A 57671-nucleotide genomic window follows, 5' to 3' on the forward strand; every position below is an offset into this window, starting at 1 on the left:
CAATTGCACCTTTTGCTGCTGAATAATTGGTTTGTCCTGCTGTTCCTTTTACACCAGAAACGGAAACCATATTTACAATTCGACCATATTTATTACGGAGCATTTTTTGAATGAAAAACTGTGTTACATTAAAAAATCCGTTTAAACTTGTGTTTACAACACCGTTCCAGTCTTCGGGAGTCATCCACATAAAAAGACCATCTTTTGTAATTCCAGCATTATTTACAATAGCTTCTACAATAGCTTCAGGATTAGCTTCCTGCCATTTTGTTAAAACATCTTGTACTTGCTCAAAATTGGCAACATCAAAACCTAAGATTTCTCCTGTTGCTCCTAATTTTTGTATTTCCTGAAGTGTTGCTTCAGCAGCGGTTTTGTTTGAATGGTAATTGATCAAAATATGATACTTAGATTCAACGGCTAATTTTTTACAAATAGCACTTCCAATTCCTCTTGAACCGCCTGTTACTAATACACATTTCATAAGTGAAATTTATTTCTTTTTCTTAGCTGCTGGTTTCGGTGTCGATTTAGCAGCAGGTTTTGTTGTTTTTGTTTCTTGTTTTGGAGCTTCAACTGGAGCTGGTGCAGCCTGAGGTTTTTCAGCAGATTTTGAAAAAAGCTCAGCGTTTTCAAACCATTGATTACTCAATACTGTTCCGTCTGGTTTAAGAAAACCCCATTTTCCTTCATTTTTTACTCGTGCAACACCATCTATGAAACCTTTGTCTTGTTGGGTAAACATAGCAATAATCGCATTGGTAGTAATGCCATATTGAGTTGGAATAACTAGTTTTCCAGATTCATTAATAAATCCCCAATTGCTTTCTTTAACCGGAGCTAAACCATTTGCACTAAAAACTTCTGCATCGTTATAAGTAGGCTCAATTACAAATTCTGCTTTTGGATTAATGTATCCCCATTTTTTTCCAACTAGAACAGGCGCTAAATTTTTAGAAAAAGCTTTTCCTTTATCATATATAGGTAAAATGGTCCAGTTTCCTTTTAAGTCAATGTATCCAATTTTTCCATTCTTTTTAGCAAACGTCAAATCTTGAGTTTCAAAATCCCAAATTTTTTCGGCTCCATCAACTGGAATAAATTTACCAGCGCTTACAAGTCCAAAAGTTTTATCTTTTCTAGCCCAAGTTGTATTTTTAAAATAGTTTCCAATTTCTGCGTAAGCAGGCTCAACTAATTCTTTTCCTTCGGCATTTATGATTCCCCAATTTTTATTCAGTTCCACTCTTGCGAAACCATTTTCAAAAGGCTTGATCTGATCGTATTTTGGTTCTAAAATGACAGTCATTTTATTGTTGATCAATCCAACTTTATTGTTTTGTCTGATAAAAGCAACGCCATTATTGAAATCGAATAATTTATCTGACGCGGGATTTTTTTGAATTTCACCTTTTTTGTCAATATAAACCCATTGCTTATCTTTTTGTACTATAGCAATTCCGTTGTTAAAATCTTTAGCATCTTTAAAGTCAGCAGGAATTACCCATTCTCCTTTTGTATCAATAAAACCCCATTTTCCGCCATTTTCTACTGCGGCTAAACCTTCAGAGAAACTTTTGGCAGATTTATATTGAGGCTCAATTTTAAAAGATCCATCTTTGGAAATATATCCAATTTTTGAATTCTTTCTAACTAATGCCAATTCTTGACTATTAACAAATTGAAATACTAGCAACAAAAAAATAAGTGGTTTTTTCATGATTTTAAGATTCAATATTAATACTGTAAAACAAGATTTAATTGTTGATCAAATGATCTTTTACTTTTTGAACGAAAGGATACATCACTTGATCTTCCTTAAATGTTGGAATTATATTTCGAATTTCATCGTACCATTTTTTAGAAACAGATGAAATTTTATCTTTTTGCTCTAAATAATCAATTGCTTGAACAATGGTAATCATTTCGATAGCCAAAACTTCAAAAGCGTTTTCAATAACTTTTGAGGTAATTACAGCAGCATTTGTTCCCATACTTACAATGTCTTGATTGTCATTGTTGTTCGGGATACTGTGAACGTACATTGGGTTCGATAACATTTGACTTTCGGCAGTTGTTGAGGTAGCAGTAAACTGAACGCCCTGCATTCCGAAATTAAATCCTAATGTTCCTAAATTTACAAAAGGAGGCAGCAGTTCGTTGATTTTTGAATTTAATAAATAATTCAATTGACGTTCTGCAAGCATCGTTAATTTTGTAATAACGATTTTCAGTTTATCCATTTCAAGTGAAATATAATCTCCGTGGAAATTTCCTCCGTGATAAACGTGTTTGTTTTTTACGTCGATAATTGGGTTATCGTTTGCCGAGTTAAATTCGTCTTCTAAAATTGAAGCAACGTTATTAATGGTTTCTAAAACCGGTCCAAGAATTTGAGGAACGCATCTTAATGAATAGTATTCCTGTACTTTTTCTTTGAAGATTTCTTCGGTATTTTCACCAGAATATAAGTGGTCTTCTCTTTTACGAATTAAAGTACTGTCTGAAAGATTTTGACGCATTTTCGCTGCCACTTCCTGTTGTCCTTTATGACGTTTTGTTTGGTTTAATTCTTCTGAGAAGTGATCGTCATAAGCTTGAACTAGTTCGTTGATTGCACATGAAGATTTTAATGACCAATCTAATAATTTTTTAGCGTGATATACATTTACAACACCAATTCCGGTCATTACCGAAGTTCCGTTGATTAATGCTAAACCTTCTCTAATTTCTACTTGAATTGGTTTCAAGCCTTCAATTTCAAAAACTTCTGGAGTTGGTCTTCTTTCGCCTTTATAAAAAACTTCGCCTTCACCAATTAAAACTAAAGCTAAATGTGATAGCTGCACTAAGTCACCGCTGGCACCAACACCGCCGTGTTCGAAGATTAATGGCGTAATATCTCTATTAATAAGTTCAGACATTAGGTTGATTACTGACGGATGAACGCCTGAGTTTCCTAATGAAAGCGTATTTAATCGTGCCAAAATTGCTGCTTTTGCGCAAATTGGACTTAAAGGTTTTCCGGTTCCAGATGAGTGGCTTCGGATTAAATTATATTGAAGCTGAATTTGATCAGATTCTTTAATTCTATATTGCGCCATTGGACCAAAGCCAGTGTTTACGCCGTAAATTACTTTGTTTCCAGAAAATTCTTTTAGGAAATTAAAGCTTTCATTTACTCGGTTAAGAACGACATCGCTGATTGCAATTTTATTATTTCCAAATATAATAGATTCGAATTCTGCTAAACTTAAATATTCATTAATTGTATTCATTAAATCGGTTTTGATTGTGCTAATTTAATTTTATTAATCAAAATAAATGTAGTTATTTTGATGATGGCAAATGTAAGGTAATAATTGATAATATTTTTATTATGACAAAGGAGTTTGTAGATGTTTTAGTGATAGGCGCCGGACCCTCTGGATGCGTATCGGCATCGTATCTTCATAAAAACAATGTTAAGGTAAAAGTTGTAGAAAAACAAAGGTTCCCGAGACTTGTTGTTGGCGAAAGCTTAATTCCTAGAGTAATGGATCATTTTGCTGAGGCAGAATTGTTTGATGCTCTTGATGCAATGAATTTTGAAAAGAAGCTGGGAGCGCGTTTTATAAGAGGTGAAGAAATTTGTGTTTTTGATTTCAGCAAGAAATTTGGAGAAGGATGGGATTGGACCTGGCAGGTTCCGCGTGCTGATTTTGATAACACAATGGCTCAGGAAGTCGTTCGTAAAGGTGTTGATCTAGAATTTGAAACTGAGGTTTTGGAAGTTTCTTTTGAAGGGAAAAATTCTAAAACTATTGTAAAAGATAAGGATGGGAATTTAAAAGAAATTCACGCGAAGTTTATTATCGATTCAAGTGGTTACGGACGCGTTTTACCAAGACTTTTAGATTTGGATACGCCTTCGAAATTAGATCCGCATTCTTCAATATTTACACACGTAAAAGATATTAATAGAGAAGAAGGTGAAGAAGGAACTCAAATTTCATTTGATATTCTAGAAACTCAAGTATGGCTTTGGGTAATTCCATTTTCTAACGGAAACACGAGTTTAGGAGTTGTTGGCCCAACAGATTTTATCAATTCTCTTTCTGAAAATAAAGATAATGCCGAGGCTTTGAAAAATGCTATTCAGCTGTCAGACTTTTATATTAAAAGATTTCAAGGAACTGAATTTTTGTTTGAGCCTGTAAAATTGGAGAATTATTCGAGAGCTGTAAAAAGAATGTATGGCGACGGTTTTGCTTTAACAGGAAACAGTTCAGAATTTTTAGATCCTGTTTTCTCATCAGGTGTAGCTTTTGCAACTGAATCTGGAATGCTGGCGGCAAAATTATATTTGAAAGAATCACAAGGAACTCCTGTTGATTGGGAAGTTGAGTTTACGCAGTATATGAAACGAGGAATTGCAGTATTTACGACTTATGTACAAGAATGGTACACCGGAAATCTGCAGACTTTATTTTTTCATCAGCCGGAAAATCCTGAAGTAAAAGAAAAAATATGCGCTGTTTTGGCTGGTTATGTCTGGAACGAAGAAAATTCGTTTGTTAAAAAGCATGATCACGTAATTGCAAACATGGCATATTTGCTAAATATGCAAAAAGAACAAAGCTCGGAATAATCTGGTTTTTTGGTTATTCCTATTGTTGCACTATAATAAAAAAGAGGATTCTAAATTTAGAATCCTCTTTTCTTTTAAATACTATTTTGTAAAATTCTGCTACCAGAACTTCACATATAATGCTACAATAATCAATAATGTAATTACGATTAACACAGTAGTTTGTGGTTTAACTTTAAACATTTCAGAATCAATTTCAAATGCTTTAGGGTTTACTTTAGGTCCAGCAAAACTGATTGCAATCATTGCCAGCATTGTAAAGAAGAATGATAATCCCATACAAATATGGAACGGAATTTCGAATGCACCTTTTCCATTAGAATAAGCAGTATATAATAAGGTTTCATTTCCGAAAAGCATTGGAGCATATTCATTGAATAAAACAGACAATACAAATCCTAAAATTACACCTACAATTGCTGCAGTTCCAGTTGTTCTTTTCCAGAACATTCCAAGGAAGAACATCGCAAAAACTCCAGGACTAATAAAGCCGGTATATTTTTGAATGTAAGTAAATCCACCAACACCGCCAATTCCTAATATGTCATTCCACGTAAATAATACGGCTAAAAGCATAGCAGCAAAAACAGCATATCTTCCGATATTTACTTGGTGTCTGTCACTTGCATTTTTTTGAATGTATTTTTTATGAACGTCTAAAGTATAGATTGTCGAAATACTATTTACTTTACCAGCTAATGATGCTACGATAGCAGCAGTTAATGCAGCAACAGATAATCCTTTTAAACCTGTTGGAAGGAAAGTTAACATCGCCGAGTAAGCTCCGTCTTTTCCGCCGATCAATTGTGGTAAACCACCATTTTGGTATAAAACATAAGCAGCAATACCAGGCAGCATAACGATAAGAGGCATTAATAATTTTAAGAATCCTGCAAACAAAATACCATTACGCGCAGTTTGTAAATCGGCACCTAAAGCTCTTTGTGTGATATATTGGTTACATCCCCAATAGTTAAGGTTGATAATCCAGATACCTGCTAAGTAAGACATTAAACCAGGGAAAGTTAAATATTTATCAATTTCAAGTTGAGATGAAGAAGCAGTAGGTCTGTCAATTATCATTTTGAAATGTTCAGGTGCTTTTTCCATTAATAGATTGAAACCTGCAAGAGCATCCTTTCCAAAACCAAAATGATCAGATACTACAGTCAAAGCGATATAAGTCGTAACTAAACCTCCAATGATTAAAACCGCTACCTGAATTACATCGGTATAAGCAACAACTTTCATTCCTCCTAAAGAGATAATTAATGCAAAAACAGCTAAACCTATCATAATTGCATGAAGATATTCTCCGCCTGCAAGACCATTAATAGCAACTGCTCCTAAATATAGAATAGATGTAAGGTTTACAAATACATATAAAAACAACCAAAAAACCGCCATGATTAAAGCCGTAGATTCATTGTAACGTGTTTTTAAGAACTGAGGCATCGTGTAAATCTTATTTTTAAGATATACTGGAATAAACCAAACTGCAACAATAATCAACGCAATAGCAGCAATCCATTCATAAGCAGCAACTGCGATTCCTAAAAAGAAACCTTCACCGCTCATTCCGATAAATTGTTCAGCCGAAATGTTTGATGCAATTAATGAAGCTCCAATTGCCCACCATGTAAGTGTTCCTTCGGCAAGGAAATAAGCCTTGGCATCGTGTTCGTTTTTTTCGCGTTTGCGATAAATCGTATATCCATAGATAGATACTACGAGAAAATAGATAATAAATACTGCATAATCTGCAATAGTGAGGTTCTGGTTCATTGATAATGGTATATTAGATAATTAGTATAGCGATTGTTTTTTGTGGTTTAATTTGTTTAAAAAATGAAAAATGTGTTTTTATTCTGTTATTTTTTTATTAAAACAAGAACGGAAGCCAAATTTAAAATAAAAAGTTATAAATCTATCATTGTAAATGTATTATTTACATTTATAAATAAATTATTATGTTAAATTTTCGATTCAGAACTTATTTTGCAAGAAAAATTCAGCTAAATTTTTATTTTGTTTTGTAATGAACGTCTGGTTGTTGTCTTAAAATTTCAGCACTTTTCTCTGGTGTAATGTCTCTTTGCGATTCTCCCATCATTTCATAACCAACCATGAATTTTTTTACAGTTGCAGAACGAAGCAGCGGCGGATAAAAATGCATATGAAAATGCCATTCAGGATGATCTAAATTATCTGTTGGAGCTTGATGAATTCCTGAAGAATAAGGGAACGATGTGCTGAATAAATTATCGTACTTAATAGTCAGCTGTTTTAAAATTTCGGCATAAGCAGTAACTTCTTCGGCATTAAAATCCGTGATTTTGCTAATTGGGTTTTTGCTCACAATCATAGTCTCATAAGGCCAGATTGCCCAAAACGGAACTAATGCAACAAAATGTTCGTTCTCGATTACTATTCGGCTTCCAACTCTTAATTCAGCCTTAACATAATCCTCAAGCAGTGTTCTTTGATTTTTGTCGTAATAAGACTTTAAGCTTTTGTGTGTTTTTTCAACCTGAGTCGGCAATGATGACTGTGCCCAGATTTGTCCATGAGGATGCGGGTTGCTGCACCCCATAATACTTCCTTTATTTTCAAAAATCTGAACGTGGTTAATGTATTTAATGCTTCCTAAATCAGCATATTCTTTCTGCCAAGTTTTAATAATGTTTTCAATATCGGCAACTTCCATTTCAGGAAGCGTTAAGTCGTGTCTTGGTGAAAAACAAACCACTCTCGAAATTCCTTGTTCAGGTTCTGCCTTAAAAAAGGTATGTTTAATATCTTCTTCAAAAATAATTTCATCTTGTTTTAAAGCGGCAAAATCATTGTCGAATACAAAACTGCTTTTGTACGCAGGATTGCTTACTCCGTTTGCACGAACATTTCCAGGACATAAATAACAAGTTGAATCGTGTTTAGGAAGTGTCTCAGTCGAAATGGTTTCGTTTTGACCCTGCCAAGGGCGTTTTGCACGATGAGGTGAAACTAAAACCCATTCATTGAGTAAAGGATTAAAACGTCTGTGAGGATCTTCGTTAATGTCAAAATTTTTCATTGTGTTGGTGTGGTATTTAAAGTAATGTTGTTCCGTTTGAGATTTTTACGTCGTAAAATTTTAATTCAATCCCAAATGTATTTAAATAAAGATTCGAAAACTTACTATTCACCTCATTTTCATGACCTTTTTTAATTAAATTAATGGTGCATCCGCCAAAACCGCCGCCCATTAAGCGAGAACCAATTATATTATTGTCAGCTTTTGCCGTATCAACAAGCATATCTAATTCGGCACAGCTTACTTCATATTCTTGAGATAAACCATAATGTGTTTCAAAAAGCAATTGTCCTAATTCTTCTATATTACCTTTGTCCAGCGCTTCGCAGGCTTTTATAACGCGATTAATTTCTTTTACGACATAATGAACTCTTTTAAAAACAGTTTCATTCATTTTGTCCTGAATACTTAAAAGTTGTTCTTCGGTACAATTTCTAAAACTTTTTACTTCAGGAAAATGACTTTTAATTATTGACAATCCTTGCTCACACTCTATTCTGCGTGTATTATATTCAGATGTAAAAAGAGAATGTTTAACATTGCTGTCAAATAAAACCAAAGAGTAATCTTTAAAATCAGCATTATGATAATGATAATCTAATGTGTTGCAGTCTAATTGAATAACTTTGTTTTCAAGACCAAGTACACTTGAAAACTGATCCATTATACCACAATTAATTCCCACCCAGTGTTCAGCTTTTTGTCCTAATAATGCTATGTCTACTTTTTCAATTTTTAAATCGAAAAGCTGTTTAATTCCGAAAATCATTCCACATTCTAAAGCTGCAGATGATGATAATCCTGAACCAACAGGGATATTACTGCTGAAAGCACAGTTAAAACCTTCAAATGAAAAGCCATTATCCTGCAGCTGTTTAATAACGCCTCGAATATAATTTGTCCAGACAATGTCGTTTAATTTTACTTCCTGAGTTAAATCAATTTCAAATTCCTCGTTTAAGTCGATGGCAATTATTTTTGATTTTTTGGAATTGTTTTTTTCCAAAGCAAAGCAAATTACTTTGTCAATTGCAGCAGGTAAAACATAACCATCATTATAGTCAATATGTTCGCCGATAATGTTGATTCTTCCTGGAGAAAGCACTATTTTTTCTGGTTTAGCCCCAAAAGATTTTTCAAAAAAAGCAGTGGTGTTTTGTATTAAAATGTCATTCATTATAATGTAATTGGTTTACCGTTTTTAGTTCAAAATTTCAAATTTATAAACGGTTTCTTGATTATATATTTCACCTTTCCTTAAAACCGAATTAGGAAAATGTGCTTGGTTGGGGGCATCTGGAAAATTTTGAGTCTCAAAGCAAATACCACTTGTTTTATGGTAAACAGCTTCGTTTTTTCCTTTTAAAATGTCAAAACAATTACCGCCTACATATATATGTACACTTGGCTGATTTGTATAAACGCTCATTTTTAGATTGTTTTTTGAACTAAATAAAGATGCTGAGGGATTATTGGTTTGATTGATAACAAAAGAATTATCGATTGAAGCCGGGCATTTTTTTTCACTTCTAAAATCAAATTCATGATTATTAAGATCAATAAATTTTCCAGTTGGAATATTCTCTTGGTCAGTTTCCAGCATTTTTTCGGCAGCAATAAAAACTTTTTGATCCAGAACACTGCCATCGTGACCATCTAGATTAAAATAACTATGATGCGTTAAATTTATAACAGTATCTTCTGTAGAAATTGCTTTATAATTTAATTTCAGCTCATTATTTTCTGTAAGCGTGTAAGTTAAGTCAACTTGTAATTCTCCGGGATAATTTTCATCAAGATCTTCACTTAAAAGACTAAATGTTATCGACGGATTTTCATTAGAAGTTTGACTGGTAACATTCCATATTTTTTTTCCAAAACCAATATTTCCACCATGTAAAGAGTTTCCGTTATTGTTTTTTGTTAATTGATATGTTTTTCCATTTAAAGAAAAAAGTCCTTTATGAATTCGTCCCGCATAACGGCCAACCGTTGTTCCAAAATAAGGAGCACTTGGTAAATTATAAGATTCTAAATAAGACTTTGGAGAGTCAAATCCCAAAACAACATCAACAATCTCGCCTTCAGAAATTGGAATCTGAAGAGAACTTACAGTTGCACCATAATTTAAAATCTCAACCTTCATTCCGTTTTTATTTGATAATTCGAAAGAACGAATTTTTTCGATCTCTGGTCCAAAATCAGAAAAATCGGCACTAGAAGTTTCTTTACTATGTGATTTGTTTATTGTTTTCATTAAAATTTTAGAAAAATGAAAGTCAAAAATAAAAACATTCTTTATTTTTGCATACCGGTACCTACCAGTTTTTGTGTAAATTTTTAAAGATCTTTATTTTATATGAACATTATTTCGATTCAAAACAACATTGGTCTGCCAAAATATAAGCAGATTATTCTTTCAATTGAAAAAGCAATTGAAGACGAAAAACTGGTTAAAGGTGACAGGCTGCCTTCTGTAAATAAAGTTTGTCTGGCATTTTCATTATCCCGAGATACCGTTTTGTTAGGATATGAAGAACTCAAAAAAAGAGGTATTATTTATGCTATTCCTGGAAAAGGATACTACGTTAAGAGTGTAGAAATCACGATTAAGCAGAAGATTTTTTTGTTGTTTGATGAATTGAATATTTTCAAGGAAGATATCTACAACTCCTTTTTAAACAATATTGGAAAAAATGTTCAGGTGGATATTTACTTTCATCATTTTAATAATGTTGTTTTTCAGAAATTGATTAATGACAGCAATGGGAATTATACGAAATACATTTTAATGCCAACAAATTTAAAAGATATAGTTGGTTCTATAAAAACCCTACCAGTGGGTGATGTTATTATACTGGATCAGACAAACGCAGACTTAAAATCGTATCCTGCAATTTATCAGAATCATCAAAAGGATATTTTTGAAGGATTAGAGAGGGGAAAAGAACGTTTGGCTAAATATCAGAAATTGATTTTGATTTTTCCAGGTTTCCGAGAACCAATAGGAATGAAAATGGGTTTTGAAGATTTTTGTACGGCACATAATTTTGAATCTGAAGTTATTGCCGAATTTACAAATAGAAAGATAAATGCAGGAGATTTGTACATTATACCTAATGATCGTGATTTGGTTCGGGTAATAGAAAGCGCCAGAGATCAAAATTTAAAACTGGGAACAGACTTCGGAATTATTTCTTATAATGAAACTCCTTTGAAAAAAGTTGTAGCCAGCGGAATTACAACAATCTCTACTCATTTTGAAGCGATGGGAAAAATTTTGGCAGAAATGGTCTTGAAAGGAAAAAAGGAGCAAATCGAAAACAAGTCCTCTTTAATAATGCGAAATTCTTTGTAGTAACTTATTAATGAATTTAACGTGTAGTTATTCATTGTATAGTTAAATCCTTCATTTGATTAAAAACTCTTTTATTAATTAATAAAAAAAATAAAGATGTTATTTTTTGTTTTTGAAGAATTATTTTGCTTACATTTGCAAATGTAAATTTTACACTTATTAATGTTTTAGCAGTTAGTGTTCATAATAACAGCTAAATACAAAGGTTAAAAGATAATAATTTTGTTTATTTTTTTTAATAGTAGTTTTATTGAAGAAAAAACCCTGAAAATTGTGGAATTTCAGGGTTTTGTTTTTTTTTATAAATTCAGAACGAAATCATTAAGTAATTTCTCTTCGTATTTTTCTTTATTAAAAGTGTACAAATACGATCCTTTTCTGGACGACTGCATGTCTTTCTCTTCAAGTTTATTTAAAATCTCAAGAGAGTTTATTTTACTAATGAAATTTCTTTTGTCTAATTCCTTACTTAAAATAGCTTCATATAATTCTAAAAGCTGACGCATGGTGAATTTTTCTGGAAGCAATTCAAAACCAATTGGTTTTATCGAAGTTTTATATCGCAGTCTTTTTATCGCATTTTGAACCATTTCGTTGTGGTCAAAAATTAAATTTGGTGCATCGTTAATTGGGAACCATTCGGCATGATAATTTTTAATTAGTTCAGCATTATGGTTTTCGATATTAATCAAGGCAAAATAAGAAACTGAAATGGTTCTTTCGACAGGATCACGATCAATTTCGCTGTAAGCATACAGCTGCTCCATATAAATATCGTTTAAACCAGTGTACGTATTTAATATTCTAATAGCTGCATTATCTAAAACTTCATCACGTTTTAAAAACCCTCCAATCAAGGACCATTTTCCTTTTTCAGGTTCAAAATCTCTTTTGATTAAAAGTATTTTTAGACCTTCACTGTCGAATCCAAAAATAATACAATCTACCGCTAGTAAAACCTTATCGGCAGAGCTATAACTGTTTAGCATATTTAATAATTTATTGGTAAAGATATAAACTTCCTAAATTGTTTCATAACTTATTAATGTAACATTTACACTTATGTAAAAATAGTACTAAAAGTATGAAATCACTATAATTTATTTTGGTATCTATAAATAGAATACAATTTCTCAATTTATTATTCTTTTTATTACCAAAATCAGGATCAAAGGTAAAAACATTTTTAAAAGAGAATTCGTATCAAGATGGATATTTTATTTTTAAAAATTCAAACCGTCAAAAAAAGCTGCAAACCCCCAGTATTTATTAGTTTTTTGTGGAATTTATAATTTTTAAACTTTTTATGAAAGCTGAATTAAAGTAAAAAAGCCGTTTGTTTAGGATAGTTTTCAAAAGCATAATTACGAAATCTGTTTTTTGCAACCAGTTGTTTTAGAATTTTAATTTGTTTTTGAGACTATTTTTTATTTAAATTTACAAATGTCAAAGAAACACTTATTCAAGATTTCAAGTGAAAAAAAGACAAAACTAAAAATGATCTCGATTGTAAAAAAGAAGAAATAGAAATCAATTTTTCTGTCTTTTTAGGTTTTGGTTTTAGAATAAAAGTAAGTTAAAAAAGAAAAAAATCGGATAAAATAGAGTTAGAAAAGCAGGTTGTGCTTTGCAGTTTTAGGTTTTAAGATGAGATAATCGCAATAGAATAAATGTTATTTGAACGTTTATTTTGTCTTTTTCTTCTAAAGAACTGTTTTAGTGCAATATCCGTAAAAAAAGACTGTATCTTTTTTATTAAGTGTTTTTTGTACACTTATAAATATTTATAAGTATATTTGTCACCATTAAAAATAAATTTCGAATGAAAAATTACGTAATAGGATTAGACTATGGAACAGATTCTGTTCGAGCGGTGCTTATAGATGCTGAAAATGGGCAGGAACTAGCATCGAATGTTTCTCATTACAAAAGATGGAAAAATAAGCAGTATTGCGACGCCTCTATAAATCAATTTCGTCAGCATCCTTTAGATCACATCGAAGGATTAGAAATCACGATTCAAACTGTTATAAAAGAAAGTAAAGTTGATCCTTCATTAGTGAAAGGAATTTGTATTGATACAACAGGATCTTCTCCAGTTCCAGTTACAAAAGACGGAACTCCATTAGCATTAACAAAAGGTTTTGAAGAAAATCCAAATGCTATGATGGTTTTATGGAAAGATCATACTTCGATAAATGAAGCAAACGAAATCAATGAACTGGCAGTAAGCTGGGGCGGAGAGGATGTTACAAAATATGTGGGTGGAATTTATTCATCAGAGTGGTTCTGGGCAAAAATTCTTCACATTGCAAGACAAGATGAAGCGGTTCGAAATGCAGCATACACTTGGATGGAACACTGCGATTTAATGACGTATTTATTAATCGAAAATAAAGATTTAAAAACATTCAAAAGAAGCCGTTGCGCTGCGGGTCACAAAGCCATGTGGCATACAGACTGGAACGGACTTCCGCCAGTTGAATTCTTGGAAAAATTACATCCGTATTTAGCGCAGCTTCGCGGTAATTTATACGATGAAACCTATACATCAGATTTATCAGCAGGAAATTTAAGCAAAGAATGGGCAGATCGTTTAGGACTTTCAACAGATACAGTTGTAGCCGTTGGAACTTTTGATGCACATTCTGGAGCTGTTGGTGCTAAAATTGGCGAGAATACTTTAGTTCGTGTAATGGGAACTTCAACTTGTGATATTCTAGTTGGTTCTTATGATGAAGTTGGAACAAAAACTGTTCGCGGAATTTGCGGACAAGTAGATGGTTCTGTAATTCCAGGATTTATTGGTCTTGAAGCAGGACAATCTGCTTTTGGAGATTTATTGGCTTGGTACAAGGAATTATTAATGTGGCCGACAGAACATTTATTAACAGCTTCAACTGTTTTAAATGATGCTCAAAAAGAACAATTAAGAGAAGAATTCAGCGATAAATTAATTGTAGAATTAACGAAAGAAGCGGAAAAAATTCCAGTTTCAGAAAGTCTTCCAATCGCTTTGGACTGGATTAACGGACGCAGAACTCCAGATGCAAACCAAGAAGTAAAAAGTGCGATTTCAAACCTTTCTTTAGGAACAAAAGCACCACATATTTTCAAAGCTTTAGTAAACGCAATTTGTTTTGGAGCCAAGAAAATTGTAGATCGTTTTGAAGAAGAAGGTGTGAAAATAGACAGCGTAATCGGAATTGGCGGTGTGGCTCGTAAATCTCCTTTTATTATGCAGACTTTGGCAAACGTTTTAAACAAGCCAATTAAAATTGCAGCTTCAGACCAAACTCCGGCTTTAGGAGCGGCGATTTACGCAGCTGTTGCAGCAGGAATTTATCCAAATGTAATCGAAGCAAGCCAAAAAATAGGAAGCGATTTTGATGGAGAATATTTCCCTCAATTAGATAAAGTGGCTGCGTATAACAAATTACTTATTGCTTACGATCAATTAAGTGCTTTTGAAGATCCATCTATTAAAATCAAAGAAAATGAGTTCTCAATATAAAGATTTAAAACAGGAATGTTACGAAGCCAATATGCAATTAAATGCATTGAATTTGGTTGTCTATACTTTTGGAAATGTGAGTGCTGTTGATCGAGAAAATGGTGTTTTTGCCATTAAACCGAGCGGCGTTCCCTACGAAGATTTAAAACCCGAAGATATCGTAATTGTTGATTTTGACAATAATGTTATCGAAGGAACCATGCGTCCGTCATCAGACACCAAAACGCATGCTTACTTGTATAAAAATTGGCCAAATATTGGAGGAGTTGCGCATACACACGCAACGTATTCTGTGGCTTGGGCACAATCGCAGCGAGATATTCCAATTTTCGGAACAACACATGCAGATCACTTAACAGCAGATATTCCGTGCGCTCCGCCAATGGCTGATTCGCTTATTGAAGGAAACTACGAACACAATACCGGAATTCAGATTTTGGATTGTTTCAAAGAAAAAAATCTTTCATACGAAGAAGTAGAAATGGTTTTGATTGGAAATCACGGTCCATTCGCTTGGGGAAAAAATGCAGCAAAAGCAGTTTATAACAGTAAAGTTCTGGAAGTTGTAGCCGAAATGGCGTACCTGACTTTGCAAATAAACCCAAATGCACCAAGATTAAAAGATTCATTAATAAAGAAACATTACAATCGTAAGCACGGAAAAGATTCGTATTACGGACAATAGAAATTTTGTTTCAGGTTTCAGGTTTTCTTTGTTTCAGGTTGTTGGAACGTAACTTGAAACCTGAAGCCTGAAACTTGAAACAAATAATAAATAACAAAAGTTTTCGGCATTTTAAGAACATGAAACTTGAAACAAAGAAAACTTGAAACAAAATAAATAACAAAATGATAGACATTTCTCAAAAGGAGGTTTGGTTTGTAGTAGGAAGCCAGGAATTATACGGTGAAGAAACATTAAGAAAAGTAGCAGAACATTCGCAAATCATTGCAAAAGGATTAGATGCTTCGTCTTCAATTCCTGTAAAAGTGGTTTACAAAGATGTGGTAAAATCACCATCTCAAATATTAGATGTTTGTTTGGCGGCGAATTCAGAGAAAAACTGTATCGGAATTATTGCTTGGATGCACACTTTCTCTCCAGCTAAAATGTGGATTGGCGGTTTGAGTATTTTGAAAAAGCCATTGTGTCATTTACATACACAATACAATGCTGAAATTCCGTGGGGAAGCATCGATATGGATTTCATGAACTTGAACCAATCGGCTCACGGAGATCGTGAATTTGGTTTCATTATGTCTAGATTACGTAAAAAGCGTAAAGTTGTAGTTGGGCATTGGGAAGATGAAAGAGTTCATAAAAAAATAGGAATTTGGTCAAGAGTCGTTCTTGGATGGGATGAACTTCAAAATCTAAAAGTAGCTCGTATTGGAGACAATATGCGTGAAGTTGCCGTTACAGATGGTGATAAAGTAGAAGCTCAGATTCGTTTCGGAATGTCGGTAAACGGATACGATTCTTCAGATGTGACAAAACATATCGAAAAAATAACAGAGAAAGAATTAGCTGATTTATTAGCGGTTTACGAACAATCATATGCTTTGACTGATTCTTTAAAAGAGGGCGGAGCACAAAGAAGTTCTTTGGTTGAAGCAGCAAAAATCGAATTAGGTTTGAGAGCTTTCCTTGAAGAAGGAGGATTTGGCGCTTTTACAGATACGTTTGAAAATCTTGGAGCTTGGAAACAATTACCAGGAATTGCAACACAAAGATTAATGGCCGACGGTTATGGTTTTGGAGGTGAAGGAGATTGGAAAACGGCTGCAATGGTAAGAGCTTTAAAAGTTATGAATATTGGTCTTGAAGGAGGAACTTCTTTCATGGAAGATTATACGTACCACTTCACACCACAAAAATCATATGTTTTAGGATCACATATGTTAGAAATTTGTCCTTCTATTGCCGACGGAAAGCCTTCTTGTGAAGTACATCCTTTAGGAATTGGCGGAAAAGAAGATCCAGCTCGTTTAGTATTTAATTCTCCTGCCGGAGATGCAATCAATGTTTCTTTGGTTGATATGGGAACGCGTTTCCGTTTAATTGTTAACGAAGTGGAAGCGATTAAACCATTAGCTGAATTGCCAAAATTACCAGTTGCCAGAGTTTTATGGGATTGTAAACCAAACCTTGATATTGCAGCAACTGCTTGGATTTTAGCAGGTGGAGCTCATCACACTGTTTACAGCCAATCGATAACAACTGAATATATGGAAGATTTTGCGGATATCGCAGGAATCGAATTATTGGTTATTGATGAAAAAACGACTGTTAGGGAGTTTAAAGATAAGATTAATGCGAATGAAGCTTATTTTCATTTGTTTCAACATGGACTTTAATTAAAGGTACAAAGGTTCAAAGAGGCAAAGGTTCAGAGGTTTTAATTTTGTTGTTTTTGATTTTTTCATATCTTACATTTCACTTTTACAATTAAAAAAAATATTTATGAATGTATTAAAACGTTGTGTTTTTGGAATCGGCCTGTTAAGTCTGGCTTTAGTTTCAGTTCAATGCAAAAGCGATAAAAAAATGGATGCTACAGTTTCAGATCAAAAAGCAGCAGTAACGATTGAAAAATCATCTTACGGAACAACTGCAAAAGGGGAAAAAATCGACAGTTATAAGTTGAAAAACCAAAACGGAATGGAAGTAGATATCATCACTTTTGGTGGTATTATTACTGATTTGAAAGTTCCTAATAAAGAAGGTGTTTCTGAAAATGTTGTAATTGGATTTAATTCTTTGGCACAGTACGAAAAAGAGAATCCGTTTTTTGGAGCTTTAATTGGAAGATATGGAAACCGAATTGCGAAAGGAAAATTTTCTTTGGATGGAAAAGAGTATCAATTAGCTATAAATAATGCGCCAAATGCTTTGCACGGAGGACCGAATGGTTTTTTTAAAGTGGTTTGGAAGGCAGATGAGGTTAAATCTGGAGAAACAGCTTCTTTAAAATTATCATATTTAAGTAAAGATATGGAAGAAGGTTATCCAGGAAATTTACAAGTTTTTGTGACTTATACATTGACAAATGATAATCAATTAGAAGTTTTGTATGAAGCAGCAACTGATAAGAAAACGGTTGTAAACTTAACGCAGCATTCGTATTTCAATTTATCTGCAGATTTTTCTAAAACAATCTTAGATCACGAATTGACATTAAATGCGGATAAAATTGTTCCAGTTGATGCGACTTTAATTCCAACAGGAAAATTGGAAGATGTTGCTAATACACCTTTTGATTTTAGAACACCAAAATTGGTTGGTAAAGACATCGAAGCTAAAAACGAACAATTAGAAAGAGGAAAAGGTTACGATCACTGTTGGGTATTGAATAATCCTGAAAAAGGAAAAACAATTATTGCAAAAGTATATCACGCAGCAAGCGGAAGAGTTTTAGAAATGACAACTGATGAGCCTGGAATTCAGTTTTACTCAGGGAATTTCCTTGACGGAACTTTGCCAACACGCGACGGAAAAACATACGGACACAGAACGGGATTATGTCTGGAAACAGAGCATTATCCAGATTCTCCAAATCAGAAAAATTTCCCAACAACGGTTTTAAACCCGGGAGAAAATTATAAAACTAAAACTACTTTTAAATTTTCAGTAAAGAAATAGTTTTGGAATTTGTTAATTAGTTCAGTTCTCTAAAAACCTCGAAAGTATTGCTTTCGAGGTTTTTTTATGAAAGTACTAGTAGAAACAAAGAATTTGCTCATTTTTGTCATTTCGATCCCGAAGCCTCGGGAGAGAAATCTCCGCGAGTAACTCGCCAAAGATTTGAGAATTCCTTTGCGGAGCTTCTTATGAAGATTTCTCTCCCGAGGCTTCGGGATCGAAATGATAAGATTGTGGATGAAACTTTGTGACTTCGTTCCCGATAAACTATTGGGATTGCGAGATTAATTGATTCGAAAAAGAAAAAACTTAACTTAGCAATAAAAAGCAAAATGAAACATTTATTTAAGGCAGAATTAAACTGGACTTCAAAAAAAGAAGAAAATCCAACTTCAAAAACTTACAGCAGAAGTCATCAAATTAAAATTGAAGGCAAGCCAGTTTTGGATGTTTCTGCAGCAAAAGCATTCAAAGGAGATCCCGCATTATATAATCCTGAAGATTTATTGTTAAGCAGTTTGGTTTCCTGTCACATGATGTCGTACTTATATGTTTGTTCTCAAAACGGAATAGAAGTTCTCGAGTATGTAGACAACGCCGAAGCAACGCTTGAAGTTTCTACAGATGGAAGAGGACGTTTTGTTGAGGTTTGTTTAAAGCCAAAAGTAAAAATCTCAAATCCAAGTCAAATTGAATTGGCTTTAGAGTTGCATTTTAAAGCAAACCAATTGTGTTTTATAGCAAATTCGTGCAATTTTCCTGTTTTGCATGATGCGAGTTGTGAGGTTTTCACCATATAAGTGATGTAAGTTTATTTAAATACAGAGCTTTAAACGTGAAGTAATATTTTCTTATATGACTTATATGGTTTAAAAAATACCATAAAAAAACCTCTTCATTGCTGAAGAGGTTTTACGTACCCGGAGCCGGAGTCCGTTAATACTTTAGTTATTTTCACCTGTCTTTAGTGTTCTTTTTATTGCTATATTTGAGATAGATATAGTGCGGAAAGGATTTTTTTCTTAGTTTTTTCAACTTTTAAAATCAAAATAAACCACCTTTTTAGCCACCCTTTATTATAATTTAATCCGTTTTAGCTAGAATGAAAGTGATTTTTGAACTAAGGAAAGAGAAAATAACATCAAATGGACTAATCCCAATTCAGTTTGTTGTTAGAGCTGAAGGAATTAGAATAAGAAAGAATGTAGGTGTTAGTACCAAAGAAATCTATTGGACAGGCTCAAGAATAAAACCTAATCTAAAAAAGGAAGAAAATAATAATTATCAATTCATTAATGATGAATTACAAAGAATTGAATCGAAAGTAAATGATGTTTTTTTCTTTTTCAGGGCAAATAAGATACCTTTCTCAAAAGAAAAATTCTTGGAGCAGTATGAATCCAAAGAAACCAAAATAAACTCTGAATTTGATTTTTTTGAATGTTTTGGTGAATATTTATTGTCGGGTTCATTATCCAAAGCCTATAACACAATAAAAGCGCAGAAAACAATAAAAGGTTATTTACAATCTTTTCAGAATGAAACAGGGTTCAAAATTTCATTTAATAAAATTGATAATATTTTTTATGAAGAATTAATGAAATATTCTTTTTTCGAGAAGAAGATTAAGAATAACTATTTCGCAAAGATAATAGCCGTTTTAAAGTCCTTTTTAAAGTGGTGTACAGACAAAGGTTACAACAATCTTAGAGAATTTGAGAAGTTTAAAGGAATAGAGCATGATGTTGATATTATTTATCTTACGCATGATGAATTAATGCAGTTGTATAATTATGACTTCGAAAATTCAAGACTAAACCACACTAAAGACTTTTATTGTATGGGTTGTTTTACTGGACTTCGATTTTCCGATTTGTCACAGTTACATCAAGCAAATATTACGGAAACTCATATTAATATCTCAATTCAAAAAACAAAAACTCAAAACCACATTATAAGACTGAATAAGTTTTCTAAAGAGATATTAGATAAATATCAAGGAACAATCTATGAACCATTGCCCTCTATATCAATGCAAAAATTTAATGATTACATTAAAGAATGTTGTCAGATAGTTGGAATTAATAAACCGACAACAATAACAGGATTCATAGGAACAAAGAAAATTCAGAATACATTACCTAAATATCAATTAATTACTAGTCATACAGCCCGAAAAACCTTTATCACAAATTCTTTATTACTTGGCATGGAACCGAAAGCAATTAAAAAGATTGCGAATATTAAAAAAGATGCTGTTTTAGATAAATATATGAAGATTACAGAAGAGTACACTGATGAACAAATGGACAAATGGAACAATTATGAGAAATAGTAAAAACAATGAAAATGAATTAGGATTGAAAGAAAAATATCCTAAAATATTGATTGAATTTGAAAATATTGTTCGTGATGGCAGAAAATACAATCTAATAGATAGATTTTTTCATTATTCAATAGAAGAAATAAAAATGTTAGAGAATATCGATAAACAGGATTTAACCAAAAATATAAAAAATGATATTTTAAAAGAGATTGAAAATATCTTCTCTGAATTAAGAATAAACCTTATTAATAAGATAAAATATTGTTTTGGACTGCATTCCTTTTCAAGTTATTTAAATAATAGAAAAACAACGATCTTCGACAACCCTTCACTACTAGGAATTTCTCCGTTTTTATTTGACCAGTTCGAATGGGAATGCGTAATTATTAATGAAATTAAGAAGAGTGGATATCGTATAACGAATCTATATAATGTTGAAAAAATGATTACCAATAATCTAGAAGAAGCTCTGTTTCGATTGGATAAAGAAGAATTTGTTTGTCTTTATGGATGGAATAAAAAAAGTATGTCAGCAAATGAGTTGTTTTATTTGATCCGAAGCAGAATGTTTGAAACTGCTAGAAAATCAAAATCTCCTGAGCTTGTTGTTAAAGAACTAATTAAAAAACATACTGTTATAAACGCTCAAAAAATTAGTTTGACAGGAAATTTTAATGAAGGAAAATTGATTAATAAGATTTTTGAAGGATTTGGTGTTAAAAATATCAAATTAAGTAATGATGAAAAAAATGACATTAGAGCTTTTGTAAGCCAGAATTTTAAAAATTCAGCGGGTAAAAGCTTAAAACATCGTGAAATAATAAATAAATCTTTTTTCAATCTTCATATAAAATTATTCAAAAATATTCTAATTGCTAATAGGAAAGCACTTAGATGTGAGCGAAAAGACATTGCAAGAATAATAAACAAAACTCTTCCCGAATTAGGAGAACTAAAAACCATTGAAAATTACTAAAATTTAAATTAAAAAGAGTTTTCTAAAACTTAAAAACTACAATATAACTTACTTATTTTTAATTGATTAGGCTTAAATTTTAAAGATTTTAAAATTTAAGCCTTTTCTTATTTGGAATTTTACAGTGTTAATAAAATCATTAATACTAACTAAAAATAAGTAAAGCTATGTCGGTACTATTGTATTCCCACAGTAAACAAGATTTAGAAAAAGTTGTAGAAATAATCCTTAGTAAAGTACAGAATCTTCAACTTTCAAAATCTTCAAATGAGTCTCAGAAAGAAGACCTAATTTCCCAAAAAGAAGCTTGCAAATTTTTAAATATTTCCCTTCCGACTATTATTACCTGGAGAAAAGAGAAAGATTTACCACACTACAATTATAACGGAAGATATTTCTATTCTGAGAAAGAGCTTCTAGAATATGGCAAAAAACATAATCACAAGTAAGGTTTTGTTTACCTGTTACCTCATTTTTAATCTAAAATCATTTTTTATGGAAACTAAAACAATCAAATTGTTAGTACTTGTAAGCGTATTTCTTTCACTTGCAATAGTTCAAATTTTCTTCTTGTTTAACTATGAATATAAGCCTTTTCCCTTAGTGCCAGCATTTGCAATCTTAAACAGCATTGTTATTATCCTTTATTAAAAAGCCATAACGAACAATTTAAAAGAAAACTAGTAAAAGAAAAAAGACGTAAAAACACCTCGCTAAAAGCTTTTTACGTCTATGATAATTTTTCTAATTGAAGACGATGCAAATTTATGCAAAGTTTTCCATATCAGTATAGTTAAATGGAAAATAAAAAAGAAGAAGATGGTGATTTTGTATCGAACATTTTCGAAATGACTGAAAATTACTTCAAAAGATATGAGTTTAGATATAATGAAATCGCATTAGATGTTGAGTATAAATCTAAAAAAGATAAAGAATTTAAATCTGTAAACGAAAACTCCTTGTACATAGAGTTACAAAAGGCAGGTATAAAAATATCTATTTCTAATCTTTTAGCACTTCTACGAAGTGATTATGTGGCAAAATTCAACCCTATCAAAGAATATTTTTTGACTTTGCCTGAATGGGATAAACAACCACACATTCAAAAATTATGTAGCTATCTAACTACCAATGATCAAAAACAATTTGAATATCATTTTATAAAATGGTTGGTCCGTTGTGTAAAATGTGTGTTTGATGAAGAATATTTTAACAAACAAGCTTTTGTAATAGTACAAAAAGCACAAAGCAGTGGAAAAACATCGTTTTGTAGATTTATCTGCCCACCCGCCTTAAAAAATTATATAGCAGAAGATATTTCAAACGATAAAGATGCTCGAATTCTATTAGCAAAGAACTTTCTAATAAACTTAGATGAGCTAGCTGTTTTATCAAAACAAGAAATTAACCATCTAAAAGCCTATTTCACAAAAACAGTTATTAATGAACGATTACCCTATGATCGCAAAAACACCATTTTATCAAGAATATGTTCATTCATTGGGAGCACCAATCAAGCTACTTTCTTAAACGACGAATCTGGAAGCGTGCGTTGGTTATGCTTTGAACTCACAGAACAAATAAATTTTGCATATAGTAAAGATATTGACATCAATAAAGTTTGGGCGCAAGCTTATGCTCTGTTGAAAACAGATTTTAATTGCGAATTGTCAAAAAAAGACATTGAAGATAACGAGAAACGAAATTCTAAATATAAAACGTTATCCGCAGAACACGAAATTATAAGTAAGTATTTCAAAATACCCGAAGATCCAAAGGAAGCTCAGTTTATGACCTCAAGTGATGTGTTGCATTATTTATCAATTAAATACCCTAAACTCAATCATATTAATATAGGCAAAGCTATGACAGGATTAGGCTTTGAAAGAGTTAAAGACAGAGGAAGACAGATTTATGGCTATATGGTTATACCCTTACCTCTATTTCCAATGAATTAAAACCAACAGAAAAGACTCTTTATATCTTACCTAGTTACCTAAAATTCATTAAAACCTTATAAACACAAGCATTCTCTAGGTAACTTAATAAAGTTTAATCTTACCTAAAGTTACCTAAGTTACCTAAAATGATAATGCAATAATAATCAGTTATTTATGAGGTTATTGGGTAAGATAGGTAAGATCATAAAAAAAGCTCAAATCATCTTACTGCCCTTGTTAATACTGGTTTAGGTAAGTAGGTAAGAAGAAAACGTAAAAAACAGGTTAGCCTTTTAGCTTTTGAAAAGAAAAAAACTAATCAATATCAGTTTAACTCATAAAATTACAGCCATGAATACGATACAAGCAAAAGAAATATTAATAGAAAAAGTTCTTCAAAATTTAGGCTGTGAGCCGACAAAATCTAATGAAAATGAATCTTGGTATCTAAGTCCGTTTAGGATTGAGAAAACAGCTTCTTTTAAACTAAATAGAAAGATTAATCGATGGTTTGACCACGGCGAACAAAAAGGAGGTAATGTAATTGACTTTGTAATTGAAAAATTCGGATTTAATGTTACTGAAGCTTTGTGTTATTTAGAAAAGTTTGATTCATTTTTTTCTTTTCAAAAGCAAGTTTTTGAGACTCCAACTAAAGAGCAAAACAATGAGAATAATATCGAAAAAACAATCCCAATTAAGCATTTGGCATTAATTCAATATTTAAAAAGCAGAGGCATTACCAAGTTTCAAACAGAGAACAATTTAAAAGAGGTTCATTATACCATCAACCACAAGAAATATTTTGCGATAGGATTTGAAAACAGAAGTGGTGGTTTTGAAATTCGCTCAAAGTATGCGAAAATCTGTTTAGGTAAAAAAGATGTTACTATAATTCCAAACCAATCTCAAATATTAAGAGTGCATGAAGGCTTTTTTGATTACCTCTCCTTTAGTCAAATCAGAGTTAATAAAAAGCTGGAGCAATCGGATTATCTCATTTTAAATTCTGTCGCATTGATAACTAAAAACTTATCAGTTTTGGAAAACTACCAAACAATTGAATTGTATTTAGATAATGACACTACAGGAAATAAATACACAGAAATTATCAAAGAAGCTTTTCCAAATTCAATTGATTGTAGAGGAAAATATAAAGGATACAAAGACCTGAATGAGTGGTTTTCAATATATGAATTAGAAATCAAATATTAGAAAAAATGGAACTAGCGAACATAAATATTTACATCCAAACTTTATTGGTTGAGAATTTAAACTTCACGAATGAGGGGCTCAAAAACAATGAGAAATTGATTCGATTTGCTAATGATGTAATGAGGGATGACTTTTTAAAATTTATTATTGATGTGCAATGTACTGTCGATGAAAAAGCAATTGAAAACCCCGCTGGATATTTCATTGGAGCTTTAAAAAATGAACTAAAACGAAGAGGTTTTCCAAAAGGAAAATAATCTAATTCCAAGATTTGACCGAATTTATATGCACATAGTGATATACGCAAAGTTTAGAATTTCAAGATGTGTTTTCCGCTATCGCTACAAACATATCTTGCATTTTCTCCCGATGGTCGCAAATGAAAAACACAACAATTAAAATCATGATTATGAGTCAAGCAAGAACAAAAATTATAATGTTCAGAACTACAACCATTGAGAAGAAAATCATTGAAAAAAAAGCAAAAAATCGAAAAATGAATACTGCTAGTTTTTGCAGAATGGTAGCCTTAGAACGTAAAAATAAATCTGTTTTTACGGAGGAAGAATTAAAAGCTTTTGAAAATCTACATTACATACGAAATGGTTTTGTCAAAATTAATAACCTTCTAAAAGATAAAGATTCTTTGTTTGCCTCTGAGGTAATGAAAACAGTTAAACAAACTGATTCAGTTTTAAAAATTTTTAGTGATGGTAGGCAAAGCTAAAAGCATCGGACACACATCAAATGCAATTGACTATGGAAAAGACAAATTGAATGCCGAAGAAATCACTAGGCACAATGTAATTGGTAGTACTGGATTAGAAATTGAAAATGAGTTTAAGATATATCAAAATCTAAATTCTAATACGAGACTAAATACTATCTCAGTTGTACTAAGTCCAGAGCCTGAAGACGGAAGAAAATTAACAAACGAAGATTTTAAGCAAATCACCGAAAGTTATCTTGAAAAAATGAATTTAAAAGAGCACCAGCATATTGCCTACGTTCATAAAGATAGAGACCACAACCATTTACATATATATGTAAACCGAATTGACAACAAAGGCAATGCCTATAAAGACTCCTTTATCGGGAAAAAGACTTCTCAAAAAGCTAATGAAATAGCGAAAGAAAAAGGATTGATTTCAGCAAGGGACAGGATGTTTCAAAACATTGAAAAAAACAGAAATGAGCTAAAAGAAATCAAAGTGGAAATCTATAAAAAGCATCAGGAAGTTTTAAAGCAAAACCCTCAAAGCTTTCAAAATTGGATTAATCAAATGGATTTAAAAGGATTAGAAGTAAAACCAACCATAAATAAACAAGGGCAGATTCAAGGTTTTAGGATTTTAGACAAGGAAACAAAAAATGATTTTAAAGCTAGTGAAATACACCGTTCTATGTCAGCTAGCAATTTGATAAAAAGTGGCTTAAAAAACGACTTAAATCACAATCTCGATACTACCCTGAAACGTGTACAAGGAAACAAGATATCAAAAAGCCATTCCAATAAAAACTTAGTCAACACAATTCCGAAAGAAATTAAAAAAGAAATAAGTCAATTCAGTAGGAATGGAACTAAATCAGTTGCTCAAGTATTAGGAAAACAGAAAATTACTAAAGAGGAATTTAAATATATAAAAGATGTACAGAATCCACTGATAAAGGTCGAGATGAAAAATACTGAAGAAGAACGTTTAGACTCAATTTCAAAAGACATTGAATACGCAAAAAACCTTCAAAAACTTGAAGACTCTCTAATAGAAAAACCAAACAATAATTTAAAATTAGAATTAGATAGATGAAAAACATAGAAATAGTTGCGGAAATCATCGCTGATGAAACTAAAAAACTAGAAAAATTAGTTTCGGAGCAATCAAGTTTAGTACAGGAGTTTTCTATCTGTATGGACAAAGCGGAAAAAATTGAAATACAGCCAAGAACTGAGCGTCTTGAAGAAATTATATCGCACTGGAATCAGCTATTTACAGCTCAAAAAAATCAAATTCAAGAGTTACAGCATAATCAAGATAACGAAAACAAAAAACAAAGATTAGGAACATACATTTTACTGATTTTGACAATAATCTTACTGTTTTCAATTCTATTAATATTAATATTTAAAACGATATAACATGGCAGATCACGGGTTTAGCATCGGGGAAGTAAACACACTTGTAGGTATTATTGGTAAAATTTTAAAAGCAATTTTTCTTATTTCTGTAGTGTCAAGTGTAATACTTTTGGAAACCCATTTATTTGGGTTCTCTATAACTAATTTGTGGACTGATTCTTATAATTTTCAATTAAAGGAATTAAAGCCAAATTACTTTGCAAATGGATATAATAACTTCTTGTATCTGTTTTCAAAATTTGTAGCTAGTAAGATGCCATATTGGGCAAATTTTGGAGTGATTTTATGTATTCCCTCGATAGTTTATGTTTCATTTTATCATGCCAAACAAAAGCGATTTCCAAGAGTGATTATCAGTACTATAATCAACAATATTTTAATCATTTTTTTGATTGCAATGTCAGGAAAATTATTGAGCACACTTATTGGAGATTCTGGGGCACTAATCTGTATAACTCCTGTTTTTTATGCGATTTATCTATTAAAATTTAAAAACCTAAAGAAAACATCTCAAACCGAAAAATTTAATAAGGTTAAAGAAAAGTCCAAAAAAGATGACGGCTTCACTTTCAAAACAAATAAAGGTGAAATAAACTTAGATAATCCGTACAGGGGAATCTATATTCAGGGTGGAGCAGGTTCAGGAAAATCAGCTAGTATTTTTGAACCTGTCATTCAGCAGATTGGAGAAAAAGGCTTTACAGGAGTATTGTATGATTTTAAAAGTCCCGAACTCACCGAAAAAATTTTCTTAAGTTATGAAAACACTTCAATAAAAGTCAAAAATATCGATTTTAAGCACCCTTTATTAAGTGACAGAGTGAATCCCATACATCCAAAATATTTAACCAAAATTGCGATCGCAAATGAGTATAGTCAGGTTATTATCAACAATCTTTTGCCTGAATCAATTAAGAAAATGGATTTTTGGCTTGGTAGTGCCAAGAATATTTTAGTATCTGTCATTTGGTGGTTAAGACAAAAGCATCCCGATATATGTACGCTACCACATGTGATATCATTTATAGTACAAACTTCATTTGATGTTTTAGTTCAGAAGATATCGGAAGACCCCGAAGCAAAAGGTATGTTAGCTGCATTGCAGGAATCTATTGATAGAAATGCAGACCGTACAATTGCAGGAATGCTAGCAACCCTTCAAAATGCTTTATCTATTCTTAATGCTCCTGATGTTTTTTGGATTCTGTCAAGCAACGATATTGATTTGCATTTAAATAACCCCAAGAACCCTCAATTTCTATGTATTGGGAATGACAGTACATTACCTACCGTCTACACTCCTGCAATCTCGCTTATTATTTCTGTAGCACTTAGGCAAATGAATCAACCAAATCAGCAAAAATCAGTTGTGTTATTAGACGAGGCTCCAACAATTTTCATTCCAAATATTGAACAAATTCCTGCTACAGCAAGGAGCAATAAAATCTCTACAATATTTGGAGTCCAAGATTATGCTCAATTAGCAGATAAATACGGCGAAGGAAAAGCTCAAGTTGTTATTTCAAACCTAGGGAATCAGTTCTTTGGTAGGACTACCAATTATAAAACAGCGGAAGCAGTTCAAAATATTTTTAGTAAAAAAGATGAAGTATTTACATCAAAAAGTTCAGGCGATGGCACCAGTGGCAAATTCGTCCATTTGGGGAGTAATACCAGTTCAGGTACTAGCGAAAATATACAAGAACGAAATCGTGTAAAAATTAGCGACATAGTCAATTTAGCGCAAGGAGAGTTCTACGGTATTATAGCTGAAGGAAGCCCGAGAGAATTTTTAAAAACTCAATTTTTAAGAGACGAGATAAAAGGGAAATATATCAATCAGAAAATCCCAATAAGCGAAAGCATAATGCAAGAGAATTACTTTAAAATCATTGCAGAATGCAAAGAAATAATTTCAAGTTAAAAATTTTTAAATCAATTATAAATTAAAAACAATCAGAAAAATGAAAAGAACGAAATTGTTATTAGGAGCACTATTAATAAGTGCTGTAGGATATTCTCAGACCTACAAAAATGCTTTTGGTGTTAGCATTGGGGCAACACAGGATGGTTACGGTGTTATGCTTAGTCATAATTATTTCATCAACGATAGAAACTCAATTTCGGCTTCTATTCTTGCAACCGATGCTAAATACAAAGTCGGAGAAGATAAAATAGGTTACAACGACATTACGCTTAATTTGGGGTATTCTGTTCCCTTGTATCTTACTCAAAACAGAAAATTTGGGGTTGTCTTCGGGAGCGGTGTAGTACTTGGCTACGAAATAGTGAACGGTAACAAAGATTTAAATTTAAGCAATGGAAGTTTGATTTTGGACGAATCAAAATTCATTTACGGGGCTTATATGGGATTAGACTTTGACTACCTTATTAATGATAGAACAACGCTTTTCATAAAAGTAAACGAGTATTATCATGCTAATTCAGATCTAGGAAAATTTGTTCCGTTTGCAGGAATTGGATTAAGATATTATACCAATTAAATAGATTAAGTAAACAATATAATTATATATAATAAAGATGAAAAAAAATATTAGAAAAATCGGAATATTAATGATAATATTTTCTTTAATGGCTTGCACCAAAGAAGTAGATGTTTTAGAGCCAAAACTAGCAGGCTCTTACAAAATTAAATCAATTATAACAGATTTACCTGTTGATTTAGACAACGATGGAGTTGCTAATACAGATATGAGTAAAGAAAAAGACCGTGGCTATTGTCGTTTTGATGATACTTTTTCGTTTAATAATGGTAATAAAGGAATTTGGGCTGATGGTTCTGATATTTGTAGCAATGCCTTAGAGCCTTCTGACGATTATTTTAATTACATCTATGACAAGGCAAAAAAAACTATTTCTATGGAAATATTTCACAAAGGACAAAAGGAAAGTGAGTTTTTAGAACTTACAGACGTTTTTGTCAGCTACAAGGACGGAAGACAAACACTTAAATTTAGTTTCTACGACGAACGTTATACTAACAGAATAGTAACGTACTATCTTGAATCTGAATAAACAGGATAATTAATAAATATGCTTTTTCAATTAAACTCTTTTAATTGAAAAGGCATATTGAGTTTTTGCACCATACAAGATTGCCAAAAGTGAATGCACATTTGCACTCGTAAGATTAAAAAAATAAAATTCTGATTACTTATATCAATTATTATAATGAATAAAGATTTAAAAAACAGTACTAGTTTTTTAACCTCAAAAGAAGATGAAAAAATCGTTGGATATACTACAAGGGGAACTCCTTTAACTGTTTCTGAATATAAAGAAAAGATACAAAATCGTATTGATGCTGTGAAAAATGGAATAGCGAAAACATTTACTTCCGAAGAAGTATTAAATCATATTCTTAAAAGATGATTATTTAAAATATACTGTATAAATAATTACTATAATTTATATTTACAACATTAACCTAAAAAAAATCACAATTTTACAGATCTATGGATGATTCAAATATTATAGCATTAGTATTAGGAGGAATAGGCTTTATAATTTCAATTGTTAGCCTACTATTTTCCCCAAAAATAGCTTTGAAATCAAAACGATTGGAAAAGAGGCTTGAATATAGATTCGAATTATTTCAGAAAATATTAGAGTTATGGGAGTTTACTAATCAATCTGCTATAAAGCATGATGTTAGACCTATATTATCTGAAATTAATAAACTAATTCAATTGTATGGGTATAATTCCGAAATTAATTCGTTCAAAGAATTAGTGAGTTTTTATAATTACTATGCTCAAAATCAAGATGAAGATAGCAGGCAAAAACTTATGACAAAATTTAATGATTTTTTTTCAATCTCTTTTAATGCGTATAGAAAAGAAATTATTTTAGAGAAATTAGTAGATTGATATTTTTTGCATCTCATAGTCAGTTCTAATGATTGCGAAAATGGTTTGCGTGAATAAATAACGTGAAAAGCTATTCCGGATCTTTTCTTCAGGAAGGCAAAATAACGTTAAAACGAGAACCAGGAACAAGCTGCAGAAACACAAAATAACGTGAAAACACAAAAAGTGTTTACAGCTGGCCAATTAAGAATTATGAAAACAAGTTTTATGAAAACAAAAGCGTTTATTGAAATAGGTAATGACGGAACTTATAGCGTGTATATTGAAAATAGTACCTTGAATTACGGTATACACGGAACTGGTAAAACTGTAAAAGAAGCTGTAGAGGATTTTTTAAATTCATATCAGGAAATGAAAGATTTTTATAATGAAAAGGGGAAGGAGTTTATCGAAACAACTTTTGAGTTTCAGTTCGATGTGGCTTCTTTTCTAAAGTATATGGAGATATTTCATGCAGAATCAGACATACTCGAAGATGATGAATTAGGTTTATTGATTAAAGATTTTGAGAGTAAAGATTATTTAACGGTTGAAAGGGTTCTAAAAGCGCTAAATGTTAACTTAGTTGAGAATGATAACATTTTAGATAATATTAAAACAGGGTTGGAAGAAATGAAATTCTTTAAAAATGGAAATTTAAAAACGACTCCAGCTAAAGATTTTCTAAATGAATTATAAAATAGAATTATCCTTAAAAATGCACATTTACACTCGTAGAATAAAATAGATATTCTCTAACTTGTCTGAAATTAATTATTTGAAACCAAGATATTTATTATATTAGCTTGAATGAATTAGTAAATTTATGACACGAAGCTTGTAGGGTATAATATTATACTGTTTTATGGTTCGTATAAATAATTTATGCACAAGTTAAAAATAGATGATGCAAAAAATACTTTTAGAAGTCAAAAAAAAAGCGGAGAAAAAATTACGCAAATGCATGTTTGATAATTGTTCTAATCAAGCAATCAAATCCCACGTATTGCAAAAAAATGGAATTCTTCGAGAAATTTCTGAAAACAATCATTTAATACAATTGGTCTCAGCAAATCCATTTGAAATGCAAGAAAAAGGGATTTCAGATTTCAAATTAGTTGGTATAAATGATGTTTATACTTTTAAGGGATTTTGTAGTGACCATGATTCGGAAGTATTTAAATCAATCGAAAATGAAAATGAAATTGATTTTCAAAATAAAGCTCAACAAGCATTGTTTTGTTATCGTGGATTATGCCAAGAGATTAGGCGAAAAGAGATTGCAAATGAATGGATTATTGATTTAAAACCACATTTTCCTTATCAATATTTGTCGTTGATTACTTCACTGTCTGATGGCTTTATTGATGGTATAAGCAATTTAACTTTTTTTAAAACTGAATTAGAAAAATGCATAATTTCCTCCAATTATGATCAATTTATTTTTGAAACTATAAAAATTCCTAAAATAGATCTATGTGTTTCAGTTCCTCTAAATATTGGAAATCTTGAAATTCCAAAAGATAACGATTATGAAAAATGGAGAAATGAAAATAAAATTGTTCCAACCTCATTCATCAATTTATTTCCGAAAGAAAATGAAAATTATGTAATAATCGGGTTTCATAAAGACTACCCTTGTAATTGGACCAGTAATTTTATCGAAATAATGAAAACAGCTAATCGAGAAGAAATTTTTAAAGAAATTAGTGATTTATTGACTTTGCGATTAGAATTTTGGACAATGTCTAAATCGCTTTTTGATAAAATACCGCAAATAAAGATTGCCGAATATAAATTTCTATTTTCACAAAATGTATTCGATCATAGTCCTGAGCTAAAAACTGATCTAAATTTTTTTGAAAACATATAGCTAAGTGCCTAAAAAATAGTTCTGATTGTTTTTTGGAATTTGTAGGTACAAGATAAATAATCCCAAGAGAGGGGCTAACAAGTGTATTATGAAAGATATGTACGAAGATGTTAAGACTGGAATTGACCGATTTATATTGCAACAAAAAAATTGTTGTAAAATTGGTTGTGCATTTTGTTGTTATCAGACAATTGAAGTAATAGATATTGAAATTGATGCAATCAAAGATTTCTTAGTCAATAAAATTGATGAAATAACAAAAGAGAAAATAAAAGAAAACTTAAAAGAGTATTTCATTTTTTTTAATAAAAACACTCCCAATAATAAAATTTTAGATGAACATGATTTAATTAACCATTTTCAAGACATTGCTAACACTTCAAAATGTAAATGTCCTTTGTTAATAGAAAATAAGTGTAGTATATACGAGGGAAGACCATTGGCATGTAGAATCCATGTTGTAGAAAAAAATCCAGAAATATGCGAAGCCGAGCCTTATAGGGATTCAGCCCCTCTTGCAATAAATGTGAGAGGAAGTCTATTGCAATATGTTTTATCAAAAAAGAAAACCTATATAATTCCTTTGGCATATTTAATAGCAGAAGCATTAATGCCTGAAATGGAATTAAAGCCAATTAAAAAATTATATATGAATTAACCCTCTGCTAGTATTTTTTATATTGATTTGCTAAAATTAAGGATAAGTGGTTTAGAATTTAGCCACCTTTCCGACCACCCTAAAAAGTAAAAACCTCTGAAAATCAATTGATTTCAGAGGTTTTAAGTACCCGGAGCCGGAGTCGAACCGGCACGGTTTCCCACAGGTGTTTGAGACCAGCGCGTCTACCAATTCCGCCATCCGGGCTTAGCAGACGAAAAAACAACTAATAAATCAATTGTTTTAACGCAATAGAATGAAGTCATAAATGGCGTCATTCCTTTAACACGGTGCAAATGTAAAAAATAAATTTAAACCAACTACTAAAAATACTTAAATTTTTCCTTTCAGTGTCCAATAAATTTTATAAATTTGCACCTCGTTAAAACGACGCACACACAACTAACTACACCCGAGGCATTTATGCAGGTTTTGCTTTACCAAAAATGATAAAGCCAAATTGTACAGAGCGCAGCGGAGCAAAAACAACAAATTATAATGTCGCACCTAGAACCAGAAGCTAAAATTTTTGCTTGTTCACAAAGTGTTTATCTTGCAGAAAAAATTGCAGAACAATACGGAATTCCGTTAGGAAAAGTAACGATGTCAACGTACAGTGATGGAGAATTTCAGCCGTCTTACGAAGAGTCAATTAGAGGATTACGCGTTTTTATCGTGTGCTCAACATTTCCAACTGCTGATAATTTGATGGAATTGTTATTAATGATTGATGCTGCAAAACGCGCATCAGCAAGACACATTACAGCTGTTATGCCTTATTTTGGTTGGGCAAGACAAGATAGAAAAGATAAACCAAGAGTTCCAATTGGAGCTAAGTTAGTAGCTAATTTATTAGATGCTGCAGGAGCGACAAGAGTAATGACAATGGATTTGCATGCAGATCAGATCCAAGGATTTTTCGAAAAACCAGTAGATCATTTATTCGCATCTACAATCTTTTTACCGTATGTAGAAAGTTTAAAATTAGAAAATCTAACCATTGCATCTCCAGATATGGGAGGTTCAAAAAGAGCATATGCTTACTCTAAGTTTTTAGAATCAGATGTAGTAATCTGTTACAAACAAAGAAAAGCAGCCAACGTTATCGACACTATGGAATTGATTGGTGAGGTAAAAGGTCGTAACGTAATATTAGTAGACGACATGATCGATACAGGTGGAACTTTAGCAAAAGCTGCAGACCTAATGATCGAAAAAGGAGCGTTAAGCGTTAGAGCAATTTGTACACACGCTATATTATCTGGCAGTGCGTATGAGAAAATTGAAAATTCAAAATTGACAGAATTAATCGTTACAGATTCAATTCCGTTAAAGAAAAAATCAAAGAAAATAAAAGTAGTGAGTTGTGCACCGCTTTTTGCAGAAGTTATGCACATGGTGCACCACAACAATTCCATTAGTGGAAAATTTATAATGTAAAAAGCTATACGCTTTAGGCTTTAAGCCATAAGCTATTTCACGATTACAAAATAAGCCTTAAGCCTATTGCTTAAAGCTTACAGCAAATAGAATATTTATTAATAACTATATTTTTTTACAATGAAATCGATTACAATTAAAGGATCAGAAAGAGAAAGCGTGGGCAAAGTGTCAACTAAAGCCTTACGTAATGCTGGACAGGTTCCTTGCGTTTTATACGGAGGAAATCAGGCAGTACACTTCTCAGCAGACGTTACAGCATTCAAAAACTTGGTTTACACTCCAAACGCTCACACAGTTGTGATCGAACTTGGAAAAGGAAAATCATTCAATGCAATTTTACAAGACATTCAGGTTCACCCTGTATCTGACAAAATTTTACACATTGACTTCTTTCAATTATTTGATGAGAAAGAAATCACTATGGAAGTTCCAGTAAAAATTGTTGGTACATCTAAAGGTGTTCTTGCAGGTGGTGTTTTACGTTTAAACCAACGTAAATTAAAAGTTAAAGCTTTACCAGCAAATCTTCCTGATTTTGTTGAAGCTGATATCACTCCACTTGAAATGGGTAACAAATTATATGTTACTAAAGTTGGTGCTCCAGAATACAAAATTATGCACCCAGAGAACACAGTTGTTGCTCAAGTAAGAATTTCTCGTGCTGCTATGAAAGCTGCTCAAGAAGCTGCAAAAGCTGCAAAAGCTCCTGCAAAAGGAAAGAAAAAATAATTTTTTTCAAATCAATACAAAAGCCTCAATCTTACGATTGGGGCTTTTTTTTAGCATCTAAGTTTCTAAGATGCTGAGATACTAAGGTTTTTGGGAGAAGGCTTCGACTCCGTTCAGTCTGACAAATATTAGTTATGTCACGCTGAGCGAAGTCGAAGCCTTTTTTGTAATCAGTTTTTTTAGAAGCAGAAACTCTCCGTTTTTTCAAGACGTGACGTTCCTGCCATCCGCTATATCTTTTCCTTGCTAAAGAAGCAAGAAAAAGGATACCGCTCCTGTCAGGGCTGGCAAGAAGTTTTGTATTTATAATCCCTGTACTTACTTAGGAAAGCTTGGTAGAAAAAATCCGCGTAAATCCATTTAAATCCTTGTCATCCGTGTGCAATTCTTAGCGTAAAACCTTTGCGAACTTTACGGTTAAACCACGACCAGTAAATAATTATCTAATTAACCAATTGCCACATTCTCTAATTAATCTTACTTTTGCATCATGATAAAATGGATGACAAAACTGTTTTCATCAACACCAAAAGAAGAGAACACAGAAGATAATATGAAACCGGAGGTTCACGAACACCAAAAAAACAATCTAAAAAACGTGAGTAAAAAATATTTAATTGTAGGTTTAGGAAATATCGGAGCCGAATACGTAAACACAAGACATAATATCGGATTTAAAGTATTGGACTTTTTAGCCAAAAAAGAAGGCCTTTCATTTGAAACTGTTAAACTTGGAGCGTTGGCAGAATACAAATTTAAAGGAAGAACATTTTTGCTTCTTAAGCCAAATACATACATGAATTTGAGCGGAAAAGCAGTGAAATATTGGATGGATAAAGAAAATATACCATTAGAAAACATTCTAGTCATTACAGACGATTTAAATCTGTCATTCGGGACTATCCGAATCAAGCCTAAAGGAAGTGACGGAGGTCATAATGGACTTAAAAACATCAATCTTGTTTTGAATACACAGCAATATACCCGCTTTAGATTTGGAATCAGTGATCAGTTTAAAAAAGGACAGCAGGTTGATTATGTTTTGGGGGAATGGGATGAAGAAGAAAAAGCAAAATTGACAGAACGTTTAGAAGTTGCATCAGAAATTATAAAATCTTTTGGTACAGCCGGTCTTGAGAATACGATGACAACCTTTAATGGAAAATAAAGATTATCAGGTGTTTGACTTGATGAAAAATCAATTTATCAATTAATTAAATTGAATTATAACGAAATACTATTTTCAATTCCAAAGTTAAATGTCTAAATTTGGAATAAATTATTTATAAACCATAAAAATCATAATACCATGGCTTTTGAATTACCACAATTACCTTATGCATATGATGCATTAGAACCACATATTGATGCACGTACAATGGAAATTCACCATTCAAAACATCATAATGCATACACTACAAATCTTAATGCTGCTATCGCAGGAACAGATTTAGAAGGAAAAACAATCGAAAATATCTTAATTAACCTAGATAAAACTAACGCAGCAGTTCGTAACAATGGTGGAGGTTTTTACAACCACAATTTATTCTGGACAGTAATGGCTCCAAATGGAGGCGGATTGCCAACAGGTGATTTATTAGCTGCTATCGAAGCTTCTTTTGGAACTTTTGAAGAGTTTAAAGCGAAGTTTGCTAAAGCTGGTGCAACACAATTTGGTTCAGGATGGGCTTGGTTATGTGTACACAAAGGTGGTAAATTAGACGTTTGTGGAACTCCAAACCAAGATAATCCATTAATGCCAGAAGTAGGTTGCGGTGGAACTCCAATTTTAGGAATGGACGTTTGGGAGCACGCTTACTATTTAAACTACCAAAACAGAAGACCAGATTATATTGAGGCTTTCTTTAATGTAATCAACTGGACAGAAGTTGCTAGAAGATTTGCTTTAGACAAATAATCTAAAATAGAATAAGAGTAAAGAAAAAAGACGGATGACTTAAAGTTATCCGTCTTTTTTTTGTTTCTATATTTTATGTCTTTATCCAGAGTCTTTATTGTGTCTTCTAAAAAAAGGAAAATAAAAAAGGCGGAATCTCTTCCGCCTTTTTTGCCCCAAATCTACCATAAACTTAACCTACTAATGTTATGGTTCAGTAAATGTATGGCGGCTATTCTTGCGAAAAAAACTTTCTAGTTGAATGGTAAATATATCCGACAAAGTGGAATAAGAGGAGTGTGTTGAGGTATTTGATTTTACTGCAATAAAAAAGGCAGAATTTCTTCCGCCTTTTTTGCCCCAAATCTACCATAAACTTAACCTACTAATGTTATGGTTCAGTAAATGTATGGCAGTTATTCTTGTGAAAAAAACTTTCTGGTTGAATGGTAAATATATTCGACAAAATGGAATAAAAGGTGCGGGAAGAGATATTTGAGTTTACTCCAATAAAAAAGGTGGAATTGCTTCCACCCTTTTTGCCCCAAATCTACCATAAACTTAACCTACTAATGTTATGGTAGTTCAAAAGTATTGTAGCTTTTCATTTTTACCAAACAAACAGGATGAACGGCAAAAAAACCGATGAAATGCACAAATTAACCTTTTGTTAGTATTTTATTAATAAGCTCTTGCATCTTTTCCTTCATAGAAATTCATGAAAGCTCTGTTTACAACTCGATTTCCTCCAGGAGTTGGATAATCTCCAGTAAAGTACCAGTCACCTAGGTTTTTAGGACATGCAATGTGTAAATCTTCTACTTTTTGGAAAATAATTTTAACTTCGGCGTTAATCTCAGGAGAGCTTAACATTTCGGCAATTTTATCTGAAACTTCTTCAGGAGTAAATTGATCATAAATTGCTGTTACATAATTAACAACATCTTTATCTTCAAAATTTTCCTGTGCTTTACATTTAGCATAAACTTCGTCTACGATATGGTATAAGTTTCTTTCTTTTAGCAAAGTCAATGCAGCTCTAAAAGCTACAAGGCCTTCTAGTTTTGCCATATCGATTCCGTAACAATCTGGATAGCGAATTTGCGGTGCAGATGAAACAATAACGATTCGTTTTGGATTTAAGCGATCCATCATTTTTATGATGCTCATTTTTAAAGTTGTACCACGAACAATACTATCATCAATAATAACCAAATTGTCTTCTGGCTTAATTACGCCGTAAGTAACATCATAAACGTGAGCAACTAAGTCATCACGGCTGCTGTCTTCAGTAATAAAGGTTCTTAGTTTAGCATCTTTAATAGCAACTTTTTCTGTACGGATTTTTACTGCCAATAGTTCCTGCAATGTTTCAGCAGTAAGAGTATTTCTATTAGCTAAAATATAATTGTTTTTTCTCTGATTTAAGAAATCCTGAGCAGCTTCTACTAAACCATAAAATGATGTTTCGGCTGTGTTTGGAATGTATGAGAAAACGGTATTGTCTGTATCGCTGTCAATAGCTTTAAGAACGGCAGGCAAAATTAGTTTCCCTAAGTTTTTACGTTCTTGGTAGATTTCAGCATCACTTCCTCTTGAGAAATAGATTCTTTCAAATGAACACGCTTTTTTAACGGTTGGTTCCAAGATTTGGTTCATGGTAACTTTTCCGTCTTTTTTAATAATCAAAGCATTTCCTGGATCGATTTCTTGTACACTTTCAAAAGGAACATTAAATACAGTTTGGATAACAGGTCGCTCAGAAGCTACAACAACAACTTCATCATCTTGATAGAAGTATGCAGGACGAATTCCAGCTGGATCTCTAAAAACAAATGCATCGCCATGACCTAACAAACCTGCCATTGCATAACCGCCATCTAAGTTTTTAGCTGAACGGGTTAAAATTTTTGCAATATCTAATCTCTCAGCAATTACTGGTGAAGCTTCTCTTTTTGAATAACCTTCAGCTTTACAGTCTTGGTATAATTGCATTACTTCTTTATCTAAAAAGTGACCAATTTTTTCCATTACAGTAACAGTATCCGCCATTTCTTTTGGATGTTGTCCAAGCTCGACTAGATTTTCGAAAAGTTCTTTAACATTAGTCATGTTAAAGTTTCCTGCCAAAATCAAATTACGGTGCATCCAGTTACTTTGACGTAAAAAAGGGTGAACACTTTCGATGCTGTTTTTACCAAAAGTTCCGTAACGAACGTGTCCTAAAAACAATTCGCCAACGTATGGAATTTGTGATTTTATTTTATCAACGTCATCACCAATTTCAGGATTCGCTTTTAATTCTTCGCTGATTCTTTCATTGATTTGCTTAAAAACATCTTGTATTGGCTGCGAATGATTTGAACGAACTCTGCTTATGTAGCGTTGTCCAGGCTCAACATCAAGTTTAATGCTTGCAAATCCAGCTCCGTCTTGACCACGGTTATGCTGTTTTTCCATCATTAAATACATTTTCTGAATTCCGTAAAATGCAGTTCCGTATTTTTCTTTATAATATTCAAGCGGTTTAAGAAGTCTAACTAAGGCTATACCACATTCGTGTTTTAAAGCGTCGCTCATTGTTTTTGTATTTTGTGTTGTTGTAAGTTGTGTGTATTAACGTAATAAAAAAGCCCCGTTTTATCGAGGCTCTTAGGCATTATATTTCTATGTCAAACTGAGTTAACGACTTAAATTGTTGTAATCGAATCGCTACTTCCGCTTTACTTAATGTTTCCATCCTTTCAGTTCCAAATTTCTCTACACAAAATGAAGCTAAATTCGAACCGTATATAATTGCATTTTTCAAGTTGTTAAACGAAATGTTTTCGCTTTGTGCAATGAATCCTGAAAATCCTCCTGCAAAAGTGTCTCCTGCTCCAGTTGGATCAAAAACATCTTCTAGAGGTAAAGCTGGTGCAAAGAATACTTCTCTGTTGTGGAATAAAAGTGCGCCATGTTCTCCTTTTTTGATCACCACATATTTTGGTCCCATATCTTGGATTTTAGCCGCTGCTTTTACTAATGAATATTCACCAGAAAGTTGTCTTGCTTCTTCGTCGTTGATTGTAATAACATCTACACGTTTAATAACGTCTAGTAATTCTGGAAGAGCACAATCCATCCAAAAGTTCATAGTATCTAAAACTACTAATTTTGGTTTTTTCTCCATTTGGTCTAAAACACTGCTTTGCACTAGCGGATGTAAGTTTCCTAACATCACAACATCAGCATCTTTATAGTTTTGAGGAACTTTAGGCTGAAAATCAGCTAAAACGTTCAACTCAGTTACTAATGTGTCTCTAGAATTTAAATCATTATGATATAAACCACTCCAGAAAAAGGTTTTTCCGCCTTTTACAATTTCGATACCAGAGATATCAATATTTTTTGAAGTTAAAAGATCTAAATGTTCTTGAGGAAAATCGTCGCCAACTACAGAAACAATGGCCGATTGCAAGTTAAAAAATGAAGCTGATAAACCAATATACGTTGCAGCACCACCTAATATTTTATCTGTTTTTCCGAAAGGAGTTTCAATCGCGTCGAAAGCAACTGTTCCAACAATCAATAATTTATTCATTTTATGAATTTCGAATTAGGGTGCAAAGATACTTCATAAGTTGCAATATTGCAATGGTTTAAGTTCTCAAAATTTTCATAAAAAATTGAGGACGATTTCGAGCTTAAAACTATTGGGAATGAGTAAATTATCTAAGGTTGTTTTGAGTGCTCAAAATATCATTTTCAGAATTAAATTGCAATATATATTTTGGAAAAAACGCTGCATATTTTTGTTAGATTTGTTTAAACTTCAAATCTTATTTATGAAGAAAATTATAACCTTATCAATGTTGTTTTGTCTTTTGATTTCATGCGAAAGAAAAGAACCTGATTTTTCTGAAGAAATGATTGATAAATTATCATTGATGCAGGAAGATGAAGAATTAAATATACTGCCATCTCAATATTTAACACTTGATTTATATATTTTGACAAGTGATAAACAAATTTGTAGAACAAATAATCATGATTTATTTCTTTTCTTTAAAAAGTATTATTTCAAAAAGTATAAGTCATTTGATTCTTTTTTAAATGATGTTTTAAATGAAAATTTGATTTTGATTAGAAATCCGAATTATTGGTATAATTTTAAATTAAATCAAAAAATCGAAAAAGAATATTTTGATTTGGGATTTGATAAATTTTTAAAAAAACATTCAAAACAATCAATTAGAAAAGATAGGCTTGAACTTAATACATCAGATTTAAAAACAGATGAGTATTTTACAATAAAATATCTATTGTATATAAACAAATACGATATAAGTTCTGATTGCTATTTAGGGATAGATTTCATTAGAAAAAGAGAAGATTCTTTTAAATAAAAATTACAACACATACTTCTTATAAAAAGAATTTTTTAGAAACTTCAAAATATCTTCTAGTAACTGTTAGTGATAGTGACTTTATTTATGAATCTTTAATTTATCTACATTTTTAATCCAATTGATGGCATCTTTCATAGGCTATTGATCATCTGAAAAGGCTGTGTTGTGGCCCAAGTTTGGAAATAACTTATATTCATAAGGTTTTCCCGTGGATTTTAATTTATCAAGATATTCAATGGATAGTTTCACTGGAACCTGAATGTCTTTGCTTCCAAAAATCCAGATTCCTGGAATTGATAATTTAGAAAGAATATCATTAGGATTTGTATCAATAAACTCATATTTGTCTGGGTCATTGAAAACGTGTTTTCTTGCCTCTTCTTCAGAGTGTGTATCCCAAAAATTTTTATCACCATTTGTATAAAATTGGAATCTCAATTGCTCTTTAACGGTTATAAGAGCTCCGCTAAATATGGTCATAAATTTGACTTTCTTATTTTTCTCAGCAGCCAATGGAATTATCCATCCGGCTTGACTGCCTCCTATTAAACCTATTGCGATTTGATCATTGTGTAATTGCTTGGACAAAGTATTTACAGCAGCACTCGCATCTAAAGACAAAAGATTTAGATTGGAGAAATCAACATTGTTAGTCCCAACTTCAGGTCCAGCATATACACCAGCTGATTCTCCGACGCCGCGTTTATCATAGGTTAAAACTGCAATTCCATTGTTGGCTAGATTTGCAGCAAAGTCTATCATTCTTTTTTCTTGCCCTGATCCGTGAACAATCACAACGGCAGCCTGTATATTGTTAGGTGTAAAAACAGTTCCCGCGAGTGAAATTCCTTCACTAACAAATTTTATTTCCCTAGTAGTAAAGTTTGGCGGAATTGCTGATGTATAATTAGTAACAAATAACAAAAACATTAAGATAGAATGTGTGTATCTTTTTTTTGCTCTTAGAACGTGTTTAAAAATTGCTGTTTTATTTTTCATTTTTAAAGCTATAGTTGATATTTCTTATCAAAATAATTTTTCAAAACCCCAACCTGAACTAAAACCATAAAAGGTACTATTAATACAGCATACAGTGTAGTTTTAGAAAGATGGATTCCTGAGAATGCATTTGCAATTTTGTCCGTATATAATTTTCCAATTTCTAGATTATTTTCTGAAACAGAAAAAAGAGATATGTAAATAATCAAAGCGACTATTGCAGTTCCTATAAAAAACCAAACAGGTTTAGAAATTAATGGTTGATATGTTTTGATTTTTTTCTCTTCTAATAAATGAACTTCAGCCATTATTTTAGAAGTAAAATCGAATGATGGTGACTGCAGTTTTTCTTCAGCCATCATTTTATCAATAAATTGTTCTATGTTTTTATCGCTCTCTCTCATAACATTCTATTATTTCAGGTTCTAACTGCTGTCTTAAAATTACGGCTAATTTTTGTCTGCTTCTAAATAATTTTACTTTCGCATTATTTGCCGATATATTCATGATTTTTCCAATTTCTTCTAAATTTTGATCATCAAAATAAAATAAAGTCAAAAGGAAATTTTCATCATTGGGTAATAAATTTAAACATTTCTGAATCGTATGCTTTCGTTCTTTTTCTTCTAAAACGCTTAATGCATTATCCATTGTTTTGATTAAATGCGAAGAAAAATCATCTATAGAAATGTTTAATTCTTCTTTTTTGCTTTTCTTCAATCTGTCTAGACAAGTATTATAAGCAATTTTGTAAATCCAGGTCGAGAATTTAGAATCACCTTTGAATTTGTTTAAAGAACTAAAAATTTTAATAAAGGTGTCTTGTGCAACTTCTTCCGCTTCTTCTCGATTTTTTACCATTTTGAGCGCCAATGTAAAGATCATATCTTTATAACGATCAACAAGTATGGCAAAAGCTTTTGTCTCGCCATGCAGAATTTTATCGATATAATGTTGATCATTTAGTGTGCTCATATTATATAGGACGACAGTTTGTTTATTTAGGTTACACGTTTTTAGAAAAAAAAGTAATAATTAAATTTCAAATTCTAATTGCAGTCTTGAACTTTGTCAAAGTTTTAATTTTTGACAAAGTTTGTGTAGTAAAAAACACAATCAAAATTAGTTGATTATCAGTGAGTTTTGAAGGATGTGTTTAAAAATTTGGATTTTTTTTTCTCTTTCTTGTAACCTCAATTAAAAAAGCCTCGTCATATGGGTATATCAATCAATTAAAAACATAAAACATCATGGACGAAAAAATTTTAATTCCAATTAGTCTTTTCTTAATGATCTTCGGGATCGTTTATTTAATCTTTTCAACAAGAAATAGAGAGCGTTTGGCTCTTATAGAAAAAGGAGTAGATGCAAGTATCTTTTTGCAGGGAAGAGGAAGCGGCGTTCCGGTTTGGAAAATTTTTGTGGTAAATTTTGCTTTCTTATTAATAGGAAGCGGTGTTGGAATTTTTCTTGCGCTACTTATAACTACTTATACATCTCTTCAGGACGGAGCAGTTTATCCTTCAATTATTTTTATAATGGCAGGAATTGGACTTTTGACAGGATTTAAAACAGCAAAAGATTTAGATAAAGAATAAGCAGGAAATTAAGTTAGTAAAAAAAAAGCATCAATACTATTGATGCTTTTTTTATTCCTTAGAACCAATGGTTTCATAATAAACATCTACAGAGAGTTTAGGCTGCATTGATGCCATAACAGCCAATTGGTCACAACGCTCATTTTGAGGATGATTGTTGTGTCCTTTAATCCATTTAAAATCGACTTGGTGTTTTCTGTAAGCAACTAAAAAACGCTTCCATAAATCAGGATTTTTTCTGCCGGCGAATTTCTTTTTTTCCCAACCTAGAACCCATTTCTTTTCAACAGAATCTACTACATATTTAGAATCTGAAATTACAAGAACTTTCATGTTTGGTTTTTTTAGTTTTTCAAGGCCGACAATTACAGCTAAAAGCTCCATTCTGTTGTTTGTCGTAAGACGAAAACCTTCGTAAAACTCTTTTTTGTGCGGTGTTCCTACTAATTCCATCACTACGCCATAACCGCCGTTTCCAGGATTTCCTTTGGCAGCACCATCAGTGTATATATGTACTTCGTGTTGGGTCATTTTAATTTTTGATTAACCATATAAGTACTATAAGTTCATTTAAAATACTGTCTTATATTTCTTTGTCAATATGGAGATAGTTATTTAAGCGTCAAACTTATATATTCTTATATGACTTATATGGTTTAAATATTAGAGTTTGAATCTTCTAGGATAGTCTGAATTATTTCTGGAAAGTGTTTTTGTTCCAATTCGTGAATCTTTTCGGCTACTGTTTCTGGAGTATCATTTTCAGTTAAGGCTACATTTGCTTGAAAAATAATAGCTCCTTCGTCGTAGTTTTCATTTACATAATGAATAGAAATTCCAGTTTCCTTTTCTTTATTATTTACTATTGCTCTATGTATGTGCATCCCGTACATTCCTTTACCTCCATAATTTGGTAAAAGTGCAGGGTGAATATTTATTATCTTATTTGGATAGTGCTCAATTATGTTTTCTGGGAATTTTAATAAAAAGCCAGCAAGAATTATCAAATCCGGATCGATTTTTTGTATTTTTTGTAATACATTTCGTTCTAAAAGTTCATTTTTCGAGAAGATTTCGACTGGGATTTGATGATTTTTTGCTCTTTCAATAACTTTTGCAGAGGCATTATTGGTAAAAACCGAAACAACTTTTGCAATTTCGGTATTTGCAAAATGTTTTATAATGTTTTCTGCATTAGTTCCTGATCCTGAGGCAAAAACGATAATTTTTTTCATAATAGTGCTTATTTTGAGAATGCAAAAAACGGAATAAAAAACGAAAATAAATAGCTTTAAAACAGCTTTCTTGAAATTAATTTTATAAATTAGTGTCACATTTATAAACTAAATAGTTGTTTTAAAATAAAGTTTTTTATTTTTGCCAACAAATTAAATTCTAAAATTAAAGATTATGTCAGACATTGCATCAAGAGTAAAAGCGATTATCGTAGACAAATTAGGTGTTGACGAAAACGAAGTTGTAACAGAAGCAAGCTTCACTAATGATTTGGGAGCTGACTCATTAGACACTGTTGAGCTTATTATGGAATTCGAAAAAGAATTTGATATTCAAATTCCAGACGATCAAGCAGAAAACATTGCTACTGTAGGTCAAGCTATTTCTTATATCGAAGAAGCTAAAAAATAATAATACCGCACCCGAATTCTAAAAATTCCAAACTTGAATTTTCAAATTCCAAAAAATGGAGTTTGCTTTTTAAAACTTGGAATTTTTAGAATCGGGTGTTATTATTTTTTTAAAATTTAAATTTCGATTGATTTTCAATCAAAAAGATATATTTATATTGTAATACCCATGGCTCTTAAGTAACAAAACTGTTAAGAAAGCGTGGGTTTTATTTGTTTAAAGTACAAAATACATATTTATGGCATTAAGGCGAGTTGTTGTAACAGGATTAGGTGCACTTACTCCTATCGGGAATAATATCCAGGAATATTGGAATGCACTTGTGAATGGGGTTAGCGGAGCGGCTCCTATAACATATTATGATACAGAAAAGCATAAAACGAAATTTGCCTGTGAAGTAAAAAACTTCAATATTGAAGATTTTATGGATCGTAAAGAATCTCGAAGATTAGATAAATTTGCTCAATATGCTGTTGCTGCTAGTGACGAGGCTATTAAAGATGCCGGACTTACTAATGATAATATCGACAAACAAAGAGTTGGTGTTATTTGGGGAGCAGGAATTGGAGGTTTAGAGACTTTTCAAGATGAAGTAATTTATTATGCTAAAGGTGACGGAACTCCAAAATTCAATCCGTTTTTTATTCCAAAAATGATTGCCGATATCGCTCCTGCGCATATTTCTATGCGTAATGGGTATATGGGACCAAATTATACTACTGTTTCTGCATGTGCATCTTCTGCAAATGCATTAATCGATGCTTTTAATTACATTCGTTTAGGAATGTGTGATGTTATTGTATCAGGTGGTTCTGAAGCTGCTGTTACCATTGCTGGTATGGGGGGGTTTAGTTCAATGCACGCTTTGTCTACAAGAAACGAAAGTCCAGAAACGGCTTCAAGACCTTTTGACGCAACTAGAGATGGTTTTGTGTTAGGAGAAGGAGCAGGAGCTTTAGTTCTTGAAGATTACGAACATGCAAAAGCCAGAGGAGCAAAAATTTATTGCGAAATTGGCGGAGGCGGAATGTCATCTGATGCTTATCACTTAACTGCACCACATCCGGAAGGAATTGGAGTTATTGCAGTTATGAAAAATACGTTAAGAGATGCAGGAATGAATCCAGAAGATGTTGATCATATCAATACTCACGGAACTTCTACTCCATTAGGAGATGTTGCTGAATTAAAAGCGATCAGCGCTGTATTTGGTGAGCATGCAAAAAACATCAATATCAACTCAACGAAATCAATGACAGGACATTTACTTGGTGCTGCTGGAGCTATTGAAGCAATCGCTTCAATTTTAGCAATGCAACATGGTATTGTTCCTCCAACAATTAACCATACTGTGGTTGACGAAAACATTGATCCATCATTGAATCTTACTTTAAACAAACCTCAAAAAAGAGAAGTAAATGTTGCTATGAGTAACACTTTTGGTTTTGGCGGACACAATGCTTGTGTATTGTTTAAAAAATTAGTTGACTAATTTTCGTATATGAATATTATCAAAAAAATATTTTCTAAATCCCGTTCTCTAGAAGACGGGATTTTTTTTGACACTATTCAAAAAATAGTTGGTTTTCAGCCTGTTACAATCGGTTTTTATAAGAAAGCGTTTACGCATAGATCTTCAAATAAATTAGATGAATCAGGAAATCCGATTAATTATGAACGTTTAGAATTTCTAGGAGATGCTATGTTAAGTGCCGTAATTGCAGCACATTTATTTAATAAAGCACCAAATGGAGATGAAGGGTATTTGACTAAAATGCGTTCTAAAATCGTGAGCCGAGAGCACTTGAATGAATTAGGTAAAGATCTGAATCTAGTACAATTTGTTGAAAGCAAAGTACCTGTGCAGCATTTTGGAGAGAACATTCACGGAAACATTTTTGAATCGTTGGTTGGTGCAATATATTTGGATAAAGGATATTCGTATTGCGAGAGATTTATTCAAAAAAGAGTAATTACTCCTTATGTCGATATTGCTCGATTAGAAGGAAAAGTAATTAGTTATAAAAGCTTAGTTATTGAATGGTGTCAGAAAGAAAAGAGAATCTTTCATTACGACATTTTTGAAGATAATGGTATTGACGGACAACGCTTGTTTGGTGTCAAATTAAGCATTGATGATAAAGTAATCGCAAGAGCGCGAGCAACTTCAAAAAAGAAAGCAGAAGAGAAAGCTTCCCAAAGAGCCTATTTTGCATTTCAAGAAAAAATTGACAAGAAATGATTACAAAGTCGCTGTAGTTTTCTTAAAGCTAAATCGTTTTCGTTTATAAATTAACAAAAACAAGCGACACATAAGTATAGATGCTCCGATAGAAGTAGTATATTTACAACTTGATTTTTCATGACATGGCTATTCATAGATTGGATTTAGACGAATTTGACGAAATTGATTATTATTTAATGGCTATTCATACTTCATTAGAAGATTATAGATTGGCTTATTTTATCAATAAAAACCTTCCGATTAACTTAAGTAAGAGCAAAAACGAGATCCATGCTCAAACTAAAGAAGGCGAGGCAAATTTTTCGAGATTTTATTATTATGATTCTGAAAAGGCTGTTTCATGGAATTTGATTCAGAATAAAAATGAGATCATTTCTGTGAGTTCAAATGATTTTCAGAATTTGTTTTCTAATGAAACAAGTGAGGTTTCTACGACAATTCATTTACTTCCTGAATTCAAGAAAGTAGATTTTTTCCTGAAAATTGAGAACAGCGAAGAGGCTGTCGATTTTTCAGAAATTCAACAACATTTAAACTCAATAGAAAGTATTGCAGCAGTTTATGCTGTGGATACCAATAAAATAAAATCAAAAAACAATCTAATTTTTTAAAAAAAATGTTAACAAATAAGAAAACCAAAATTGTTGCTACACTTGGGCCTGCATGTAGTACAAGAGAGATTATCAAGGATATGATCGATGCAGGGGTTAATGTGTTTAGAATCAATTTTTCGCATGCTGATTACGAAGGAGTAAAAGAGAAGATTAATATTATTAGAGGACTTAACGAAGAGTTTGGTTATACAACAGCAATTCTTGGAGACTTGCAAGGACCAAAACTTAGAGTAGGTGTAATGGAAGAAGGAACTGTTGTACACGATGGTGACGAAATTACTTTCACTACAGCAGAAGATATTATCGGAAATGCAAAAAAAGCATTCATGAAATATCAAAATTTTCCAAATGATGTAAATGTTGGAGAGCGTATTTTGCTTGATGATGGGAAACTTATTTTCGAAATTGTTTCTACAGATAAAAAAACAGAAGTAGTTGCTAAAGTAATTCAAGGTGGAGAATTAAAATCTAAAAAAGGAGTTAATCTTCCAAACACAAAAATTTCTTTACCAGCTTTAACTGAAAAAGATATCGCTGATGCGATTTTTGCAATTGAGCAAAAAGTAGACTGGATCGCACTTTCATTCGTGAAAACACCACGTGATTTACAAGATTTACAAGACTTAATCGCGAAACATTCAGAAGTTAAAATTCCAATTATTGCTAAAATTGAAATGCCGGAAGCTCTTGAGAACATGGATAAAATTGTAGCATATTGCGATGGATTAATGGTTGCACGCGGGGATCTAGGAGTTGAACTTCCTGCTCACGAAGTGCCATTAGTTCAAAAAGATTTAATTCGCAGAGCTAAAACAGCTAGAATTCCTGTTATCGTTGCAACACAAATGATGGAAACAATGATTACAAGTTTAACACCAACAAGAGCAGAAGTAAACGATGTTGCTAACTCAGTAATGGATGGTGCAGATGCTGTAATGTTGTCTGGAGAAACTGCAACAGGAAATTACCCAGTTCAGGTAATTCAAAGAATGACTCAAATTTGTGAAGCTGTAGAAAATTCAGAACTTATTCACGTTCCACAAAATACACCTCAAATCAAAACAAAACGTTTCGTTACTAAAACAGTTTGTCATCAAGCGGCTTTATTAGCAAATGAAATTGAGGCAAAAGCAATTTGTACTTTAACAAACAGTGGTTATACAGCTTTCCAGATTTCGGCTTGGAGACCTTCAACTGCTCACATTTTAGTATTTACTTCAAACAGAAGAATCTTAACCCAATTGAATTTATTATGGGGAGTTAAATCATTCTTTTATGATAACGAAGAGAGTACAGATGATACAGTTACAGACGTAAATCAAATCGCTGTTGAAAAAGGATATGCTGCAAAAGGTGATTATTTGATTAATCTTGCTGCTATGCCAATTAAAGACAAAGGAATGGTTAACACCATGAGAGTTTCTGAAATCGAATAGTTTTTTAAAACATACTATATACAATTAAGCCATCATTTTGATGGCTTTTTTTTGCGCAAAATTTTCTGATTCGTAGTTTTTTAGAATATTAAATCAGGAAAAAGGCAATTTTTAGCAAGGATTTATCTTTTAAAATTAAAGTTATAACTGTCAGTAAATTAAGTAAATGAAGTTTTTTCTTTCAGATTGATGTTGCAAAATAGACCAGTTGAACTGAAAATAGTTACTTTTTTGGCGAAATCAACTTAGAATTTATATTATTTCAAAGTTACTTAATCTAAAAACGCATGAAATTTAGGCTCTTTTTTTTGAGACTGATTTAAAAGAATGACATTCTAACAGCTTCATTATACACTTTTTTGGAAGTTGCAATCTATAACTTGAAACAAATAGTAGCAGATTAAAACAGTTTTGATGTTGCAAGTTATAAAATGAAACGAAGTAAAACCGTACAAACACAAACATCTCGTGTTTTATTGCATAAATTTGAAATGCTTAAAAAAAAGTTAAAAAATTATTGTTGCAAATTCCCCCACTCGCAATAATTTAAAAAACTTGACTTACACTAATAAACATATTTTTTTCTGATTAATTTTTATAAATAATTTTTGTACGAATTTATTTAATCTTCTTGACAAGCATAATTATTAACGAATTCAATTACCATGAAACAAATCAAGTTTAAAAGTCAATTTAAAAATGCAATGACATTGTTTGCATTTACATGCTTTGCAGCAGCTCAGATGAGTGCTCAAAGCAGTAAAAAGCCCAACATTTTGGTACTTTGGGGCGATGATATTGGTACTACTAATATTAGTGCCTACAGCGACGGATTAATGGGGTACACAACTCCTAATATCGATAAACTAGCAAATGAAGGAATTCGCTTTCTTCATTATTATGGAGAACAAAGCTGTACTGCAGGACGTGCTGCTTTCTTAACAGGACAACATGGTCTTAGAACAGGACTGACTAAAGTTGGTTTTCCGGGAGCTCCAATGGGTATGAGCCAATTAGATCCGTCAGTTGGAGGTATTATGAAAAGTCTGGGTTACTCTACTGGACAGTTTGGGAAAAATCACGTAGGGGATCGTAATGAAAGTTTACCAACTGTAAACGGTTTCGATGAATTTTATGGAAATCTGTATCACTTAAATGCGGAGGAAGAACCAGAATTGCCTGATTATCCTAAAGATCCAGAATATTTGAAAAAATTTGGTCCAAGAGGAGTTTTAAAATGTACAGCAACAAATGTTGATGATGCCACTACAGATCCTCGCTTTGGAAGAGTTGGAAAACAAAGAATTGAAGATACAGGACCTCTTACTAAAAAGAGAATGGAAACTGTTGACGATGAAACTTCTGCAGCAGCAATCGATTTTATTAAAAGACAAAATGCGGCAGGTAAGCCATTTTTCTGCTGGTTTAATGCTACCCGTATGCATCTTCGCACACACGTAAGAGCAGAACATAGAGGAAGATACACTCATGGAGATAGTGAATATATTGACGGAATGATTGAACATGATGAAACTATCGGAAGTATTTTGAAAGCATTAGATGATTTAGGAATTGCTGATAATACTATTGTAGTGTATTCAACAGATAACGGACCACATATGAATACATGGCCTGATGGAGCTATGACACCATTCCGCTCAGAAAAAAATACCAACTGGGAGGGAGCTTTCCGTGTGCCATGTATTGTTCGCTGGCCAGGAGTAATTAAACCAGGTCAAATTACAAATGAGTTAATGAGTCATAACGACTGGATACCAACTTTTGCCTCAATTGCAGGAGAGCCAGATATCGTTAACAAACTTTTGAAAGGATACAATGCAAACGGAAAAACTTATAAAGTGCATCTAGATGGTTTTGATCAAAGTAATTTTTTACGTGGTAAATCAGCAAAAAGTGCAAGAGACAAATTCTTTTATACAGATGATGATGGTCTTTTGGTAGGTTTAAGAGAAGGTGATTATAAATATGTTTTTGCTGAACAACGTTTGGGCGGTACAATGGGAGTTTGGGCAGAGCCTTTTACAAAACTGCGTTTACAAAAAATATTCAATTTGTATCAGGATCCTTTCGAAAGAGCCGATATAACATCGAATACATTTTGGGACTGGCAGTTGAATCACGTTGGGTCAATATATGGGGCATTACAAGATGTAGTTGCATTTGCAGAAACGTTTAAAGAATATCCTCCAAGATCAATTCCGCCAAGTTTCTCTGCTTATACGATTATGGAAGAGGCTATGAAAGATATTAAGGCTCAAAAATACATTGAGAAAAATGTTCTTCCTAAAGTAAAAGAAGAAGCTGAAGCCACATCCAAAAAGAAAAAGTAAAGTAATAATCTTAAGTAAAGCCTGAGTTATTGGTATAATTTGGGCTTTACTATTTAATGACTCACATTATGTATAGAAAATTATATCTCACAGCTCTGTTTTTATTTTTGTTTGTTTCTTGTAAAAATAAATCAGAAGAAAATACAACTGTAAATTCAAAAGAGAATACAGAAACAGTTGCTACAAGCGGTGATCCACTGCCAAGCTGGAACGACGGAACTTTAAAAAAAGATATTATTGCTTATGTTGAAAAAGTAACTAAAGAAGGAAGTCCAGATTTTATTCCGATAGAAAATAGAATAGCCACTTTTGATAACGACGGAACACTTTGGGCTGAAAAGCCTTATGTTCAGGAATTATTTGCTTTTTATCGCGTAAAAAAAATGGTTGAAGCTAATCCGGCTTTAGCGCAAAAACAGCCTTTTAAAGCTGTAGTGGAAAAAGATAAAAGTTATTTTGAAAAAGGTGGAGATAAGGCTCTTATTGAGTTAGTTGCTGCAACTCATACTGGCATGACAGAAGATGAGTTTGAAGCATCAACAAAAGATTTTTTTGCTGGCGCCCAATATCCTGGTAAAAATGTTCCGCTAAAACAAATCAGATACCAGCCTCAATTGGAGCTTTTGAATTATTTGCGTGCAAATGGTTTCAAAACTTTCATTGTAACTGGTGGAACGGTTGAAGTTGTTAGAGCAATATCTCAGGATTTTTATGGAATCCCAAAAGATCAAGTAGTTGGAACTTCTTTCAAATATAAATATGATGACGCTAAAAATACAGTTTTAAGAGAACCAGCTTTAGATCATTTTAATGATAAAGAAGGAAAACCTGTCGGGATACAATTGCACATTGGTCAACGACCTGTTTTTGCCTGCGGAAATGAAGGCGGAGCCGGCGATCTTGCCATGCTTAGATATTCTTCAGGAAATAAATACCCATCTTTTCAATTAATTGTAAATCATAACGATTCTATTAGAGAATACAATTATCAGGAAAAAGATAATTTGTCATTAAACACAGCTGCAAAATACAAATATCATGTAATAAGCATGAAAGACGATTGGAAAAAAGTATTTGCAGACAAATAACTTCTAATTTAAATAGTATGAAACGATTCAAATGGTTGTTTTTCAGCTTTGTTTTTTCTTTGGCTTACAATGGTGCAAATGCCCAAGAAGCAGATAAACCGGGAGCAAGTGCGCAAGAAATTGCAGATAAACTGGCAAATCCTGTAGCAAGTCTTATTAGTGTGCCTTTGCAGAATAATTTAAATTATGGCATTGGACCTTATAACGGATCAAAATATACTATAAATATACAGCCGGTAGTTCCTTTTAAATTAAATGAAAATTTAAATCTGATTACTCGTTATATACTTCCAGTTGTAGATCAAAGAGATATTACAGGAGAAAATACGCATCAGTTTGGATTGAGTGATGCAACTGTAACTGCTTTTTTTGCACCTAAAACGAAAGGAATTATTTTAGGATTTGGACCTGCTTTTTTGGTTCCCACTGCAACAGATAAATTTTTAGGCACAGAAAAATTTGGAGTTGGGCCGAGTGCTTTAGTTATGCATCAAGGCAAAGGACTTTCGGTGGGATTTATTGCCAATCAGATTTGGTCTGTGGCAGGAAATCAAGACAGAGCAGATTTTAATCAGTTTTACACACAGATTTTTCTTTCACATAGTTATAAAAGTGGTGCAAGTTTAGGTGTTAATGCCGAAATAACTCAAAACTGGGAAGCCAATACCACATTAATAACTTTAAATCCGTCTATTGGCGCCGTTACAAAAGTAGGAAAGCAAATGGTTCAATTTGCTGTTATGCCTTTAATTCCAATTGTAGGTCCTTCGTCAATTAAACCAGATTGGGGATTAAGAGCTGTTGTGGCATTTGTTTTTCCCGGATCATAGAATATTTTTTTCTTCCATTAAAAAAACATATCATGAAATTGAAAATTTTATCTTTTGTACTAATTGCCTTTTTGATATCGTGCACAAAATCAACGACAAAAAATGAAGGAACAGCTTCGGTTTCAGAAGTTGGAACTAAGATTAAAATGGATGGCGAACTGCCTTCAAAAGAATCAATTCCGGAATTATTTGATGAAATGGATTTTCAGCAGGCCACTCAAACTTATTTGTGGGCATTGCCTATTGTGGCTTTCGCCGAGTGGCAGCAACAGCACTATCAAACATTCAAAGCAACAAGTAACGATCTTGTATTGTATAACACCTATCATGACAGATTAGGAATTTTAACAGCAAATGCTACAACTCCATATGTCATGTCATTTATTGATTTAAAGGCAAATGGACCTACAGTTATCGAAATGCCGGCTGGACGTACTGCCGGAGGATTAGCTGATTTTTGGCAAAGAGAACAGGCTACAATTGGAGAAATGGGGCCAGATAAAGGAAAAGGCGGAAAATATGTTTTAGTACCGCCAACAATGAAAGATTTTAAAGCAGACGGATATTTTATAATTCCTTGCACGACTGTAAATATGTTTTTTGGTTTTAGAACTCTAGATCCAGATCCTAAAGTCACAGAGGCATTAGTAAAACAAGTAAAAATATATCCTTACGCTCAAAGAGCAAATCCAACACCAACAAAAATAGTGAGTCCGCCCGTCGATAAAAAATGGTACGGAATTCAGCCTTCTGGAATTAAATATTGGGAATGCCTTCATGCAATTTTGCAAAATGAACCAGTAGAAGAAAGGGATCGTTTTTTTATGGCTTGGCTTAGAAATCTTGGAATAGAAAAAGGAAAACCTTTTGCTCCAGATGAACGTCAGAAGAAAATTTTGATTGCTGCTTCACAAAAGGGAGAGCAAATGGCAATGGCAAATTCTTTTAGTAAACGTTTTGCAGATGTAAAACATTGGCCAGATAAAAAATGGGATTATGTTATGATCATCAAAGATCCATCGCAGCATGCCGATAATTATGATGAGTTTTTTGAAAGAGCTTCTTATTTTTATGAAGCTGTTACCTATTCAAAAGCTATGATTACCAAAACACCAAATGTGGGTCAGGCGTATTTAGGTTCTTACTTTGATAATGAAGGAAAATGGTTAGACGGAGGTAAAAATTACACTTTAAATGTTCCTGCAAATCCACCCGCAGTTAATTTTTGGTCTATTACCGTTTACGATTCTGCGACACGATGTTTGATTGATAATCCGCAGCAAAATGCTGATTTATCTTCTCGTAAGGATTTAATAAAAAATAGTGACGGCTCTGTAGATTTATATTTCGGACCAAAAGCTCCAGCAGGAAAAGAGAAGAACTGGGTTCAAACTTTACCAGGAAAACATTGGTTTACGTATATGCGTTTCTATGGTCCAACTACAGCGTATTTTGATAAAAGCTGGAAAATGGATGATATTAAAGAAGTGAAATAAAAATCATTCTTATGACCGAAAAAGCAGCAGATAACAACGAGAACTTATTTGATCCTTTGGCATCAAAAGCAGAACGCTACGATAAAGGAGCAGCGATTAGAAAAGATGTGCCTCGTTCTTCTCATCACGAATGGTCAGCACCAGAAGATAGAGAAGATCCAATTGCTGTTTTGATAAAAACCAGTATTGGTCGAATTGAAGATTTACTGCCCATTCGATACAGAAGAATGATTGAATCTCCTTTTGCCTTTTATAGAGGAGCGGCAGCAATTATGGCAGCAGATTTAGTCAATACTCCAAGTACGGGAATACATTTACAGCTTTGCGGCGATTGTCATTTAATGAATTTTGGCGGTTTTGCTACTCCAGAACGTAAATTGGTTTTTGATATTAATGATTTTGATGAAACTTTTCCAGGACCTTGGGAATGGGATGTAAAAAGACTCGCGGCAAGTTTTGCTATAGCTGGAAAATGGAGAAAGTTCTCAAATAAAACCAGTAAAGAATTTGCCTGGCATGTTGCAGACAGTTATAAAAGACACATGCTCGAATACAGTAAATTATCGGCACTTCAAATTTGGTATGCCGATATTGATTTGGCAGAACTTATTGAATTAGGAAAAGATGAAGAGCTAAAAGAGTTTCAGCAAAAACGAATAAAAAAAGCAGCTGAATCTACTGCGCATGAAAAAGAGTTTGCAAAAATGACTTATTTAGATGGGGTTCGGGCAAAAATAAAAGATGATCCGCCATTGATTTATCATCCATCAGGAACAGATGAAAATTATACTTTAAGAGAAGCTAAGCTGATTCATAAACGATATGTAGAATCACTTCCTGAAGATAAACAGATTTTATTAAGCCGATATACAATACATGACTTTGCCATAAAAGTGGTAGGTGTAGGAAGTGTTGGAACTCTTTGCGGAATCAGTTTATTAATGTCGGCAAGCGGTGAACCTATTTTTTTACAGTTTAAAGAAGCCAGACAAAGTGTTTTAGAACCAAATGTAAAAATTAAGGGAAAATACAAGCATCAAGGCGAACGAATTGTAATGGGACAAAAGTTAATGCAGTCGGCTTCAGATATGTTTTTAGGATGGACAAATGATGATCGAGGCAGGTTTTTTTATATCCGTCAGCTTCGAGATGCTAAAATAAAACCGGTTATCGAAATAATGAAAGCAGAAAACATGGCTGATTATGCAAAAGCCTGCGGTTGGGCACTTGCAAGAGCTCATGCACGATCAGGAGATCCTTCAATATTGTCAGGATACATAGGAAACAACGATGAGTTTGCGAATGCAATTTCAAAATTTTCGATTTCATATGCCCATCAAAATGAATTGGATTATAATAAATTGGTTGAAGCAGTAAAAGAAGGAAGATTGCCTATTTCGGCAGAAATATAATTTTCGTTAATTAAATAATTGTAAGTATGAGTAAAAAAATTATGTTTTTAATCGGTTTTGCTATTATAACAATTACAATGCAAAGCCAGACAACAAGAATTGATTCTGCAGCAGTTTATATTTTGCATAGAACCACAGAATCATTGCAATACATAAAATCATGCAGTTTTAAATCGATAATGACTTACGATATTTCTAACGAAAGTCTCGGATTAATTAAGCACTCGATAAATGAAAAAGTTTCGATCAAATTTCCAGATAAACTAAAAATTACTTCAACTGG

The 57671-nt window shown here is 32.4% G+C and carries 56 protein-coding genes and 1 tRNA gene (2 of these 57 cut by a window edge); 41 read left to right on the top strand and 16 right to left on the bottom strand.

Annotated elements, in window-relative coordinates:
• The 3 genes in view from fabG to B0A81_RS15685 are tightly spaced (at most 37 nt apart) and all read right to left on the bottom strand, a layout consistent with a single transcriptional unit that may run on beyond the window.
• Nucleotides 1-484 carry the 5' portion of a 3-oxoacyl-ACP reductase FabG gene (fabG, locus tag B0A81_RS15675; protein WP_089058894.1) on the bottom strand. Its footprint begins 248 nt before the window's first position, so 484 of the gene's 732 nt are visible here — the first part of the coding sequence; its start codon is at nt 482-484; its stop codon lies off the left edge, out of view.
• Between the two features lie 9 nt (nt 485-493).
• A complete protein-coding gene (locus tag B0A81_RS15680) occupies nt 494-1720 on the bottom strand; it encodes a WG repeat-containing protein (RefSeq protein WP_089058895.1) in 1227 nt (408 codons plus the stop codon).
• 37 nt (nt 1721-1757) lie between these two features.
• Nucleotides 1758-3278 carry an HAL/PAL/TAL family ammonia-lyase gene (locus tag B0A81_RS15685; RefSeq protein ID WP_089058896.1) on the bottom strand — a complete coding sequence of 507 codons (1521 nt, stop codon included), beginning with the start codon at nt 3276-3278 and terminating at the stop codon, nt 1758-1760.
• A gap of 101 nt (nt 3279-3379) precedes the next feature.
• On the opposite strand from B0A81_RS15685, the gene B0A81_RS15690 reads away from it, so the two are divergent.
• The gene (locus B0A81_RS15690) at nt 3380-4630 is read left to right on the top strand and encodes an NAD(P)/FAD-dependent oxidoreductase (protein WP_089058897.1); all 1251 of its coding nucleotides are present in this window, start codon (nt 3380-3382) and stop codon (nt 4628-4630) included.
• Between the two features lie 99 nt (nt 4631-4729).
• Here the strand turns inward: B0A81_RS15690 and B0A81_RS15695 are convergent, their stop codons facing one another.
• The 4 genes from B0A81_RS15695 to B0A81_RS15710 form a co-directional block, all read right to left on the bottom strand.
• Nucleotides 4730-6415, bottom strand: a complete 1686-nt coding sequence (locus B0A81_RS15695; RefSeq protein ID WP_089053601.1) for a sodium/sugar symporter — start codon at nt 6413-6415, stop codon at nt 4730-4732.
• A gap of 238 nt (nt 6416-6653) precedes the next feature.
• Nucleotides 6654-7703, bottom strand: coding sequence for a UDP-glucose--hexose-1-phosphate uridylyltransferase (locus B0A81_RS15700; protein WP_089058898.1), 1050 nt, complete (start codon nt 7701-7703; stop codon nt 6654-6656).
• Nucleotides 7704-7719: 16 nt separating this feature from the next.
• Nucleotides 7720-8880 (bottom strand): galactokinase, encoded by a 1161-nt coding sequence (galK, locus tag B0A81_RS15705; protein WP_089058899.1) that lies wholly within the window; start codon nt 8878-8880, stop codon nt 7720-7722.
• Nucleotides 8881-8904: 24 nt separating this feature from the next.
• Complete coding sequence (locus B0A81_RS15710; protein ID WP_089058900.1) at nt 8905-9960, bottom strand: aldose epimerase family protein; 1056 nt, start codon at nt 9958-9960, stop codon at nt 8905-8907.
• A gap of 102 nt (nt 9961-10062) precedes the next feature.
• Between B0A81_RS15710 and B0A81_RS15715 the strand changes: the two genes are divergently transcribed.
• On the top strand, nt 10063-11061 hold the full coding sequence (locus tag B0A81_RS15715; RefSeq protein WP_089058901.1) for a substrate-binding domain-containing protein: 999 nt from the start codon (nt 10063-10065) through the stop codon (nt 11059-11061).
• Between the two features lie 299 nt (nt 11062-11360).
• Here B0A81_RS15715 and B0A81_RS15720 read toward each other — a convergent pair whose 3' ends face one another.
• Nucleotides 11361-12050, bottom strand: coding sequence for an NUDIX hydrolase (locus B0A81_RS15720; RefSeq protein WP_089053606.1), 690 nt, complete (start codon nt 12048-12050; stop codon nt 11361-11363).
• A gap of 833 nt (nt 12051-12883) precedes the next feature.
• On the opposite strand from B0A81_RS15720, the gene B0A81_RS15725 reads away from it, so the two are divergent.
• The 22 genes from B0A81_RS15725 (at nt 12884) to B0A81_RS15830 (ending at nt 33212) form a co-directional block, all read left to right on the top strand.
• Nucleotides 12884-14575: a ribulokinase gene (locus B0A81_RS15725; RefSeq protein ID WP_089058902.1), complete on the top strand. Its 1692-nt coding sequence runs from the start codon at nt 12884-12886 to the stop codon at nt 14573-14575.
• Entirely contained in the window at nt 14559-15260 is a 702-nt protein-coding gene (locus B0A81_RS15730; protein ID WP_089058903.1) for an L-ribulose-5-phosphate 4-epimerase, read from the top strand. Before B0A81_RS15725 ends, B0A81_RS15730 begins: the two co-directional genes overlap by 17 nt.
• A 164-nt stretch (nt 15261-15424) precedes the next feature.
• Nucleotides 15425-16933 carry an L-arabinose isomerase gene (araA, locus tag B0A81_RS15735; protein WP_089058904.1) on the top strand — a complete coding sequence of 503 codons (1509 nt, stop codon included), beginning with the start codon at nt 15425-15427 and terminating at the stop codon, nt 16931-16933.
• Nucleotides 16934-17039: 106 nt separating this feature from the next.
• Nucleotides 17040-18218, top strand: a complete 1179-nt coding sequence (locus tag B0A81_RS15740; RefSeq protein WP_089058905.1) for an aldose epimerase family protein — start codon at nt 17040-17042, stop codon at nt 18216-18218.
• Between the two features lie 332 nt (nt 18219-18550).
• Complete coding sequence (locus B0A81_RS15745) at nt 18551-19018, top strand: OsmC family protein (RefSeq protein WP_089058906.1); 468 nt, start codon at nt 18551-18553, stop codon at nt 19016-19018.
• A gap of 302 nt (nt 19019-19320) precedes the next feature.
• Nucleotides 19321-20553: a site-specific integrase gene (locus B0A81_RS15750; RefSeq protein ID WP_089058907.1), complete on the top strand. Its 1233-nt coding sequence runs from the start codon at nt 19321-19323 to the stop codon at nt 20551-20553.
• The gene (locus tag B0A81_RS15755) at nt 20543-21520 is read left to right on the top strand and encodes a hypothetical protein (RefSeq protein ID WP_123922192.1); all 978 of its coding nucleotides are present in this window, start codon (nt 20543-20545) and stop codon (nt 21518-21520) included. The genes B0A81_RS15750 and B0A81_RS15755 overlap by 11 nt, the downstream gene beginning before the upstream one ends.
• A gap of 167 nt (nt 21521-21687) precedes the next feature.
• On the top strand, nt 21688-21969 hold the full coding sequence (locus tag B0A81_RS15760) for a helix-turn-helix domain-containing protein (RefSeq protein WP_089058909.1): 282 nt from the start codon (nt 21688-21690) through the stop codon (nt 21967-21969).
• A 348-nt stretch (nt 21970-22317) separates the two neighbouring features.
• A complete protein-coding gene (locus B0A81_RS15765; RefSeq protein ID WP_089058910.1) occupies nt 22318-23478 on the top strand; it encodes a VapE domain-containing protein in 1161 nt (386 codons plus the stop codon).
• Between the two features lie 333 nt (nt 23479-23811).
• Nucleotides 23812-24675 carry a toprim domain-containing protein gene (locus tag B0A81_RS15770; RefSeq protein ID WP_089058968.1) on the top strand — a complete coding sequence of 288 codons (864 nt, stop codon included), beginning with the start codon at nt 23812-23814 and terminating at the stop codon, nt 24673-24675.
• A 5-nt stretch (nt 24676-24680) separates the two neighbouring features.
• Entirely contained in the window at nt 24681-24932 is a 252-nt protein-coding gene (locus tag B0A81_RS15775; protein ID WP_089058911.1) for a hypothetical protein, read from the top strand.
• A gap of 152 nt (nt 24933-25084) precedes the next feature.
• The gene (locus B0A81_RS15780) at nt 25085-25402 is read left to right on the top strand and encodes a plasmid mobilization protein (RefSeq protein WP_123922193.1); all 318 of its coding nucleotides are present in this window, start codon (nt 25085-25087) and stop codon (nt 25400-25402) included.
• A gap of 46 nt (nt 25403-25448) precedes the next feature.
• Nucleotides 25449-26483: a relaxase/mobilization nuclease domain-containing protein gene (locus tag B0A81_RS15785; RefSeq protein WP_165768079.1), complete on the top strand. Its 1035-nt coding sequence runs from the start codon at nt 25449-25451 to the stop codon at nt 26481-26483.
• Entirely contained in the window at nt 26480-26812 is a 333-nt protein-coding gene (locus B0A81_RS15790; RefSeq protein ID WP_165768080.1) for a hypothetical protein, read from the top strand. The genes B0A81_RS15785 and B0A81_RS15790 overlap by 4 nt, the downstream gene beginning before the upstream one ends.
• 1 nt (nt 26813) lies before the next feature.
• The gene (locus B0A81_RS15795) at nt 26814-28736 is read left to right on the top strand and encodes a type IV secretory system conjugative DNA transfer family protein (protein WP_089058914.1); all 1923 of its coding nucleotides are present in this window, start codon (nt 26814-26816) and stop codon (nt 28734-28736) included.
• Nucleotides 28737-28776: 40 nt separating this feature from the next.
• On the top strand, nt 28777-29316 hold the full coding sequence (locus B0A81_RS15800) for a conjugal transfer protein TraO (protein ID WP_089058915.1): 540 nt from the start codon (nt 28777-28779) through the stop codon (nt 29314-29316).
• Nucleotides 29317-29386: 70 nt separating this feature from the next.
• Nucleotides 29387-29848 (top strand): hypothetical protein, encoded by a 462-nt coding sequence (locus B0A81_RS15805; protein WP_123922194.1) that lies wholly within the window; start codon nt 29387-29389, stop codon nt 29846-29848.
• 156 nt (nt 29849-30004) lie between these two features.
• Nucleotides 30005-30205 (top strand): hypothetical protein, encoded by a 201-nt coding sequence (locus B0A81_RS15810; RefSeq protein WP_089058917.1) that lies wholly within the window; start codon nt 30005-30007, stop codon nt 30203-30205.
• A gap of 83 nt (nt 30206-30288) precedes the next feature.
• Nucleotides 30289-30702, top strand: a complete 414-nt coding sequence (locus B0A81_RS15815; protein WP_089058918.1) for a hypothetical protein — start codon at nt 30289-30291, stop codon at nt 30700-30702.
• A gap of 207 nt (nt 30703-30909) precedes the next feature.
• A complete protein-coding gene (locus tag B0A81_RS15820; protein ID WP_123922195.1) occupies nt 30910-31380 on the top strand; it encodes a hypothetical protein in 471 nt (156 codons plus the stop codon).
• Nucleotides 31381-31585: 205 nt separating this feature from the next.
• The gene (locus B0A81_RS15825) at nt 31586-32554 is read left to right on the top strand and encodes a hypothetical protein (RefSeq protein ID WP_089058920.1); all 969 of its coding nucleotides are present in this window, start codon (nt 31586-31588) and stop codon (nt 32552-32554) included.
• 88 nt (nt 32555-32642) lie between these two features.
• On the top strand, nt 32643-33212 hold the full coding sequence (locus B0A81_RS15830; RefSeq protein WP_123922196.1) for a YkgJ family cysteine cluster protein: 570 nt from the start codon (nt 32643-32645) through the stop codon (nt 33210-33212).
• A 127-nt stretch (nt 33213-33339) separates the two neighbouring features.
• Here the strand turns inward: B0A81_RS15830 and B0A81_RS15835 are convergent.
• A tRNA-Leu gene (locus B0A81_RS15835) sits at nt 33340-33419 on the bottom strand.
• 291 nt (nt 33420-33710) lie between these two features.
• Here B0A81_RS15835 and B0A81_RS15840 point away from each other — a divergent pair.
• The 4 genes from B0A81_RS15840 (at nt 33711) to B0A81_RS15855 (ending at nt 37302) form a co-directional block, all read left to right on the top strand.
• Nucleotides 33711-34652, top strand: a complete 942-nt coding sequence (locus B0A81_RS15840; protein WP_089058922.1) for a ribose-phosphate pyrophosphokinase — start codon at nt 33711-33713, stop codon at nt 34650-34652.
• 120 nt (nt 34653-34772) lie between these two features.
• A complete protein-coding gene (locus tag B0A81_RS15845; RefSeq protein WP_089058923.1) occupies nt 34773-35384 on the top strand; it encodes a 50S ribosomal protein L25/general stress protein Ctc in 612 nt (203 codons plus the stop codon).
• Between the two features lie 490 nt (nt 35385-35874).
• Complete coding sequence (gene pth, locus B0A81_RS15850) at nt 35875-36552, top strand: aminoacyl-tRNA hydrolase (protein ID WP_089058924.1); 678 nt, start codon at nt 35875-35877, stop codon at nt 36550-36552.
• A gap of 141 nt (nt 36553-36693) precedes the next feature.
• Complete coding sequence (locus B0A81_RS15855; protein WP_089053613.1) at nt 36694-37302, top strand: superoxide dismutase; 609 nt, start codon at nt 36694-36696, stop codon at nt 37300-37302.
• 660 nt (nt 37303-37962) lie between these two features.
• Here B0A81_RS15855 and B0A81_RS15860 read toward each other — a convergent pair.
• Together B0A81_RS15860 and B0A81_RS15865 are read right to left on the bottom strand one after the other, a co-directional pair.
• Nucleotides 37963-39861 carry an amidophosphoribosyltransferase gene (locus tag B0A81_RS15860; protein ID WP_089058925.1) on the bottom strand — a complete coding sequence of 633 codons (1899 nt, stop codon included), beginning with the start codon at nt 39859-39861 and terminating at the stop codon, nt 37963-37965.
• Nucleotides 39862-39940: 79 nt separating this feature from the next.
• Nucleotides 39941-40864, bottom strand: coding sequence for a PfkB family carbohydrate kinase (locus B0A81_RS15865; RefSeq protein ID WP_089053615.1), 924 nt, complete (start codon nt 40862-40864; stop codon nt 39941-39943).
• 244 nt (nt 40865-41108) lie between these two features.
• Between B0A81_RS15865 and B0A81_RS15870 the strand changes: the two genes are divergently transcribed.
• Nucleotides 41109-41669 (top strand): hypothetical protein, encoded by a 561-nt coding sequence (locus tag B0A81_RS15870; RefSeq protein ID WP_089058926.1) that lies wholly within the window; start codon nt 41109-41111, stop codon nt 41667-41669.
• Between the two features lie 141 nt (nt 41670-41810).
• Here B0A81_RS15870 and B0A81_RS15875 read toward each other — a convergent pair whose 3' ends face one another.
• From B0A81_RS15875 to B0A81_RS15885, 3 genes are read right to left on the bottom strand one after another with little or no spacing between them, the layout of a single operon-like run.
• A complete protein-coding gene (locus tag B0A81_RS15875) occupies nt 41811-42671 on the bottom strand; it encodes an alpha/beta hydrolase family protein (protein WP_244281436.1) in 861 nt (286 codons plus the stop codon).
• A gap of 8 nt (nt 42672-42679) precedes the next feature.
• Entirely contained in the window at nt 42680-43075 is a 396-nt protein-coding gene (locus B0A81_RS15880) for a hypothetical protein (protein ID WP_089058927.1), read from the bottom strand.
• On the bottom strand, nt 43059-43646 hold the full coding sequence (locus B0A81_RS15885) for an RNA polymerase sigma factor (RefSeq protein WP_089058928.1): 588 nt from the start codon (nt 43644-43646) through the stop codon (nt 43059-43061). Before B0A81_RS15885 ends, B0A81_RS15880 begins: the two co-directional genes overlap by 17 nt.
• A gap of 275 nt (nt 43647-43921) precedes the next feature.
• On the opposite strand from B0A81_RS15885, the gene B0A81_RS15890 reads away from it, so the two are divergent.
• On the top strand, nt 43922-44269 hold the full coding sequence (locus B0A81_RS15890) for a DUF6249 domain-containing protein (RefSeq protein WP_089058929.1): 348 nt from the start codon (nt 43922-43924) through the stop codon (nt 44267-44269).
• A 51-nt stretch (nt 44270-44320) separates the two neighbouring features.
• Here B0A81_RS15890 and rnhA read toward each other — a convergent pair whose 3' ends face one another.
• Both rnhA and purN read right to left on the bottom strand, forming a co-directional pair.
• On the bottom strand, nt 44321-44800 hold the full coding sequence (rnhA, locus tag B0A81_RS15895; protein WP_089058930.1) for a ribonuclease HI: 480 nt from the start codon (nt 44798-44800) through the stop codon (nt 44321-44323).
• A gap of 125 nt (nt 44801-44925) precedes the next feature.
• Nucleotides 44926-45504: a phosphoribosylglycinamide formyltransferase gene (gene purN, locus B0A81_RS15900; RefSeq protein WP_089058931.1), complete on the bottom strand. Its 579-nt coding sequence runs from the start codon at nt 45502-45504 to the stop codon at nt 44926-44928.
• 175 nt (nt 45505-45679) lie between these two features.
• Here purN and B0A81_RS15905 point away from each other — a divergent pair, with 175 nt between their 5' ends.
• From B0A81_RS15905 to B0A81_RS15955, 11 genes are all read left to right on the top strand, one after another.
• Nucleotides 45680-45916 (top strand): acyl carrier protein, encoded by a 237-nt coding sequence (locus B0A81_RS15905; protein ID WP_007137004.1) that lies wholly within the window; start codon nt 45680-45682, stop codon nt 45914-45916.
• 238 nt (nt 45917-46154) lie between these two features.
• Complete coding sequence (fabF, locus tag B0A81_RS15910; protein ID WP_089053623.1) at nt 46155-47408, top strand: beta-ketoacyl-ACP synthase II; 1254 nt, start codon at nt 46155-46157, stop codon at nt 47406-47408.
• Between the two features lie 9 nt (nt 47409-47417).
• On the top strand, nt 47418-48158 hold the full coding sequence (gene rnc, locus B0A81_RS15915) for a ribonuclease III (protein ID WP_089058932.1): 741 nt from the start codon (nt 47418-47420) through the stop codon (nt 48156-48158).
• A 125-nt stretch (nt 48159-48283) separates the two neighbouring features.
• Nucleotides 48284-48772 (top strand): IPExxxVDY family protein, encoded by a 489-nt coding sequence (locus B0A81_RS15920; protein ID WP_089058933.1) that lies wholly within the window; start codon nt 48284-48286, stop codon nt 48770-48772.
• Between the two features lie 5 nt (nt 48773-48777).
• Nucleotides 48778-50211 carry a pyruvate kinase gene (pyk, locus tag B0A81_RS15925; protein WP_089058934.1) on the top strand — a complete coding sequence of 478 codons (1434 nt, stop codon included), beginning with the start codon at nt 48778-48780 and terminating at the stop codon, nt 50209-50211.
• A gap of 665 nt (nt 50212-50876) precedes the next feature.
• Nucleotides 50877-52562, top strand: coding sequence for an arylsulfatase (locus B0A81_RS15930; protein WP_089058935.1), 1686 nt, complete (start codon nt 50877-50879; stop codon nt 52560-52562).
• A 68-nt stretch (nt 52563-52630) separates the two neighbouring features.
• Nucleotides 52631-53650 carry an HAD family hydrolase gene (locus tag B0A81_RS15935; RefSeq protein WP_089058936.1) on the top strand — a complete coding sequence of 340 codons (1020 nt, stop codon included), beginning with the start codon at nt 52631-52633 and terminating at the stop codon, nt 53648-53650.
• Nucleotides 53651-53667: 17 nt separating this feature from the next.
• The gene (locus B0A81_RS15940) at nt 53668-54480 is read left to right on the top strand and encodes a hypothetical protein (protein ID WP_089058937.1); all 813 of its coding nucleotides are present in this window, start codon (nt 53668-53670) and stop codon (nt 54478-54480) included.
• 32 nt (nt 54481-54512) lie between these two features.
• Nucleotides 54513-55976, top strand: a complete 1464-nt coding sequence (locus B0A81_RS15945; RefSeq protein ID WP_089058938.1) for a DUF1254 domain-containing protein — start codon at nt 54513-54515, stop codon at nt 55974-55976.
• Between the two features lie 11 nt (nt 55977-55987).
• Nucleotides 55988-57388 (top strand): DUF2252 domain-containing protein, encoded by a 1401-nt coding sequence (locus tag B0A81_RS15950; protein WP_089058939.1) that lies wholly within the window; start codon nt 55988-55990, stop codon nt 57386-57388.
• 26 nt (nt 57389-57414) lie between these two features.
• Nucleotides 57415-57671, top strand: the 5' portion of a protein-coding gene (locus B0A81_RS15955; protein ID WP_089058940.1) for a DUF2092 domain-containing protein. 484 nt of this gene lie beyond the right edge of the window; the window shows 257 of its 741 coding nt (coding positions 1-257); its start codon is at nt 57415-57417; its stop codon lies beyond the right edge, outside the window.

The organism is Flavobacterium plurextorum (assembly GCF_002217395.1).
GTDB classification, from domain to species: domain Bacteria; phylum Bacteroidota; class Bacteroidia; order Flavobacteriales; family Flavobacteriaceae; genus Flavobacterium; species Flavobacterium plurextorum.

Bases quoted from the DNA above. Each gene is read 5' to 3' on its own strand.
- B0A81_RS15680 (WP_089058895.1), bottom strand. From the start codon at position 1,720: ATGAAAAAACCACTTATTTTTTTGTTGCTAGTATTTCAATTTGTTAAT.
- B0A81_RS15685 (WP_089058896.1), bottom strand. From the start codon at position 3,278: ATGAATACAATTAATGAATATTTAAGTTTAGCAGAATTCGAATCTATT.
- B0A81_RS15690 (WP_089058897.1), top strand. From the start codon at position 3,380: ATGACAAAGGAGTTTGTAGATGTTTTAGTGATAGGCGCCGGACCCTCT.
- B0A81_RS15695 (WP_089053601.1), bottom strand. From the start codon at position 6,415: ATGAACCAGAACCTCACTATTGCAGATTATGCAGTATTTATTATCTAT.
- B0A81_RS15700 (WP_089058898.1), bottom strand. From the start codon at position 7,703: ATGAAAAATTTTGACATTAACGAAGATCCTCACAGACGTTTTAATCCT.
- galK (WP_089058899.1), bottom strand. From the start codon at position 8,880: ATGAATGACATTTTAATACAAAACACCACTGCTTTTTTTGAAAAATCT.
- B0A81_RS15710 (WP_089058900.1), bottom strand. From the start codon at position 9,960: ATGAAAACAATAAACAAATCACATAGTAAAGAAACTTCTAGTGCCGAT.
- B0A81_RS15715 (WP_089058901.1), top strand. From the start codon at position 10,063: ATGAACATTATTTCGATTCAAAACAACATTGGTCTGCCAAAATATAAG.
- B0A81_RS15720 (WP_089053606.1), bottom strand. From the start codon at position 12,050: ATGCTAAACAGTTATAGCTCTGCCGATAAGGTTTTACTAGCGGTAGAT.
- B0A81_RS15725 (WP_089058902.1), top strand. From the start codon at position 12,884: ATGAAAAATTACGTAATAGGATTAGACTATGGAACAGATTCTGTTCGA.
- B0A81_RS15730 (WP_089058903.1), top strand. From the start codon at position 14,559: ATGAGTTCTCAATATAAAGATTTAAAACAGGAATGTTACGAAGCCAAT.
- araA (WP_089058904.1), top strand. From the start codon at position 15,425: ATGATAGACATTTCTCAAAAGGAGGTTTGGTTTGTAGTAGGAAGCCAG.
- B0A81_RS15740 (WP_089058905.1), top strand. From the start codon at position 17,040: ATGAATGTATTAAAACGTTGTGTTTTTGGAATCGGCCTGTTAAGTCTG.
- B0A81_RS15745 (WP_089058906.1), top strand. From the start codon at position 18,551: ATGAAACATTTATTTAAGGCAGAATTAAACTGGACTTCAAAAAAAGAA.
- B0A81_RS15750 (WP_089058907.1), top strand. From the start codon at position 19,321: ATGAAAGTGATTTTTGAACTAAGGAAAGAGAAAATAACATCAAATGGA.
- B0A81_RS15755 (WP_123922192.1), top strand. From the start codon at position 20,543: ATGAGAAATAGTAAAAACAATGAAAATGAATTAGGATTGAAAGAAAAA.
- B0A81_RS15760 (WP_089058909.1), top strand. From the start codon at position 21,688: ATGTCGGTACTATTGTATTCCCACAGTAAACAAGATTTAGAAAAAGTT.
- B0A81_RS15765 (WP_089058910.1), top strand. From the start codon at position 22,318: ATGGAAAATAAAAAAGAAGAAGATGGTGATTTTGTATCGAACATTTTC.
- B0A81_RS15770 (WP_089058968.1), top strand. From the start codon at position 23,812: ATGAATACGATACAAGCAAAAGAAATATTAATAGAAAAAGTTCTTCAA.
- B0A81_RS15775 (WP_089058911.1), top strand. From the start codon at position 24,681: ATGGAACTAGCGAACATAAATATTTACATCCAAACTTTATTGGTTGAG.
- B0A81_RS15780 (WP_123922193.1), top strand. From the start codon at position 25,085: ATGAGTCAAGCAAGAACAAAAATTATAATGTTCAGAACTACAACCATT.
- B0A81_RS15790 (WP_165768080.1), top strand. From the start codon at position 26,480: ATGAAAAACATAGAAATAGTTGCGGAAATCATCGCTGATGAAACTAAA.
- B0A81_RS15795 (WP_089058914.1), top strand. From the start codon at position 26,814: ATGGCAGATCACGGGTTTAGCATCGGGGAAGTAAACACACTTGTAGGT.
- B0A81_RS15800 (WP_089058915.1), top strand. From the start codon at position 28,777: ATGAAAAGAACGAAATTGTTATTAGGAGCACTATTAATAAGTGCTGTA.
- B0A81_RS15805 (WP_123922194.1), top strand. From the start codon at position 29,387: ATGATAATATTTTCTTTAATGGCTTGCACCAAAGAAGTAGATGTTTTA.
- B0A81_RS15810 (WP_089058917.1), top strand. From the start codon at position 30,005: ATGAATAAAGATTTAAAAAACAGTACTAGTTTTTTAACCTCAAAAGAA.
- B0A81_RS15815 (WP_089058918.1), top strand. From the start codon at position 30,289: ATGGATGATTCAAATATTATAGCATTAGTATTAGGAGGAATAGGCTTT.
- B0A81_RS15820 (WP_123922195.1), top strand. From the start codon at position 30,910: ATGAAAACAAAAGCGTTTATTGAAATAGGTAATGACGGAACTTATAGC.
- B0A81_RS15825 (WP_089058920.1), top strand. From the start codon at position 31,586: ATGATGCAAAAAATACTTTTAGAAGTCAAAAAAAAAGCGGAGAAAAAA.
- B0A81_RS15830 (WP_123922196.1), top strand. From the start codon at position 32,643: ATGAAAGATATGTACGAAGATGTTAAGACTGGAATTGACCGATTTATA.
- B0A81_RS15840 (WP_089058922.1), top strand. From the start codon at position 33,711: ATGTCGCACCTAGAACCAGAAGCTAAAATTTTTGCTTGTTCACAAAGT.
- B0A81_RS15845 (WP_089058923.1), top strand. From the start codon at position 34,773: ATGAAATCGATTACAATTAAAGGATCAGAAAGAGAAAGCGTGGGCAAA.
- pth (WP_089058924.1), top strand. From the start codon at position 35,875: ATGATAAAATGGATGACAAAACTGTTTTCATCAACACCAAAAGAAGAG.
- B0A81_RS15855 (WP_089053613.1), top strand. From the start codon at position 36,694: ATGGCTTTTGAATTACCACAATTACCTTATGCATATGATGCATTAGAA.
- B0A81_RS15860 (WP_089058925.1), bottom strand. From the start codon at position 39,861: ATGAGCGACGCTTTAAAACACGAATGTGGTATAGCCTTAGTTAGACTT.
- B0A81_RS15865 (WP_089053615.1), bottom strand. From the start codon at position 40,864: ATGAATAAATTATTGATTGTTGGAACAGTTGCTTTCGACGCGATTGAA.
- B0A81_RS15870 (WP_089058926.1), top strand. From the start codon at position 41,109: ATGAAGAAAATTATAACCTTATCAATGTTGTTTTGTCTTTTGATTTCA.
- B0A81_RS15875 (WP_244281436.1), bottom strand. From the start codon at position 42,671: ATGAAAAATAAAACAGCAATTTTTAAACACGTTCTAAGAGCAAAAAAA.
- B0A81_RS15880 (WP_089058927.1), bottom strand. From the start codon at position 43,075: ATGAGAGAGAGCGATAAAAACATAGAACAATTTATTGATAAAATGATG.
- B0A81_RS15885 (WP_089058928.1), bottom strand. From the start codon at position 43,646: ATGAGCACACTAAATGATCAACATTATATCGATAAAATTCTGCATGGC.
- B0A81_RS15890 (WP_089058929.1), top strand. From the start codon at position 43,922: ATGGACGAAAAAATTTTAATTCCAATTAGTCTTTTCTTAATGATCTTC.
- rnhA (WP_089058930.1), bottom strand. From the start codon at position 44,800: ATGACCCAACACGAAGTACATATATACACTGATGGTGCTGCCAAAGGA.
- purN (WP_089058931.1), bottom strand. From the start codon at position 45,504: ATGAAAAAAATTATCGTTTTTGCCTCAGGATCAGGAACTAATGCAGAA.
- B0A81_RS15905 (WP_007137004.1), top strand. From the start codon at position 45,680: ATGTCAGACATTGCATCAAGAGTAAAAGCGATTATCGTAGACAAATTA.
- fabF (WP_089053623.1), top strand. From the start codon at position 46,155: ATGGCATTAAGGCGAGTTGTTGTAACAGGATTAGGTGCACTTACTCCT.
- rnc (WP_089058932.1), top strand. From the start codon at position 47,418: ATGAATATTATCAAAAAAATATTTTCTAAATCCCGTTCTCTAGAAGAC.
- B0A81_RS15920 (WP_089058933.1), top strand. From the start codon at position 48,284: ATGGCTATTCATAGATTGGATTTAGACGAATTTGACGAAATTGATTAT.
- pyk (WP_089058934.1), top strand. From the start codon at position 48,778: ATGTTAACAAATAAGAAAACCAAAATTGTTGCTACACTTGGGCCTGCA.
- B0A81_RS15930 (WP_089058935.1), top strand. From the start codon at position 50,877: ATGAAACAAATCAAGTTTAAAAGTCAATTTAAAAATGCAATGACATTG.
- B0A81_RS15935 (WP_089058936.1), top strand. From the start codon at position 52,631: ATGTATAGAAAATTATATCTCACAGCTCTGTTTTTATTTTTGTTTGTT.
- B0A81_RS15940 (WP_089058937.1), top strand. From the start codon at position 53,668: ATGAAACGATTCAAATGGTTGTTTTTCAGCTTTGTTTTTTCTTTGGCT.
- B0A81_RS15945 (WP_089058938.1), top strand. From the start codon at position 54,513: ATGAAATTGAAAATTTTATCTTTTGTACTAATTGCCTTTTTGATATCG.
- B0A81_RS15950 (WP_089058939.1), top strand. From the start codon at position 55,988: ATGACCGAAAAAGCAGCAGATAACAACGAGAACTTATTTGATCCTTTG.